The sequence below is a fragment of the Acetobacter senegalensis genome (assembly GCF_001580995.1).
Taxonomy (GTDB): Bacteria; Pseudomonadota; Alphaproteobacteria; order Acetobacterales; family Acetobacteraceae; genus Acetobacter; species Acetobacter senegalensis.
The window spans coordinates 1-52,772 of sequence record NZ_LHZU01000123.1 but is presented as its reverse complement, the minus strand read 5'-3'; the positions used below and the strand labels follow the sequence as shown (position 1 = coordinate 52,772).

The following is a 52,772-nucleotide window of genomic DNA, read 5'->3' as shown; positions in this document are numbered from 1 at the left end:
CGGCAGCGCTGGTTGCCTGACGTGGAAGGCAGGAGGAACACGAGGCTTCCCCTCAGCCTTCCCATTGTACCATGCGCGAGGGCGCACCGCGTCAAGGACGCATGGTCCCCCCAATTTTGCCCGACGCACCCTTCGGGCACGCCGAACAAAATCGGCTCCCCCACGCGCCGGCGAGCCGGTCGCCTGCGGCGATCCCTGACCCGGTCCGCCCCGGCATGAGCCGTCCGTCCTGTCTTCAAGAAATGAAAGGAGCAGGACGATGACCACGCACTACGACCATATCCAGATGCTGCGCGCCGAACTGACCAGCTTTCACCTGAGCCGCCGCGAGCGCCGGCAGATCGAGCGCGAACTCAAAGAAGCACTTTCCCGATGCGCGGCAGAGCGCCACGACGAGACGGCCCCCGCATAGCGCGGGGGTCTTTTCGTATGATCGCCCGTACCATCGGAAATTCAGACGCCGATCTGCTTTTGCCATCCTGCTGAAAGATATAGTGTTGAATATCCATAATGCGACTATTATAGTCGTATTTCTGGTGTGTTGGCCTCGCGTGTCGGATGTGATCGTGGATGATCACAGGCCGACAGGTAAGGGCGGCACGGGCACTTCTGAACTGGACACAGGAGATGCTTGCTGAAAAGGCCCTCGTAGCATTGACCGCGCTCAAGCGCCTTGAATCCGAACGCGGTCTCGGCGTTCACGAAGGCACAGCCGATCAGGTTCGCCGCGCGCTGGAAGCGGCGGGCATCCTGTTCATCGAGTCCGGACAAGGACGCGGCGTCATGTTTCTTCACGAGACTTCCGGCACCGAAACGCGGCAGGCTAGGGTGCGTCGCGTTCGTTCTCCGACCTGATCGGCTCCATCATGCAGAAGCCCCCGCTCGACCCGTCCGTCGCCGACAGCGCCCCGGAAGCGTCCTGTCTCACCGGCTATGACGAACAGCACCTCATCACCTATCTCCGCCTGCTGGACGCCGAGGCCGATGGCGCCGACTGGCGCGAGGTGGCTCGCATCGTGCTGCACCGCGACGCCACAGTTGACCCCGAGGGCGTCTACCGCTGCTGGCACAGTCATCTGGCGCGGGCGCACTGGATGACCGAGCATGGCTACCAGCATCTCCTGCGCGGCGGTGCGCCCCACTGACATCCTGAATCGTTGCGTGACCTGCAAGACCTGTTGCAGGACCGGGGCGTAGCGGGCAACGGGACGGTCTGGCATACTCTCGCGAGCAAGTGCTTGCCCTGTTCCCACCCGTTACGCATCGGAGACGACGCCATGAGCCGCGCCAACTGGCGGTCGGCGGGCGCGTACGAGGGCCTGCGGTCGCTCGACGCCCCTGCCTTTGCCTTGCAGTTTGTCAGTCGCAATCGGGACTTTATCCGCGATCGTGCCGCCCTTCAGCGCGCCGCGCGCCGGGCCGCGCTGTCCACGTCAGACGCCGACGCCTTCGCCCGGCGCTGGGGGTTGCGATTTCGAGAGTGTCCTCACGACCCTCGATCCACGCACCGCCCTCTGGACTGTTGCGGTATCGCCGGCCGTGATTGCGGTTGCCCCCCTGCCGACAGCACTGGCTGACGCGGCGTCTCGTCCGCTCTCCCTCGCCCGGGCAGGACTGCCGCCCGACATGGCGGAAGAAGTGCTGGTCGAGCGGGGGGAGACGATCCTGCGCCTGTACGTCCTGCCGCCTGACGGGGCTCCGGTCGGCGTGTTGCTGCCGTTCGACGCATTGTTCGAGGTACGCGTCCAGGCCGCCTTGCGGCTCTGGCGCGTGCTGATAGATCGGCGTCCCGGTCGTGATCCGGCCCGCCTGTCATCCGATCGCATCCGCAGGCTGATCCTGGCGCTCCGTACGCTTGACGGTCTGGACAGCGGGGTATCGCAGCGCGAGATCGCCGGCGTTCTGTTCGGTCGGGAGGTTTCCGCTGGGGACTGGCTTTCGCACGATCTGCATTTCCGCATGAAACGGCTGGTACGTTTTGCGCGGGCGCTGCGCGACGGAGAATACCGGCGTTTCCTGTTGCATCCATTCCGGGGGCGATAGGACGACTCGTCCTTTCGTGTGCCACTTCACAGACAATCAAGACTTTCGAGAAGCAGCCAGCATCCGGTTTTTCTTGACGTGGGGGACGGCAACGGCCAGCGGTGAAGGCATGGATACCATCAGCCTCCTCGCTCTGCTTCTGACCATCTCGGCAGGATTCAGCATTCTCAATCACCACACGTTTCGCCTTCCTGTGACGATCGGCGTGCTGGTCTTCTCACTGCTGGCTTCCCTGCTGGTCATGATCCTGAATCCATTGATACCGGCCTATGACCTTCAGGCTCTCCCACGGTCTGTGCTCGGAGCGATCAAGCTCCCCACGGCCCTTCTGAATGGCGCGCTGTCCCTGCTTCTGTTTGCCGGGGCCACACAGGTAAACGTTGGACATCTGCGCGCAAAGCTTGCCTCTGTGGCCGCCCTCTCTGTTTTGGGAACCGTTCTGGCCGTTGCCTTTCTGGCGATCGCGGCATGGTACGTCTTCCCCCTGTTGGGCCACGCCATTCCTTTTGCATGGTGCATCGTCCTTGGCGCCATTCTCGCACCAACCGACCCGGTTTCGGTCGTCGGAATGCTGAAACGTCTCGGACTGCCCGGACCGCTTCAGGCCGTTTTTGCAGGAGAGAGTCTGTTCAATGACGGCGTGGGCGTTGTCATTTTCGGTGTCACGATCGGACTGGCAACTGGGGACAGTCAGGGAGTGACCGCCTCAGAGGTTGCTCTCAGCTTTTGCCGTGAGGCGATTGGTGGCGGTCTGCTGGGCGCACTGACCGGATGGATCGCACTCCGTGTGCTTAAAGGACAGCGGGATCCGCATATCGATCTGCTGACATCGCTGGCTCTGGCGACCGGAACCTTCAGCATCGCCAACCAGCTTGGCATGTCAGGTGCGATTGCCGTCGTCGTGGCGGGACTGTGCTTTGGAACAAGCTACAGCCATTCCGTTTTCGATGAGGCATCCCGAAAGGAACTCGATATCGCATGGACACTCATTGACGAGGTGCTGAACGTCCTGCTGTTCATGCTGATCGGCTTTGAAATCCTGGAGATCACGCTGCATCTGTTTACGGTGCTGGCGACACTTGCCGTGATCCCGCTGTCCATTGCCGTGCGGGCATTGAGCGTGCTGTTTTCAACGCTTCCGGTTCATCTCAGGCAATGGGAACAGGGCCGGGTTCTTGGGATCCTGACCTGGGGTGGTCTGCGTGGCGGCATCTCGGTTTCGCTGGCACTGGGATTGCCACCCGGAGACTTGCGCGACCTGTTGTTGCCGGTCTGTTACGGCGTCGTCGTGTTCACCATCATCGTGCAGGGACTGACCATGGAGCGGGTTGCCCGTAGGCTTTATCCGGCATCCGTCTAAGTGGTAATTTCGCTTGTTTCACTTCGGTCAACATGATGCGACGTGGTTGTCGCGCTACCATGGAGCGTCGATTTTCCGTTTCCAGTATTTAGTTGTCTACTGAAAGAACATGAATGAGAAATACAATGTATAACATACAAATACTTTATTTAAAAATATAGTTTTGATTTTAACATTAGGAGAAAATTTAAACATGCCAAATCGGATTGATAGGAAATCACCTATACGCATCATGCTGGATACAAACATTTGGAGTGAGTTCGCTAAAGCTGACGTAGGTCCTGATTTGCACCGGGCTATTAAACGTACCAATAATATTATTGTCGTTCCACCACTAATTCTTTTTGAAGCTCTAGCAACCCCCGCTGATGAGTATCGTCGTCGATTAGTAAGGTTACTTACTATGCCCACTTGGACACGCCTAATGCCAGAGGCTTACACTTTATCTCAGGAAATTATTTCAGAAGTTAAGCGATTGCGACCCGAGTGGCTCCGTCATGACCCCAAAACTCAACGCTTCCATCAGCTACGTTATGATTGGACGCGAAAGACCAGAGGATTCTGGGAGCGAGCACGTTATCGTTCGGAATTACTTAGAAATGCATTACGGGAGGATGGTGGATGGCCCCGTAATTTACTCGAAATGGCAAGGAAAGATTATGCTGATCAACGAAGCCTAAGTAAGGAGCAAGGCATTCGTGATATTGGTTCACTCAAAAATTGTGAGGGAACATTTCCAGCCCCTTTGCCCGAAGGGATCACAGATGAACCTATTCAATGCTGGAGGATACGTTCGTGGGCTTCTGTAACAAGAGCGCTGGCATATCCTGAACACCCTCTTGGTGAATGGTTAACGCCTTTTCTTGATTTTGATCGGATGCAGTTTTCTTTGGCATCGTGGAATCGTTTTTGGTTGCGAGAAGTCAATGAAAAACAGATGAAATGCTTCTGGTTACACTATGCTTTCGAAATGCTGCAGTCCGTACAAAAAGTAACACCTGGGACGCCTGCTGATGCAGCGTTGTCCGTCTATCTCTGTGAAGCTGACTTGGTTATATCTGCAGATAAAAATTTTATACGAAACATTGATGGAGTCAGGAATGATGCACCATGTGGAGTTCCTATTGCAAGAATAGTACAAGGCGGATCGTCTGGTATCCAGGAGACCTTGGATATCGTAAATAATTGTTATTTATAAATATAATAATTTAATGAATTGTTATTTATTTTCATAAATTATATTTATTAAATACTTCCAATATGACTTATATTCGCGGTAGGCATACCGTGATTTTTCACCTGTCACGGACCGATCTCATGCTTCTGCGAGATCGGTCCTAGTTCCGAACCTACCCGCTCCGCCACGCTGATCCTTGCTGGCCGCATTTGTCCTGCGGCCCCAGACAGCGATCACGGAGCCACATCATGTCCGCCAATTACAGCGACCTGCCGCCGCGCTATCTGCGCACGCCCGACGCTTCGCGCTTCGTCGGGCTTTCCATTCGCACCCTGGAAAAACACCGGATCTACGGCACCGGCCCGCGCTATTCGAAGCTCGGCGGCCGCGTGGTCTACCGGGTCGATGAACTACAGGCCTGGGTCGAGAGCGGGGCACGCGCCCACACCTCGGACACCACCGCCGGCACCGTGTCGGCTGCTGCGCGGCAAAGCCCGCTGATCCCGCCGACATCGCCGACCTCACGCGGGAACCGACGCTGATGTCCCCGACGGGCAGAACGCGCTCCGAGCGCGAGCAACTGGAACTCTTCCACGCTATCGCGGGAGATTTTGCGCCTCGCGATGCGCAGGATCTGATGGCGTTTCCGTTCTTCAGCCTCGCCAAATCCCCTCGCATGGTCCCGATCGATTACCGGACCCCGGATGTCACGATCCGGGTCGAGGCTTCCGCCGAACATGGCATGGCCACGATCTGGGATGCCGACGTGCTGATCTGGGCCGCCAGTCATCTCGTTGCCGCGCGCGACGCCGGTCGGCGCACGTCGCGGCTGATGGTGGCCAGTCCGCGCGAGATCCTGACATTCATCGGCCGGGGCGACAGTGCGCGGGATTATGAGCGGCTGGAAGCGGCCTTCGACCGGCTGCAATCCACCACGATCAAGACCTCGCTCCGGCAGACCGGCAAGGGGCAACTGCACCGCTTTTCCTGGATCAACGAATGGAAACGACACACCGCGCGGGAAGGGCGCACCCGCGTGATCGAATTGATCCTGCCCGACTGGTTCTACCAGGCGGTTCTCGACGACGCGCTCGTGCTGACCATCGACCCGGCTTATTTTGACCTCACAGGCGGTCTGGAGCGCTGGCTCTATCGCATCGTGCGCAAGCATGGCGGTCGCCAGCGCGCGGGCTGGGCCTTCGGCCTGCGCCATCTCTACGAAAAATCCGCCAGCCTTTCCCCCTATCGGCGCTTTGCCTTCGAACTGCGCGAGATGGCGAAACGGCAGCCCTTTGCCGGCTATCGGCTGTCGGTGCGCCCCGACCGTAACGGCAATGACACGCTGGCTTTTGCGCCTGTCAAATTATCCACAGGCACCTGTGGACAGGCTGTGAATTCATCCGTGCTATCAGTTGTGGATTTATCCGTGCCATCACTGCCACGGCATCCGTGCTATCGTTTGCGGAAAACGCCGAATCACAACGTTGAATCAAACGGTTATGGCACCCTTAACTTAGAATCTAACTTAAAAGAGTCTAACTTTAAGGATGTTGGCCCCCCTTCCGATCCGTGGATAAGCCCCGGAGAGGGGTCATGATCGTGGCCTTCCTCAACCAGAAAGGGGGTGTCGGCAAGACGACGCTGGCACTGCATCTCGCGGGCCAATGGGCTCGGAAAGGCCGGCGCGTGACGGTCATCGATGCTGACCCGCAGGGCTCGGCGCTGGACTGGTCGGCGCAGCGCGCGCGGGAAGGACTGCCCCGGCTGTTCGGCGTGATCGGCCTCGCACGCGACACACTTCACCACGAGGCGCCCCAACTGGCTCAGGGGGTGGACCACGTCGTCATCGACGGTCCACCGCGGGTGGCGGCACTGCTGCGCTCCGCCCTGTTGGCTGCCGACCTGGTGCTGATCCCTGCCCAGCCCTCGCCGTTCGACGGCTGGGCCTCGGCCGAGATGCTGCGGTTGCTGGAAGAAGCGCGCCTATTCCGTCCTGGCCTGCTGGCCCGTTTCGTGCTCAACCGCTGCGCCGCACGCACGGTCATCGCTCGCGAAACGCGGCTGGCGCTGGTGGGGCATGAGCCAGCGGCGCTGGCGGCACGGATCGGCCAGCGCGTTGCCTTTGCCGATGCTGCGCGTTCCGGCCGTCTTGTGTGCGATCTTCGCCCCCAAGGGATAGCCGCCCGCGAAATCGCCGCCCTGACGGCCGAGATCAGGGGGTTGGTATCATGACCCTCCTGACCAGCGACAGTGCGCTCCTGATGCCCTGGCACGGCACCTATGACATTATCATGGCCGACCCGCCCTATGGCGATACGTCGCTCGCCTGGGACCGGCGCATGGCGGACTGGTCGGCAAAGGCGCGCGACCGCATCGCCTCCGTGTTGCCGCTCGGCGAAGGAAGCGCGCCATGACGGGACGTCGCACGCTGCCAGGTTTCGCCGCGCGTCCCGCCGATCCTGAACGCTGGGTCAGGACGCCGAAAAATCCTGCAACTACCAACCGTTTTACCGCCCGGCTGACCATCGACGTCACGCCGACGCTCCGTGCCCGCCTCAAGGTCGCGGCGTTCCAGCGCGGCATCACGGTCGCCGACATGCTGCGCGCTCTGCTGGCCCGCGAGTTCCCCGATACCTCTGGAGATGCGCCATGACCGACACGCTTGCCCATGTCGAACTGACCTGGATCGAGAAGCGCATCGAGCACTGGATCCGCTTCGGCTCTGTCGCCCATGAGCAGATTCTCGATCGTCGGCGGCGGATATTGAGCTTTCCGCCGAACACCGTGTTCGCCTTCCTGCGCTGGGCGGCGAACGATTATGGCACGGTGGTGTCCTGCATTGACATCGTGCGCGTCACCCGTCCCGGCGAGCCCTATCAGACGGTGCCGTTCGTGCGCCCCGGCGGCGAAAGTCTACTGCGCCAGAGCGGCTGGCCGAAGGTCCGCCTGGTGCTCGAAGCGATCGACCGCATCGAGACGACCGCCATTGACCCCGTCGATGTGGCCCCCGAGCATTGGCGGCATCTGCACAATCGGATGCTCGCCGGGCAGGCACCACGCCCCTACACGCGCGACCGCCATCAGGCCTGGCTCCGCCGGAGGGCGGTGTCATGACGCGCTTCGGCTGGTTCTTCACCACCTATTTCGCAATCCTCGGTGCTGGCACGTCAGTGGTGATCCATCCGGCACCCCGACTGATCTGGAACGCCACCGCCAGCACGCCGGTCGGGCTGTATCGCCTGCAATCGGTAAGCCCCCTGCATGTCGGTGATCTGATCGCGATCCGACCGCCCACCGACATCGCCGGAATGCTGGCGCGCGGTGGCTATCTGCCGCTCGGTGTGCCGTTGCTCAAGCCGGTCGCGGCACTGCCGGGACAGGTCGTGTGCCGGAATGGCGCCGTCGTTTCGGTCGACGGCAAGGCGCTCAGTAATGCGTTGACCCGCGATCATCGCGGTCGCCCGCTGCCGGTCTGGCAGGGCTGTCGACACGTCTTGCCCGGCCAGATTTTCGTCATGAACCCGGCAGTTCCGACCAGTCTCGACGGCCGCTATTTCGGCGTCCTTCCGGTCGATGCGGTGCTCGGCCGTGCCCAGCCACTGTGGCTCATGGCGTCACCGATTTCTCCCAACCCCAAACAGAAATGAGGCTGACATGGCTCAGATCGGAACTTTTACGCGCACGGCTGACGGCTTCGCCGGTCGCCTGCGCACGCTCGCCCTCGACGTCGAACTGACGATCGTGCCGGCGACATCGTCGGACGCCGAGCATGCGCCCGACTATCGCGTCCATCTCGGTGACGCCGATGCCGGACCGGAGATCGGAGCAGGCTGGAAACGCACCGGCGAGAAGGCGGGCACTTACCTCTCGCTCGTTCTCGACGACCCCATGCTGGCGCAGCCGATCCGCGCCAATCTGTTCCAGTCCGACCGTCAGGGCCGTGCCTTTCATCTGGTCTGGAGCCGCCCGGTGAAGCGCGATGACCGGCGGTAAATCGGCGATCCGGCTGTTCGGTGTCGTGCTTCCGGTCGTCGTGTCCATGACGATACCGGGGCATATCGCGGTCGCTGATCCATACGCCGACATGATCGCGGAGGCGGCCATACGTGCGCAGATTCCGGCCTCGTGGATTGCTGCCGTCCTGCATACCGAGAGCAGAGGCGATGCGCATGCCGTGTCGTCGGCAGGTGCGATGGGGCTCATGCAGGTGATGCCCGGAACATGGGCCAGCTTGCGTACGTCGCTCGGCCTCGGCGACGATCCGTTCGACCCGCACGACAACATCCTGGCGGGTGCGACCTATCTGCGCTGGATGCGGGACCGCTACGGCGAGGCCGGGTTTCTTGCCGCCTATAATGCCGGTCCCGCGCGCTATGATGAGCATCTGACGACCGGCCGACCGCTGCCTTCCGAGACGCGGAATTACGTTGCATCGGTCAGCGCACGGCTGGCTCTGCCGCTTGCCGATGACATCGTGATCAGCACTTTGGCGGCATCATCCTGGCAGGATTCCTCCCTCTTTCCGGCGTCATTCCTGCGCGCAGAAAATGCCCCTCGGCATGGCGAGAGCGCGCACGATCCGGTGCATGCCGACGACGCTCGCCCGACAGACTGGACGGCGCTCGCACCGCAGTCGGCCGGTCTGTTCATCGCCTCAGGGCATGGGGAAGCACGTCGATGACCCTCGTTCCGGTTCATCGGGCGTTGGCGGGCTGTGGGTGCCTCGGGGATGGGGTGCCGAGGGGAGACAGGCAACGGAGGGAAGGACGGCAAGGTAAAAGTAGCGCCCATTCGGGGCTGCATGTGGTTGTTTTGATTGGAGAATTTTCCCTGTCATCACGCACCGCCTGCGGCTCTTTGTCCATTTTCTACAATGTTTTCAACGATCCGGGCGCCGTCAGGCGCACATCGAAGCGGGGAGCAGGCCATGGCGACGCGCGATGACAGCCTGACTGTCCGGCCCGGACGCATCCAGCATGGCAATTGGAGGGCGCGACCGAAATCCTTCGTCGGCGAGGTCATGCGGGCCGCGAAGAAGGCCGGTCATACCGGCACCCGCTTCGGCGCGAAGGGCAGGGGAGGCGGCGGTGGTTCCCGCTTCGGACGCGGTCGACGTGCGGCGCTGTCCATGCGGCTGCGCAGCAACGCCCGTCGCGTCGTGGTCAAGGCGCGGGTCGTGCGCCAACAGGGTACGCGGTTTCGCTCGGCGCCGCTCGCCCGGCACATCGCCTATCTCAGGCGCGAGGGCGTCACCCGCGACGGTGCCAAGGCCCATCTGTTCGATGCTGGGTCCGACGAAGCGGACAGCAAGGACTTCGCGGAACGCTGCGAAGACGACCGTCATCATTTCCGCTTCATCGTCTCGCCCGAGGATGCGGCGCGGATGGAAGACCTGCGGGGTTTTGCGCGCGAGCTGATGCAGGACATGGAACGCGACCTCGGCACAAGGCTGGACTGGGTCGGGGTGGATCACTGGAACACTGACAATCCGCACGTCCATATCCTGGTGCGCGGCGCGGCCGATGACGGCAGGGATCTGGTGATCAGCCGCGCCTATATCAGCCAGGGCCTGCGCGACCGCGCCGCCGAACGGGTGACGATGGAGCTTGGCCCGCGCAGCGAGCACGAAATCCGCACCGCCCTGGAGATCGAGATCGGTGCCGACCGCTGGACCAGCCTCGACCGGGCGATGCAGGAGATCAGCGACGAGGGCGGCGGCATCGTCGATCTGCGGCCGGGCGCGGGTGCAGAAGATCCGGAACTGCGCCGCCTGCTGGTCGGCCGGGCGACCAAGCTGGAAGGGCTCGGTCTCGCCGAACCGGTCGGGGTGGCGCGCTGGACCCTCAAGCCGGGGCTGGAGGCGACGCTGCGCGATCTCTCCATCCGGGGCGACATCATCAGGACCATGCACCGTGCCATGTCCGGCGGCGGGATGGAACCCGATGTGGCGGGCTTCGCGATCCACGGCGAGGCGCCGGCCGATCCCGTCATCGGCCGGCTGGTCGAGCGCGGACTGGATGACGAGTTGAAGGGCTCCGGCTACGTGGTCATCGCCGGCACCGACGGGCGGACGCATCATCTCCGCTTCCCCGATCTGGACCTGACTGGCGATGCCAGTACCGGTGCGATCGTCGAGACCCGAGCTTGGGAGGATGCCAAAGGCACGCAGCGCCTGTCGCTGGCGACCCGGTCGGATTTCACGCTGGCTGAGCAGGTGACGGCACCCGGTGCAACCTGGCTCGATCGCCAGTTACTCGCCAAAGAGCCGGCACTGGCCAATGCGGGCTTCGGCGCGGAGGTCCGCGCGGCGATGGCGCAACGGATCGACCATCTGGCCTCCGAGGGGCTGGCCCGGCAGCAGGGCGAGCGCGTGGTGTTCGCACCCGACCTGATCGGTACCCTGCGCCAGCGCGATCTCGATCAGGCGGCGGCCGGGCTCGCGGCGCAGACCGGGCTGGAACACCGGCCCGCGAAGGAAGGCGAGATCGTCTCGGGGGTTTATCGCCAGCGGGTAGTCCTGTCTTCGGGTCGGTTTGCCATGGTCGATGACGGGCTGGGCTTCCAGCTTGTGCCGTGGCGCCCGGCGCTGGAGCAGAAGCTTGGACGGCAGGTTTCCGGCACGCTGTCGCCGGGCGGAGCGGTGGACTGGAATTTCGGGCGGAAGCGCGGGCTCGGGATTTGACGTCGGGTGGCCCGCCTGCGGATTTTCGGCTGACAAAGTAGATGCTTCATAAGTATGATGAAGTATGCTCGTCTGAAAGGAGCCGTCTCATGTCCACGATTGAACGTATGACCATCACCGTGCCGTCCGAAATGGCCGCGATCCTGCGCCAGTCCGTCGACGGTGGCGAATATGCCTCGACCAGCGAGGTGGTGCGCGAGGCGTTGCGCGAATGGATGCGCCGACGTGATACCGACCGTCGCGATCTCGATGCCCTGCGGGAGGCGATCCGGCTTGGTGATGAGAGCGGGTCGAGCATCCCGGCCGAGACCGTCTTCGCCGAATTGCGGGACGTGATCGCCCGTCGCCGGGCACAGGGATGAAACGGCTCGGCTTCGCTCCGGCCGCGCGTGCCGACCTTCTGGAGATCGCGCTCTATATCGCCGAGGACAATCCCGAGCGGGCCATGAGCTTCGTTGCCGAACTGGAAGCGAAGGCTGTCACCGCAGCGCAGCATCCGAGGAGCTTTCCGGCACGCGATGAGATCAGTCCCGGATTGAGGGTCATTGTTCACGGCCGCTATCTGCTGTTCTTCCGTGAACTGGTCGATGAGGTACGCATCGTCCGCGTGCTTCATGGCGCACGGGATCTGCCGCAGATATTTGACTCGTAAAGTCAGGGCCTCCCGTGAGATCGCGTGCAGCGGTCGTCAATGACGATGAACTTCGATGCCATCACGACGATCAGAGTGTGGGTGCGATTATCAGGTGGAGGCATCTTTACCGTACCGGGTTCTTCTCCACATGCGACGACAAGGCGATCGGAGTTTCCCAGCATGACAAGACGAAATAAGGCGGCATCGTTCTGCTATCCAGCCAATCATCAAGACGAGCGCACGCTTGTCGAGTTGCTGGAACAGGGCGAGCAAAGCGGCGTCAGCAAGCGCACGATTCTCGATATTCTTGCCGCCGTGAAGGTCGTCCGGAAACCGTCCGTTTATTATCCGCTCCCGTCCAGCGACCCGACGCATTTCAATTAGGCCTTGAGTATCGGGAAATCGAGCCGTCTGGTCGGTTCCTGTCATGAACCAGACCAAGATCCTCTGGGGATCGGTGTGCGCCGTCAGCACCGTGATCCTCGCCTTTACCTGGGCCGCGACCCAGTGGACTGCCTGGCGGCTCGGCTTCCAGCCGCAGCTTGGTACCCCGTGGGTCACGCTGCTTGGCTGGCCGGTCTATTACCCTCCGGAGTTCTTCTGGTGGTGGTTCGCCTATGACGCCTATGCTCCGGACATCTTCACCACCGGCGGTTACATCGCGGGGTCGGGTGGGATTGTCGCCGTGATCGTCGCGATCATGCTGTCCGTCTGGCGCGCTAGGGACAAGAAACGCGCCACCACCTACGGTTCGGCGCACTGGGCCGATCCGCGTGAGATCCGTCGGGCGGGGCTGCTCGCCCCCGATGGCGTGGTGCTGGGCCGCTCGGCCGATGCCTATCTCCGCCATGATGGACCGGAGCATGTGCTCTGCTTCGCGCCGACCCGCTCGGGCAAGGGCGTGGGTCTGGTGGTGCCGACCCTGCTGACCTGGCCGGGCTCGGCGATCGTCCATGACATCAAGGGCGAGAACTGGACATTGACCGCCGGCTGGCGCTCCCGCTTCGGCCGTGTGCTGCTGTTCGATCCGACCAATCTCGCCAGTGCCGCTTACAATCCGCTGCTGGAAGTCCGGCGCGGTGAGCGCGAAGTCCGCGACGTGCAGAACATCGCCGACGTGCTGGTCGATCCCGAAGGCGCACTGGAGAAGCGCAATCATTGGGAGAAGACCAGTCACGCGCTGCTGGTCGGCACCATCCTGCATGTCCTCTACGCCGAGGAGGACAAGACCCTGGCCGGGGTCGCCAATTTCCTGTCCGACCCGAAGCGCGCGATCGAGACCACCCTGCGCGCCATGATGACCACGCCGCATCTTGGCAAAAAAGGTGTCCATCAGGTGGTCGCCAGCTCGGCGCGGGAACTGCTGAACAAGAGCGACAATGAACGCTCGGGCGTGCTGTCCACCGCCATGTCGTTTCTCGGTCTGTATCGCGATCCGGTGGTGGCGCATGTGACCCGGCGCTGCGACTGGCGGATCCGGGACCTTGTCGCCGGCACCCATCCGGCGACGCTGTATCTGGTGGTACCCCCATCGGATATCAGCCGCACCAAGCCGCTGGTGCGGCTGGTGCTGAACCAGATCGGCCGCCGGCTGACCGAGGAACTGGAGGCGAAGCGGCGTCATCGACTACTATTGATGCTCGATGAATTCCCGGCGCTGGGGCGGCTGGATTTCTTCGAGAGTGCGCTGGCCTTCATGGCAGGCTATGGGATCAAGAGCTTCCTGATTGGACAGAGCCTGAACCAGATCGAGAAAGCCTACGGGCAGAACAATTCGATCCTCGACAACTGCCATGTCCGGGTCAGTTTCGCGACCAACGACGAGCGGACCGCCAAGCGGGTTTCCGATGCGCTCGGCACCGCGACCGAGATCCGGGATGCGAAAAACTACGCGGGGCACCGGCTGTCACCGTGGCTCGGGCATCTCATGGTGACGCGGCATGAGACGGCGCGGCCCTTGCTGACGCCCGGCGAGATCATGCAGCTTCCGCCTGACGACGAACTGGTGCTGGTTTCCGGCTGCCCGCCGATCCGGGCGCGCAAGGCGCGGTATTTTGAGGATGCTGAACTCGCCGCGCGCATCCTGCCGCCACCCCGGTTCGAGCCTCCTTCGGCCCCCGAAGGAACGCCGCCCATCGGACCGCAGCCGCAAGGGGACTGGGCTGATGTGGTCCAGCCGCCGCCTGCCGGCAATGCGGATGATGATCCCGCCAATGCCGGCATCCGCCGTGAGCCGGAGCTGCCGGAACAGGAAGAGGTGGTGCAGGCACCGAGGAAGCCGGTGCATGAATTTGATCCGCCGGAGGATGAACCCGAGGACGATGCGAAGCGGGCACAGACCTTGCGGCGCGGTGAACGGGGTCTCGCGCGTCAGGTTTCGCTCGATCCTGATGATCGGATGGGGCTATGACTGCCATGCGGATCAAGCACACGATTCGGCTGTCGGCCGATCTCAGCGCAAAATTAGCCGATTACGCTGCCCGCAAGAAGGTGCCTCAGGCACTGATCGTTGAGACGGCGTTGGCGTCGTTCCTGTCGCCGGACGGGCCAGAGCGACTTGAAGCCGCGCTGGCCCGGCGACTGGACCGGATGACGCGCCAGTTGGAGCGAATGGAGCGCCGGGTTACGATCTCAAATGAGTCACTGGCTGTGTTCGTGCGGTTCTGGCTGACCAGCACGCCGCCGCTGCCCGACGCGGCTTTGGCTGCGGCGCAAAGCAAGGGGCGGGAGCGGTATGACGGCTTCATCGAAGCCGTGGGACGCAGGCTCGCCAGAGGGAAAATGCTGGATGATGAGGTGAGGCTGGATATCGGATCTGTTGCGGAGTGGCGTGATACCTAACCCAACAGAGCAGCTTCTACATTGTTGGCATGGATTGGCCAGCTTGCCACCTGATTTGGAGAAATGAATTAAGAAAAGTTGCCACCGTAAGTCCTGTTCAATTTTCTGTAAGCTTTCGCTCGTGGGCCTCACTGTCGCTGAGATAGCGTTTTATAATATCGCCGGGGTGCACCAGGCGCAGGTTCGAAGGTGAAGCAATCACAATAATCGTCAATGGCTTGCATCACGCCAAGCAAGGATGGGCCGGAGAACGCTGCAGTTTGACCAGTACCCCAATGACTTAGGAAATTTGAGACAATCGTTATCATATTGGTGTTAAGACCAACTTCCTGCGCAGCATCTAGCGTGAGCATATTAGCTGCCTTGCGCAGCTTGACTGCAGCTTCGATCGCTTTCAGAAATTCATGTGACAGGTGTTTATCGTCGTTAAAGGCGATATCGACTGGCACCGGGATCCGGAGTTTGCTGATCAGATCACTTAACCGGTACTCTAGGTATTGCCGCACCCCTTCCTTGGCAAAATCAACTTGTCCCGCTTGAAGCATCGATATTGTACGGTCCCGGACCTTATTGACCGCTCCGGCTTGCGGAAGAACGGCTACTTGGGGCGCTCCTTCTATTCGTTGATGCCACCATGTTCCTGTCCCAGTGTGCTTGTTGAAAAGTTTCTCGAGCATGGTGTCATGGCTCAAAAGTATGACCTGTGGGCCTGCGGCGTTGCTGGGCCGTGCGAACGTCGTCCTGATGAGTTCAACAAGAAAATTCTGATGACCAGCGTCAAAGCTTGACGTCACGTCGTCGAGCAGGATGAATTTTGGCAGACCGCCATAGAGTGAGGCAGCAGCCAGATAGAGTGATATCGCGAAAGCGTTCCGAAAGCTCTCGGAGAGGAGCGCCTGCGGAGAGACGTTCGCCAGCCCATGGAACTGAGCGAGATTAATGCGGAGTTCCTCACTGTTCGTTTTCTTGGAGACGGCTGGCTCGACGCCATAGAACGACATTTTCTTGAAATAGCTTTTGAAGATGGGTTCAACTGCAGCAAGTCGGGCGCTGCTCATTTCAGCCTCAGCTGTTGCAAAAACACGGGAAGATGCCTTCAAGAAAGTCCTTATCCGGTCAATGTAATCTTCCCTCGCTTGTTCATCAATTATCGCCTTCTGTGACAGATTGAGCTTTTTCCAATTCTCTTGCAGGCGTCGAGCGGTCTCCACTTTCTTGGTAACTTCCACCGATGACGGCGGCAGTTCCTTTTCGAGTTGGGCTTGCTCCATGCCGAGCTGTTTATCAAGCTCTTTTGCTCTCGTACGCAACGTTGCCAAGTGAAGCACTAAAGTCTCTGCTTCAGTCCGTGTAATTGTGCCAGATCCGGCACGGGCGTGAAGCTGTGCGAACAGGCGTTTTTCTGGGGCCGTCTCAACAACTGCTTCTAACTGTAGTAGCTCTGTCCACCCGGCTTCGTTCCATTCGACCGCAAGAAAGGCGGTCGCTTTGTCGAGGGCTTCAAATTCGGAAAGCTTGAAGGCGACGTGTTCTTTCAGGCTATGGGGTGACTCTCCATCACAGAGCGGGCATAGGTGCATGTCCTCCCACTGTCCACTTTCGAGAACATTTGTACCGGCTTGATAAAGCTGGAGCATCAAGTCGCCAGCGGTTCTTTCCAATGCCTCTGCACGCTCAGCCGCGCGAGTAACCAACAACTCGGCACGTGCCACGTCGGGAGCGTCGTGATTGATCTTTGCGAGGCTTCCACGTTCGCGAATACAGGTGCCGAGCCGTTCGCGCTTCGGTCCTCCCTCAGCATCTTTGATGGCGTCAATACAGGCATCAATGTCGATGCTATCGAATGCCGTTTCCTGACACACGAGTTTGATCGGCGCGATCTGACTCAACGCTTCCTTGCACTTTTCTTTGGCAGTCATCGTATTCAATATTCCGATGGGGGTGCCAACCAGTGTCTCGTAGTCGTTAGCTATTGCCGTTGATAACTCGCTTACTGTCCGTTCGTCACGGATTTTTACTTGTTTATGAGCAGTGATGTCGAAATGGCTGTTGAAGGCGCGAGTGTTTGCCAAACTCGCCAGTTCTTGGCGAAGGTCGCTGTATGCAGATAGGCCGAGAAGCCCAGAGAAAGTACGCCCGCGAGCCAGCGGCGCAGCCTCAATGAATTTCTGAAATGTCGGACCATCAAGAAATACGAACTCACGATTGAGTCCAGCGAGTATAGCTGTCGCGACCCACGGTGCTGGGGCATTAACTGTGCGATGCCCCAACGAGCTCCGAGTTACAGTGATCTCGCACTTTTCGGAGCCCGGCTCAGCTACAAGTTGAAGCTTGATGGTTGATTGTCCGGCAGAATGAAAGCGGTTCTGGTAATAATCTTTGTCCCGTTCGGTAGCAGGAAGGTCATCGAGCCAAGGTAATTTTCCAGTAATCGCATAGCGCACCGCATCATAAACAGACGTTTTTCCAACACCGTTGACTGCGGAAATGCTGCTGACTTTGGTGGGATGAAATTTGAGTTCGAGCGGTTGCCCTTCGTTGTTCACACCTCTGAACCCCTCGATTGAGACGCCTTCAAGGAGCCAACCTGTTACGGTTGGGGACGGAGTGGGCAAAGATTGCACGATCGTTGCCGTATTGGGGTTTGCTGCTGCGGTTTGCTCATGAACCGCGCCAACGGCTTCCGCTGCAGGAGGTGTGACGCAGATGTCGAGTAATCGATCCCATATCTCCTCGATTTTGTAATTTCTATCGAGAAAGAGCGAAAAGCGGTCACATAGATATGCGGCAAGCGCCGCATCCAGTTGGCTGATATGGCTTTTGAATGCAGATAGATTTTCTTCAAGATTTGCATTCTCGTTGAATTCAAAAGTGTTTTCTCTTGCTGTCATAATATCTTTAATTTCCTGAAGATTTGGCAGTATGCTGGATCCATCCGTTTATGTTCCATGATACATATCAGAGAACGACTAGTAACTTTGGATAATATTACTAAATTAATTTAGTAATTTATAATGAAACTGCTTTATCCCATGCCTTGGTCAATATTTGAGAGAAATTCATGTTCCGAACAGCTTCACGTAAGTCATTACCTGTAAGTGGTACGATTAATATCTCTTCACGGCTGCCTCTTAGCATTTCTTTTGTAATTGTTTCAGTGAATCCATTCCACGAAATTAGAAAACCTAGTGTTGCTCTCCGACTGCGATTTTCAACTTTAGACCGAAATACGACAAATTCATTTTTTCCGCATTTTCCAGACCAGTTTTTACACTCAGCGAGAATGATTGCTCCTTCTCGTTTGAAACGGGAATCTTCGCTTCCATTTGCAATCGAAATATCAATTTCTTCCGTTTCAGTAAGTATTCGCTGAGTGACTGACATGCCATCAACCGTTTCAAATAGTCTGCTGCAAAGCTCCTCCAAAGATCGCCCCTTATCTTGATTTGTCGATGCGGTTTCTACAGAATCAACAAGGGTATCTAGATTTTCTGATCCCCAACCGGACAGGCGAGAAGCTATTTCTGATATACGCTCGCCAATTTCATCCGACGCAGCATTGGCAGCTTCTTCGACTTGATGGCTAACTTTGACTATAGCTGCGTAAGCCAGACCCAAATTGGTTTCGGTCGTCATTATTTCGAAACGTAGCACGATATATGCCCCATCATCATCTTGATAGGTTATCGCAACGTCGCCACAAGATTTTTGCCGTGCCTCTACGGCTCGACGGACAAGATCAAGATACTGTTCCAGACCAATCGGAGAATACCAATACTTGCGGGTCCATGTATGGTCGGCTTCTCCGACCAAATTTGGGCCACGTCGGTAAATGGTTCCATTCCAATCTATTTTATGCATTCTATCTTCGATAGTACCGATTTGAAATCCGCAACCATCTGGAATATCGTTCACATTAAGATTTTTTAGAACAGAAACTGGCAACACTGCTGGTTCATCTTCATCCAATCCCTGTAAAATCTGCCGTGCTTGCGCTGCGTTCATTTGTATTCCTTTTGAAAATAAATGCAGGTACCGCCTGCGAAGTATGATGAGATTATCAACCATCTTTTTAAGGCATTATGTAATTAGGATGGATAGATCCAGAGAGACGCAGGTTGACTTGTTTGTGTCCGCTTTGCGCGAACCGGATTTGAAGTTCATGTGTTCCAGATAAGGACGTAAGTCACCAACCTCCTGGTGCCCATTTCCAAGCATTATCGTCTGGCGGCGATTGGATAATGAAACCAATCAGACTGCTTTCTTCAGCACCGGGCTGGCCTTGAAGCGCACGGTCTTGCCGGCCTTGACCTTCACCGGTTCGCCGGTGCGGGGATTGAGCGCCTTGCGGGCCTTGGTCTTGTGGACGGTGAACGTCCCGAACGACGGCAGCGTGAACCCGCCCCCCTGCTTCAGTTCGGCGACAATGGCCCCCACCAGGTCATCGGCCGCCTTGGTGGCGGCAACGCCGGTGCAGTCCAGCGAGTCCTGAAGAACGGCGGCAATGAAGGCTTTGCTCATGCGGGGCGGATCCGTGTCGTGGTCGATTCCAGAAAACGGTAGCAGCGCCCTGTCGCCCCGTCACCGCCCAAACGGCAACATACCCCTATGCAAGTTCTTCTATCCCAGCGCCCTACGAGCCAAGAGACTTGTTGCGCTTCTGTGTTCATGCCTCTTTCTAATCGACCCCGTTGATCAATTGCCTCTCACGGGAGGCCAATCGCGGGGTTCTTGGTGTCTATCGCTCCCTTCCGCTCCGAAGCCGTCGCCCGAGGCACGCGCATGCTGCGCACCGCCCTTGGGCCAGCGATTGCAGGTCACCTCGATGATCCATCGATCGTCGAGGTGATGCTCAATCCCGACGGTCGGCTGTGGATCGACCGGTTGGCTGGCGGCATGGAGGACACCGGCACCCGGATCGCACCTACCGACGCCGAGCGGATTGTCCGCCTGGTTGCCCATCATGTCGGCGTCGAGGTGCATCCCGGCCGCCCGCGCGTTTCTGCCGAACTGCCGGGAAGCGGGGAGCGGTTCGAGGGGCTGGTGCCCCCGGTGGTGGCAGCACCCTGCTTTGCCATCCGGCGGCCGGCGGTCGCGGTGTTCTCGCTCGACGATTATGTGGCCGCCGGTATCATGACCGCCACACAGGCCGAATTTCTGCGCCGCGCCGTCGCGGAGCGGCAGAACATCCTGGTCGCTGGTGGCACCTCCACCGGCAAGACCACGCTGGTCAACGCCCTGCTGGCTGAGATCGCCCAGACCGGCGACCGGGTGGTGCTGATCGAGGATACCCGCGAACTGCAATGCGCGGCCCCCAATCTGGTCGCGCTGCGCACGAAAGACGGCGCGGCCTCGCTTTCCGATCTGGTGCGTTCCTCGCTGCGCCTGCGCCCCGACCGGATTCCCATCGGCGAGGTACGTGGCGCCGAGGCGCTCGACTTGCTCAAGGCCTGGGGCACCGGCCATCCCGGCGGCGTCGGCACCCTGCATGCCGGTTCGGCGATCGGTGCTCTGCGCCGGCTGGAGCAGCTGATCCAGGAAGCCGTCGTCACCGTGCCGCACGCCCTGATCGCCGAGACCATCGATGTCATCGCGGTTTTGTCCGGGCGCGGCAGCGTGCGCCGGCTGGCCGAACTCGCCACCGTCCAGGGCCTGAGCCCCGATGGAGACTACATCCTCACATCCGCCGGAGACCCGTCATGACCCGCATGATCGCCGTGCGTCGCCGCTTTGCCGTGGCCGGCGCAATCCTCTCGCTCGCCCTGCTGTCGGCCCCGGCCTATGCCGCCGGTTCGAGCATGCCGTGGGAGGAGCCGCTCAACCAGATCCTGGAAAGTGTGCAGGGGCCGGTGGCCAAGATCATCTCGGTGATCATCATCACCGTGACCGGTCTGACCCTGGCTTTCGGCGAAACCTCGGGCGGCTTTCGTCGCCTGATCCAGATCGTCTTCGGTCTGTCGATCGCTTTCGCCGCCTCCAGCTTTTTCCTGTCCTTCTTCTCCTTCTCGGGTGGGGCGCTGATCTGATGGAGCCGGACAGCATTTCCGGCTTCACCGCCCCGGTGCATCGCGCGCTGATCGAGCCGATCCTGCTCGGCGGGGCGCCGCGCACGGTGGCGATCGTCAACGGCACGCTGGCGGCGGCAATCGGGCTCGGCCTGCGGCTATGGATTGCGGGTGGGCTCTTCTGGCTGATCGGTCACCTCGCCGCCGTCTGGGCCGCGAAGCGCGATCCCGCCTTCGTCGACGTGGTGCGTCGGCATCTGCGCTATCCTACCCATCTGGTCGGGTGAGGGCGCCATGATGAACCTCGCCGAATACCGCCATCGCCGCGACCGCCTCGCCGATTTCCTGCCCTGGGCGGCGCTGGTCGCCAGGGGCGTGGTGCTGAACAAGGATGGCGCCTTCCAGCGCACGGCGCAGTTTCGCGGTCCCGACCTGGACTCCTCGACGGCGTCCGAACTGGTCGCCATCACCTCGCGGCTCAACAACGCGCTGCGCCGTCTCGGTTCCGGCTGGGCTATTTTCGTCGAGGCGCAACGCCGCCCTGCGCGGGGCTATCCGTCCGGCCCGTTCCCCGATCCGGCCTCCGAACTGGTCGACGCCGAGCGCCGGGCACAGTTCGAGGAAGAGGGCGCGCATTACGAGAGCTGCTATTTCCTGACACTGGTCTGGCTACCGCCGGCGGACGATGCCGCCCGCGCGGAGGCCTGGCTCTACGAGAACCGTGCCCGTGGCGGCTCCGGTTGGCGGGCGGTGGTCGCAGGCTTCATCGACCAGACCGACCGGGTGCTGGCCCTGCTTGATGGTTTCATGTCGGAAGCCGATTGGCTCGATGACAGCGAAACCCTGACTTATCTCCATTCCTGCATCTCCACGCGGATGCAGAGGGTCCGGGTGCCGGAAATCCCGATGCACCTCGATGCCGTCCTGGTCGACGAGGAACTGACTGGCGGGCTGGAGCCCCGATTGGGCGATGCGCATCTGCGCACGCTCACCATCACCGGTTTCCCCACCCAGACCTGGCCGGGGCTGCTGGACGAGCTGAATCGGCTGGCCTTTCCCTATCGCTGGTCGACGCGCGCGATCTGCCTTGATCGCACCGATGCAACAAAAGCGCTGGGCCGGATCCGTCGGCAATGGTTCGCCAAGCGCAAATCGATCATGGCCATCCTCAAGGAGGTGATGACCAACGAGGCCTCGGTGCTGCTGGATTCCGACGCCGCCAACAAGGCCGCCGACGCCGATGCCGCCTTGCAGGAACTCGGCACCGACCAGGTCGGGCAGGCCTACGTCACCGCCACCGTCACGGTGTGGGACGAGGATCCCGTGATGGCGGCCGATCGGCTGCGTCTGGTGGAGAAGACGATCCAGGGCCGCGACTTCACCTGCATGTGTGAGACGGTGAACGCCATAGAGGCCTGGTTCGGCAGTCTGCCGGGCCATGTCTACGCCAATGTCCGCCAGCCCTGCGTCTCGACCCTGAACCTCGCCCATATGATCCCGCTCTCCGCAGTGTGGGCGGGGCCGGAGCGGGACGGGCATTTCGATGCTCCGCCGCTGTTCTATGCCCGCACCGAAGGCTCGACCCCGTTCCGCTTCGCACTCCACGTCGGTGATGTTGGCCACACGTTGATCGCCGGGCCGACGGGTGCCGGCAAGTCGGTGCTGCTGGCCTTCATGGCGATGCAGTTCCGCCGCTATGCCGGTGCTCGGATTTTCGCCTTCGATTTCGGTGGCTCGATCCGCGCGGCCACGCTTGCGATGGGGGGCGACTGGCACGATCTCGGTGGCGCGCTGGCGCAGGACGTGAACGATCCCGTCGCGTTGCAGCCACTGGCGCGCATCGACGAGCCAGGCGAACGGGCCTGGGCGGCGGAATGGGTCGCGACCCTGCTGGAGCGCGAGGGGATCACTGTCGCGCCCGATCTCAAGGAGCATCTGTGGTCGGCACTGACCTCGCTGGCCTCGGCCCCGGTTGCGGAACGCACCATCACTGGCCTGTCGGCGCTGCTCCAGTCGCTGGCCTTGAAGCAGGCATTGCAACCTTATTGTGTCGGCGGGTCGTGGGGCAGCCTGCTCGACGCCGAGCATGAGCGACTGGGCGTCGCCGATATCCAGGCCTTCGAGATCGAGGGGCTGATCGGCTCGGGTGCCGCGTCCGCCGTGTTGTCCTATCTGTTTCATCGCATAGAGGACCGGTTCGATGGCAGCCCGACGCTGCTGATCATCGACGAGGGCTGGTTGGCGCTGGATGACCGCGCCTTCGCCGGACAGTTGCGGGAATGGCTGAAGACGCTGCGCAAGAAGAACGCCTCCGTCATCTTTGCCACCCAGTCGCTGGCCGATATCGACGCCAGCCCCATCGCGCCGGCGCTGATCGAAAGCTGCCCGACACGGGTGTTCCTGCCCAACGACCGGGCGCTGGAGCCGCAGATCACCGCGATCTATCGCCGTTTCGGTCTGAACGACCGCCAGATCGAGATCCTCAGCCGGGCGACGCCCAAGCGTGACTATTACTGCCAGTCCCGGCGGGGCAACCGGCTGTTCGACCTCGGCCTGTCCGAAGTGGCCCTGGCCCTCACCGCCGCATCTTCGCCCGACGACCAGGCCGCCATCGACCGGATCTTCGCCCGGCATGGGCGCGACGGGTTTGCGGCTGCCTGGCTGGCACACAAGGGTGTCGAATGGGCGGTGGAGATGCTCAGTTCGGGAGAAGGTTAATGAAAAACATACCGACAATGAAATCAGTTTTCGTGTTCGGCGCTGTCCTGGTGCTACCGCTTGCCCTAAGCGCACCGGCCCATGCGCAATGGGCGGTCTATGACGCAGCCAATCATGTGCAGAATGTTCTCACCGCCGCCCGGGAATTGCAGCAGGTCAACCAGCAGGCGCAGAGCCTGCTCAACGAAGCAACCATGCTGGAGAACCAGGCCCGCAACCTCGCCAACCTGCCGCTCTCGGTGCTGGCGCCGCTGGAGCAATCAATCCAGCAGACGGAGCAGATCGTCGGTCAGGCCCAGGGGCTTTCCTATAATCTGAGCAGCATCAATCAGGCCTTCACCCAGACCTATCCCCAAGCGCTGGGTAGTCCGACCTCAGCGGCGCAGATGACGGCCGATGCGCAGACACGATGGCAGAACGCCCGAGGCGGCTATCAGGACGGGCTGCGTGTGCAGACCGGCGCGGTGCAGAATCTTGATGCCACGCGCAGCCAGATCGACAGTCTGGTCACGTCCAGCCAGTCCGCGACCGGCGCCCTGCAGGCCGCGCAATCGGGCAACCAGCTTGCCGCGCTGCAGACGCGCCAGCTTGCTGACCTCACCGCTGTTGTCACGGCGATGGGCCGCGCCCAGGCACTGGACGGCGCGCGTCAGGTGGAAAGCGAGGAGCAAGGCAGGGCGCAACTGGCGAATTTCCTCAATTACGGGACCGGCTACACGCCTGGCTCCGCGCAGATGTTCCACTGATGCGCGGGTTACGTCTCTCCCCGCCGATCATCTTCCGGCTCGTGGCCGTCGGGTTTGTCGTGCTGATCCTGATCGCCGCCAGCCTCCACCTTCGGCACGTCTCCCATAACGTCGGCGTGCCCGATCTCGGGCCGCCGGGATCGCGTGACCGGTTGGCCGCCGGTCTGGTGCGCTGCCAGGCCCTCGGCATGAAGGCTGACCGCGATCCGACCTGCGAAGCGATCTGGGCCGAGAACCGTAAGCGCTTCTTCGCACCCGAAACCGCACGGTGATACCATGCAGCAGGGCACCGGCGTCATCGACAATTTCCTTGCCATTTTCACCCAGTATATCGATTCCGGGTTCGGTCTGGTGCAGGGCGACGTCCACTGGCTCGCTGCGACCCTGATCACAATCGACATCACCTTGGCCGGGCTGTTCTGGGCGCTGGCGCCGGATGAAGACGTGCTGGCGCGGCTGATCCGCAAGACCCTGTTCATCGGCCTGTTTGCTTTCATCATCGGCAATTTCAACGGGCTGGCACGGATCATCTATGAATCCTTCGCAGGCCTCGGGATCGAGGCTGGGGGCGGGCATCTCACCCAGGCACAGTTGCTCCAGCCGGGGCGGCTGGCGCAGGTCGGCATAGACGCCGGCAGGCCGATCCTGACCTCGATCTCCTCGCTGGTCGGCTTCGTCGCCATCTTTAACAACGCTATCCAGATCGCCGTGTTGCTGATCGCCTGGCTGATCGTGGTCATCAGCTTCTTCGTCATGGCGATCCAGCTCTTTGTGGCGCTGATCGAGTTCAAGCTGACCACCCTGGCAGGGTTCGTGCTGGTGCCCTTCGGGCTGTTCGGTCGTACCTCTTTCCTTGCGGAGAAGGTGCTGGGCAATGTGGTGTCGTCCGGGATCAAGGTGCTGATGCTCGCCGTCATCGTTGGTATCGGGTCGACGGTGTTCGACCAGTTCACCAGCGGTTTCAACAACCCGCCGACCATCAATGACGCGCTGACCCTGATCCTCGCCTCCCTGACGTTGCTGGGGCTGACCGTGTTCGGCCCGGCATTGGCCAACGGGCTGATCGCCGGTGGTCCCCAACTGGGTGCGGGATCCGCTGTCGCCACGGCCGCCGGTGTGGTTGGCACCGGCGTCGCTGCCGCGTCCGGGGCCAGACTGGCCGTGGGGGCTGCGGCGGCAGCCGTGCGTGGCGGCGCTTTTGTCGCGGGCGGGGCCACCGCCGCCTATCGGGCTGGCGGCGCGGCCGGTGTCGCCAAGACTGGATTGTCTGCCGCCGCCAGTCCGTTGCGCAGGGCGGCGGCCAGTGTCCGCACCAGCTATCAGGCCGGCGGGGCCGCAGCGACCGGCGGCGCGGGTGGTGCGACCGCTTCGGGTGCTGGCGGTGGAGCAGGGGCGCCCGGCAAGCCGCCAGCCTGGGCGAGCCGGATGCAGCGCAACAACCGGATCAGGGGCGGGGCTGACGCCGCCGCGCAGGCGATCAAGGGCGGCGATCGGCCCAGTGGCGGCCACGATGTCGATCTCTCGGAGGGAGAATAACCATGTTCCGCCGCCCCACCATAAGGTTCGGCAAAACACCAGAACCCGAGACGCCCTATCACAAGGCCGCACAAATCTGGGACGACCGTATCGGCTCGGCCCGTGTCCAGGCCCGCAACTGGCGATTGGCCTTCTTCGGTTGCCTCGCTTTGAGCGGCGGCCTGGCGGCCGGGCTGGTCTGGCAGTCGGCGCGAGGTACCATCACGCCGTGGGTGGTGCAGATCGACCATCTCGGGCAGGCGCAGGCCGTGGGGCCGGCGACGGCCGCCTATCGGCCGACCGATCCGCAGATCGCCTGGTATCTCGCACGCTTCATTTCCGAGGTGCGCGGCATCCCGGCCGATCCGGTGGTGCTGCGGCAGAACTGGCTCGATGCCTATAACTACGTCACCGATCGCGGCGCGCTGGCCCTGAATGATTATGCCCGCACCAACGATCCGTTCAGCCGGATCGGCAGGATGCAGGTTGCGATCGAGATCGCCAGCGTCATCCGCGCCTCCGACGACAGCTTCCGGGTGGAGTGGATCGAGCGCCGCTATGTCGACGGCGCGCTGGCCACCACCGAGCGCTGGAGCGCGATCCTCACCATCGTCGTCACCACCCCGACCGATGCCGAGCGGCTGCGCAAGAACCCGCTCGGCATCTACATCCACGCCCTCAACTGGTCCAGGGAACTCGGCTGATGCGCACCCTCAACACAATCGCGCCGTTCATGATCCTGCTGGCGCCGCTGGCGGCCTGCTCCTCATGGAAGCCGCCTGCCATCCGGTACGACGATACGCCCCGCCAGGCAGTTCTCACCCCGGAGCCGCCCAAGCCGGTGCAGGTGGTGGCACTCCCCGAGCCCTTGCCGCTGCCGGGGCAGCTCAAGTCAATTCCGTCCCGGCATGCGGCGGCGGAACCGATGGATCCCCATCAGCGGGTCGAGCGTGCCAACAGCGCGGCGCGGATCCAGCCGACGCGGGCCGGCTATCTCAACGCGATCCAGGTCTATCCGTTCTCCGAGGGTGCGCTCTATCAACTCTACGCCGCCCCCGGCGAGATCACCGATATCGCGCTGCAACCCGGCGAAAAACTGGTGGGTGCTGGCCCGGTCGCCGCCGGCGATACCGTGCGCTGGATCATCGGTGACACGGAAAGTGGGGCAGGGGCGTCGAAACGCATTCATATCCTGCTCAAGCCGACCCGACCGGACCTCACCAGCAACCTGGTCATCAATACCGACCGGCGCACCTACCATCTGGAACTGTGTTCCGACGAGCGGACCTATATGGCCTCGGTGTCCTGGGACTATCCGCAGGACCAGATCGTCGCCCTGCGCGGCCAGGATCGCGATGCCGACCTTGGCACTCCGGTCGCGACGGGCGTCGATCTCGATGCGCTGAATTTCCGCTACCGGATCGAGGGCGACGAGGCGCCATGGCGGCCATTGCGGGCCTTCGACGACGGGCGGCAGGTCTTCATCGAGTTTCCGACCGGCATCGCCCAAGGGGAGATGCCGCCGCTCTGGGTGATCGGCCCGCAGGGTGACGGTCAACTCGTGAACTATCGCGTGCGCGGCAACCGGATGATTGTCGATCGCCTGTTTGGCGCCGCCGAACTGCGCCTTGGCGCCAAGCACCAGCAGATCGTGCGTATCGTCCGCACCGACGGGACGCGGCGGTCATGAGCGAAAGCGCCGAGACACCAGCGCCTCCTGTTAGGCCGCCGGGCGAGATGCGGCTGCGGATAACGCGGCCGCCCGTCACGCGCCTGTCGCGCAAGGTGATCCTCGGCTTGTCAGTTGTCGCCGTAGCCGGCATCGGCGGTGCGCTCTATCTGGCGTTGAAGCCGACGCCTCCGAAGAGTAATGCCGAACTCTATAATACTGGCAGCCGCACCACGCCGGACGGGCTGGCCAATCTACCGGGCGATTATACCCATCCGCCGCGGCTCGGGGCTCCGCTGCCCGGTGATCTTGGTCGACCGCTGCTCAAAGCGGGCGTTGGCGCTCCCGGTATGGCGACACCGGCGGTGCCCGCCGATCCGGAGAAACAGCGTATCGCCCAGGAGCAGGAAGCCGCACGGGTCAGCCATCTCTTCACCCAGACGCAGGTCGGGCGAAACAGCGCCGCCCCGGTGACGGCTGGTGCCACCCCGGTTCCGGCAGCCGGTGTTTCCACCGATCGCAACCAGGCGTTTCTCGATGGCCCGGTCGACCAGCGTACCGTCAGCGCTGGGCGTCTGACTCCCGCTCCCAGCCCATATGTAATCCAGGCGGGATCGATCATTTCCGGCGCGCTGATTACCGGCATCCGCTCCGACCTGCCCGGCGAGGTCACGGCGCAGGTGACGGAGAATGTCTATGACAGCCCGACCGGCCATATTCTGCTGATCCCGCAGGGCGCGACGCTGATCGGCCGCTATGATTCCCAGATCTCCTATGGCCAGAAACGGGTACTGCTGGTCTGGATCCGGCTGATGCGCGGTGCGAATGATTCGATTGTGCTGGAGAACGAGCCGGCTGCCGATGCGGCAGGGTTTGCCGGATTGCAGGACCAGACCGACAACCACTGGGGCGAGGTGTTCAAGGCAGCGTTGGTCTCGACCGTGCTCAGCATCGGCTCCGAGGCCGATATCAGCGGCGGCAACGGCATCGCCCAGGCGTTGCGCACCGGCGGCTCACAGGGCTTCAACCAGATCGGCGAGCAGATCGTCGGACGTTCGCTGAATATCCAGCCGACCAACACAATCCGGCCGGGCTTTCCGGTGCGGGTGATGGTGCATCGCGATCTGGTTCTCTCTCCATACGGAAAGGAGGCATCGAAATGACGAAGCTTAGGCTTGGGCCGATTGAGAATGACAAACCGGTGCGGCTGACCATTGAGCTGCCAGCCGCCGTACATCGTGATCTGGTTGACTACGGGCGGTTGCTGGCGCGTGAAAGCGGTCAGGTCGAGATCACGCCACCGAAATTGATCGCGCCGATGTTGGCTCGTTTCATGGAGGGGGATCGGGCTTTCCAACGTCGACGCCGCGCGCAAAAGAAGGAGGCGAGCGGGTCCGGGTCAGCGTGCGCATGAAGCTTACAAATCGACCAAGGAAAGCATCCTCGGATTCGGCACGCCAGGCCAAATGTACATTGAAGCTATCGTCGAGGCCCGATATCGGGCGAAATGCGAGGCCAGAGGGCAGAAGATCACGACACGCGGTGTTGGTTAGCCCAATACCCGCGCCGGAGCGCACTTGCGACAAAAGAGTAATTATCCCGCCTGTATGGACCACGAGATGCCCATGTTGATCAAATGCGTCGAGTTTAAAATGGTTGCGTCGTTCTTCATGTGGATCGACTGGGACCAGAAGTCGCTCCTTCATGATCTTGGCTATTGGTAGAGTGGGCAGCTTCGCCAGGTGATGCTCCTCTGGCAGAACCGCGAGAAGCTTGTCATTATATAAAATGAACGACGCCATAGTGTCGTTGATTACACAATCCGGTAAAATTGCTGCGTCAACGTGTCGCTTGACCAGCGAAGCAGCTATGCTTTCGCCGTCGGGTACGTAGAGGCCAATGCGCGTTCTTGGATAGCGCTCGTTCCAAGCCCGAAACCACGCCTCAATTGCGGGATGAAGTGGCGGCCGCGCGACCCCAATACGGATTTCACCGTCCGGCAAATCAGCTTCATTGGCTATAATGGTCACGAGATGATTGGCTTCTGTCATGATTCGACGAGCATGCCGGAGAACCTGCCGCCCGGGCTTGGTGACCACGGTCCCCCCTGTGCCCCGTTCGAAAAGCGTGATTCCCAGCGAGTCCTCGATCCGCGTCAGGCGGCGGCTCAGTGCGGCGACGGATACATCGAGAGCAGTGGCAGCACGGCCCAGACTATGGGTGGCGTCGAGAACGAGCAGGCTATGAAGGTCGCGTAGACTCAATGAATGGAAGCGTTGCATCACCAATTCATCCCGTCGATCTTATGATTTGCTCCGTATCTTCGTGGGACAAGGTCAATTTTTGGGCTATAATTCCTCCTATGTCTGGATCATCCTCACTTTCCCAACTTCCCCGTCGCTCTCTCGTTGACTGTGCGATTGATGCCATGCGGGAAAAAATTGAAAGCGGGGCGTGGCCTGTTGGAGAGCGTATCCCAAAAGAAACCGAACTTGCCGAGATGCTGCAGGTTGGGCGGAATACGGTGCGGGAGGCTATTCGTGTCTTGTCCCATGCTGATGTGCTGGAAGTTCGGCAGGGGGACGGAACCTATGTCCGCTTTGAACTTGATCCTGCCGCAGTCATGCGGCGCGTCACGCGATCCAGCCTCCGGGATCATTTTGAACTGCGTGTCATTCTGGAAACGGAAGCGGCCAGGCTGGCTGCGCAACATCGGACCGCCAGGGACATTCGGAAGCTGGAGAAAACACTCAAGGCGCGCGGCGAGTGGGCTGAGGGCAGTGATCTTGATCGGTTTTTGAAAGCAGATACGGCATTTCATCTTGCGGTCGCCGAAGCGACCCACAATGAAGCTCTGATTGAACTTTACCGATACTTTCTTGTCGCGGCGCGTCAGGCAGGGCGTGCTGTCATGGAAGAGCATGGCCTGCCTGAACCCGGTTATGCCGCTCATGAACGGATATTCCGGGCAATAGAGCAGGGAGACGGCGCGCGCGCAGCTCGTGCTGCCAGCGCGGTTGTCCGGCCGCTCGTGCATGCTTTTTCTGATCATACTGGGAACAGTGACTGAGCCGCGCGTCACGGTTCATCTACCTGCTGGCCAGAGCATGGCGGGCGAGGACTTCTGCTTCAGTTTTTGTCGCCGTGGCCATCTGAGGAACACCGAACGCGCGTTCCGTACCCGGGAACATCTTTTCGAGAGCCGAACGTCGTATCGCATCGGGTTCAATCAGGATCATGACCCGGCATAATCTGGAAAGGGGCTCGCGGTTTGTTTTAAGCCAGAGTCCTCGTTCCTTTCTGTCCTCGTGATCCTCTTCCGGAGCAGGGGGGTAAATCAGGGCAAACGGGGTGCCGCGCTCCAGAAGGGCGGTCATCTCCCCCTTCCAGTTTGTCGCGTAACCCGGGACCATCTGGTTCGGGTTCAGGCAGACCAGCGGAAAATCGCTTGTGTTGAGTAATCCCGAAGCGTCAGAAAGAGTCATGCCTATTCTCCATAATATACAAAGGACGGGTCATCCGACCTTTTTAATGAATGAGGATGTCTGGCGTTGGGGCAGCTTCATGTGAGCGATTGCGCCATCCGTTCGTTACCGTGAGAACGGTGCGACGCAGCCATCGATGCACCACATCTGAATCGTGGCGGGGATGCCATGCCTGAAAGACATTAACGGGTGCGAGTTTAAGTGGGAGGGGAAAGGCGTACAATCCAAGACGGTCCAGTGTGTCGCGGTTCATCGCTACATCGGGCACCGGGAGGATCAGATCGGTCCGGTGCAGGCCCTGCATCGCGGTGTAATACGAGGGAACGAGAAGGGCCACGTTCCGGTTAAGGCCGAATTCTTCCTGCAGCGCGTCATCAATGGGACCATGTCGTCGGCTGCGACGTGACACACTGATGTGGTCGTATTGAACCAGTGACTGGGGCGTGATCTCACCAAGCAGAATCGGATGGCCTGCACGCACGACCCCATGAAAACGGCTTTCGAAGAGTGTCTGCCGCATAATTTCCGGCCGCAGGTTTTCGGTTGCACCGATATACAGGTCGATCGCCCCACGCCGCAGAGCGTCGCTATCGTCGCCGTCGGTTTCACTGGCAAAAACAATGGCAGCGTCTGGACAGTCTCCCCGCAAGGTCTGAAGCAGCTTCGTCGCGAATGGTCCCACGACTACATCTGCGGCCCGGATCGTGAAGACAGGTTTTATGTCCGTAAAATCCAGTTCCTCGTCTCTGCGCATCAGGTCATGCATGCCCGCGAGGATACGGCTAATGCGCGGCTGCATCTGGAGCGCGCGGGGTGTCGGTACCATGTTGCGGCCCATCTGTACAAGTATTGGGTCATCGAAGGTTGCCCTGATCTTGGACAGGGTACGGCTGATTGTCGCCGCACTGACCTGAAGACGCTGGGCGGCACCCGTAACGCTCGATTCCTCAATCAGAACATTCATGGCGTGTAACAGGTTCAAGTCGTAGCCACGCGTCATCAATAGAGTCCTCCCGCGCACTGAAGGCGGTTCATACCCGTCTGTCTGGCAATGTCATAATAGATGGGAACATAGGATGTTTAAGGCAAGCGACCCTGCCATAAGCATGAGGACACTGCAATAATTTTATGCGTTCTTACCGTTACGGTTCATGAGAGACATATTTTCATATTTGAGCGTTCCCGATCCCGGGCGTTGCGATCACAGTCGCCGCAGACATACCTATCGCAAATTAAAGAGGCGTCGTTTGACCCGGATCGACCTTTCTCCTGCGGAAGTGGTGGCTGCACCGGCACCTGCTGCGCCACCTCCACCGCCTCCGAAAGGTCCAGCTTTCGGCCTGCGTCTCGCCACTGGCCTGATCGGCGTACTGCTGGCCGTGCTGCTGGCCGGTTTCAACGAGCATACAACCGAAATGGCGCTGGCTGATATCAAGGGGCAACTCCATATAGGGCACGACGAGGGTACGTGGATTATAGCCCTGTTCGAGGCCTTCAATATTTCGGCGATGGCCTTTGCACCATGGTGTTCCGTGACGTTTTCGATCCGACGTCTGACCATCGTCATGACAGGAATGGTTGGGGTGCTTGGGCTCGCTGCTCCTTTTATGCCGAACCTTGGCGCTCTTCTCATTCTGCGTAGCCTGCAGGGTTTTGCCTGTGGCTGCCTGCCCCCCATGCTGATGACGGTGGCGCTGCGCTTCCTCCCGCCCAACATCAAGATTTATGGTCTTGGCGCCTATGCCCTGACTGCGACCTTTGGTCCCAATCTCGGCGTGCCGCTGGCGGGCTTCTGGTTTGAATATGTGGGCTGGCAGTTCCTGTTCTGGCAGATCGTTCCACTCTGTGTGATCTCGATGATCTGTGTGGCATGGGGGCTGCCGCAGGATCCGCTGCGGCTGGAGCGCTTCAGGCAGTTCGACTGGAGGGGACTGCTGACCGGTCTGCCCGCGATCTGCTCGCTGGTCATTGCTCTCGAACAGGGCGACCGGCTCGACTGGTTCCGCTCACCGCTTATTACACATCTGTTCTGTGGCGGTGGCTTTCTATTTATTCTTTTCATTATCAATGAATGGTTCCATCCACTGCCGTTCTTCCGGATTCAGTTGCTTAAGCAGAGAAATGTCTCGGACTCCCTGCTGACCCTGGCGGCCGTGCTCGTTCTTTGTGTTGTCACCATCGAGATCCCCTCGGTTTACCTTGAAGAGGTGAGGGGATACCGCCCCATCCAGACTGCGCCCATCGCGCTGATTCTGGCCGTTCCCCAACTGATCGCGCTGCCACTGGTGTCTGCGCTCTGTAATATCCGCAAAGTTGATTGCCGGATCGTACTCATGGCCGGGCTGGCCATACAGGGCGCATCCTACTGGCTGGGGACATGGATCGATTCAGACTGGGTGCGTGAGAATTTCTATATTGTCCAGCTGATGCAGGTCGCTAGCCAGCCGATGATGGTCATTTCGATCCTGATGCTGGCGACCATGGGCCTCGGACCGGCGGATGGCCCCTTCATCTCGGGCATGTTCAACATGACCAAGGGATTTGCCAATGCCATTGCTGCTGGTGTCATCGCAGCGCTTCTGCGCCGGCGGGAGCAATATCACTCCACTATGTTGCTGGATACTTACGGTTATAATCAGAATGCCCTGGAAGGGATGGGCGATCCCGCCAGTGAGTTGCTTGCTCCCCACATCGCCGACCCTGATCGTCTGGCGCGGAATACACAGGTTCTTCTCCACGGCAAGGTCGCCGAGCAGTCTCTCGTACTGGCGTGCGCGGACATCTATTACGTGATGGTCGGGCTCTGTGCCGCTTTCATTATCCTCAATATGTTCCTGCCCCAGCGGGTTTATCCTCCACGCGCGCCGTCAGCCAGCGCCCCGGCCAAATAAGCCACAGGATCGAAATCATGTCAGACAGGATGCATCCCGTGCCACGCTCTACTTCTGAGCTTAAAAACATCCCATCACCCGATGAAAGCATCGAAGCATTCAGGGCTGATCTTGAACGGATTTATGGAGACATGCCTCAGGCCGCGGATATTGCTCACGCCGGGACCAAGGCGCTCGCCAATGCCGATTATCACGCGCGGCACTGGCAGAGTAGTGAACCGGGCTCCCTGAGGCCTGGCAGTCTCGCCCATAAGCGCGCGGTGTCGCGCATGTTCCGCGATACGTTCAATCCATACCGGCCTTCCGTCATCGACTGGCCCCGGCTTGATCCTGCTACATTGCGACGCATCACATCCCTGCCGATCTGGGACATCGCCGTTGAAACCGAAGGCAAGGCGCGCCTCAGGATGGCGGCCTACGCCGCGACTATTGCTGACCCTGACATGAAGGACGCCATCGCCCGGAACGCGTGGGAGGAAAATCGTCATAAGGAAGTGCTCTCCCGCTTGGTCGAGGCCTATGGGATTCCGATGGCCAAGGAGCCGCCATACATCACCCCGCGTGATACCGAATGGGCCTATATGGTCACAGGTTTTTCCGAATGCGTGGACAGCTTCTTTGCGTTCGGTCTGTTCGAACTGGCAAAGCGTTCCGGCTTCTTTCCCGCCGAACTGGTCGAGACGTTCGAGCCGGTCATGCAGGAAGAGTGCCGCCATATCCTTCTGTTCGCCAACTGGCTTGCGTGGCATCGCGCCACCCTGCCGCTGTGGAAGCGTCCATGGTTTGAAACCCGGGTGCTCGGTGTCTGGCTGTTTCTCGCATGGGAGCGGATCGGCATGGTCAGATGCATGGATGCCGACGGTAATATGCGCGAGCAGGACGCGAATTTCACCGTATCTGGCGCAAAAGACGTGTCCAGCATCGACGTCAGCCTGCGGGAGCTTCTGGGCATTTGCCTGGACGAGAACGAGCGGCGGTTTGCGGGGTACGATGCGAGGCTGCGTAGACCCCGGATGACACCGGCCCTCTCCCGATGCCTCCGATACGTTCTCCCCCGTTCAAAGACCCCAACAGTTGCCGCGTCACGACCCAGCCTCGTCGAGAAGGTCGGTGGCCTCTGCTTTGCGGGCCTTCTGGTTCTTTACGCGCGGACGATGTGACCGCCTTTGCCAACATCCTGCCTGTCTCGCTGACGCACTGGCTCAGGTGCGCTGTCGGGGATTTCTGGAGCTGAAATGTCACGAACACGAAACCTCATGCTGATCGGCGCAGGCGTCGTCGGTCTTGGCGCCGCCGCCTGGTTCGCAGACCACCTCATTCTCGGTAATGGCGTCCATGTCGAAACCAATGATGCTTATGTCACGGCTTATTCCACGCTGGTTGCCCCAAAAGTCTCGGGCCGTATCGATCATGTGCAGGCGCAGGATAATGAACGGGTCCATACCGGTGAAGAACTCGCCCATATCGAGGACGATGATTATCGCGCCGCGTTGAAAGTAGCACAGGGAAACGTCGCGGTCGCGCGGGCGGACATCGCCAATCTGCAGGCTGAACTGGACAGGCAGAACGCAGTCATCGCGGCGGCCGCCGCAACAGTACAGGCCGACGAGGCAGCCCTCGAATTCGCCCGTCAGGATGAAGCGCGTTATCGAAACCTGTCCGCGGGAGGTGCTGGCACGGTCGAGCAGCGCCAGCGAACGGCATCCGGGACGCGCCAGACTGTCGCGACGTTGATCAGGGATCAGGCTGGAGTTCAGGCCGCAAAAGACCAGGTGACAGTTCTGACCGCACAACTTGACCGGGCAAAAGGAAGCCTCGTCCGGGCAGAGGGAGAACTGCGTCAGGCGGAACTGGATCTGTCCTACTGCACGATCCCTGCGCCCATCAATGGTGTCGTGGGTGTGCGAGGCGTACGCGTCGGCAATTACGTTCATGCCGGGACCGCGCTCATGGCCGTGGTGCCCGTGCAGGATGCCTTTGTCGTGGCGCATTTCCAGGAGACGCAGCTCACTCGTGTATTGCCGGGGCAGAAAGCCACGGTTTGGGTGGATACGTTCCCCGGACATCTGCTCCGCGCCCATGTGGACAGCATACCGCCTGCAACCGGTGTCGCGTTCGCTCCCATCCAGCCAGACAATGCTACCGGGAACTTTACCAAGGTCGTCCAGCGCCTGCCGGTCCGTGTAACCTTTGATCCCGGTCAGCCACTGGCGGCCCGTGTGCGGGTGGGCATGTCCGTTGAGGTCCGGATCGACACGTCCTCAACGCCGGAAGGCAGCAAGGCCAGGGATGAGCGCTATGTCTGGCAATAAAGCGATGATCGCCGCCGCGCGTTCAATGCGCTCTCGCCTCGCCGCGTGGCTGGCTCTCGGTCTGCCCATGGCAGGATGTACGGTCGGACCTGATTACCATAGATCCCCACCGGCCTCACCAGCATCCTGGCACCAGAGTGTCGCGCCCGCTGAAAGTCATCCGGTGCAGGCACAGCTCGACCCGGAATGGTGGACCATCTACAATGATCCCGTCCTGACCGCGCTTGAACATCAGGTGGCCGAGGCCAACCTAGACCTGCGGGCGGCTGCCTATCGCTTCGCCCAGAGCATGGCGGAGCGCAGGATTGCGAGCGCCGCCCAGTTCCCGCACGCCGAAGCCAATGCCTCCTATGCGCGGGAACGGGCCAGTCCCAACGGTGTCCTGGGTCTGCTCGGCACCATGGAAGAACAGGGGGCAGGGTCAATCGCGAGTGGAACGCAGGGGTTTGGTCCCACACGCCTTCCGGGATCTGCAGGCGCTTCATCCTTCAACCTGCCACAATACGGTATGAACGCCTCGTGGGAGGTGGATTTCTGGGGACACGTCCGCCGGCAGGTCGAGGCTGCGACGGCCGCAATGCGTGCAACCGAAGATATGCGACGCGATGTACTGGTGTCGCTCATGGCAGAAACCGCGCAGGACTACCTCGAACTGCGCGGGGTGCAGGCCCAGATCGGAATTGTCGAAAACAATATCGGGATCGCGCGCCATAGCGTGCAACTGACAACGTTGCGTTTCACCCAAGGAGCTGCCACCCGCCTGGACGTTGCGGATTCTACCGGACAGCTGCACAGTTTTGAATCGCGTCTTCCCGCTCTGAAAAGCCAGGAAGTGCATCTGATCAACGCGCTGAGTTTTCTGGTGGCGCGTGAACCCGGTGCCCTCACGGCGCAGCTCGGCAAACCCGCACCGGTTCCTCCCGTGCCAGTGTCGGTGCCGGTGGGTCTCCCGTCCGAGCTGGCCGAACGGCGGCCGGATATTCGTATGGCGGAAGAGCGTCTGCACGCTGCGACAGCCAATATCGGTGTGGCCATTGCCGATTTCTTCCCGCGCGTCACGCTATCGGGAAGTCTGGATGTGCAGGCGCTCCAGTTCAGCGGGCTGGGATCTTGGGCGTCGCGACAGTATGGGTTCGGACCGACAGCGACACTACCGATTTTTGAAGGCGGACGCCTGACAGGTCAGCTACGCCTGCGCAAAGCGCAGCAAAGGGAAGCCGCTGTCATGCTCCAGCGCACGGTGCTGAAGGCCTGGCAGGAAATCGACGACGCCATGGCTGATCTCTCGGCGGCGCAGAACCAGAGGGATCGTCTCGCGGAAGCCGTGAAGGAAAACGAGATCGCCGTGCAAACCGCTCAGGCCCAGTATGTGCAGGGATCATCTGACTTCCTGAATGTCCTGACCTTGCAGAACGCACTTCTGGCGACCCAGAACCAGCTCGTGCAGGCCACAACCAGCGTCTCCACTTCGGTCGCTCGTCTCTACCGTGCGCTCGGTGGCGGATGGGAACGGCAGTTCCCGGTTCAGGCGCGACGTTATGCTGCAGGCTCGACATCAGCACCAAAGGGAAAATCATGATCACCCTTCGCCCCGCCCGGGATCTCGGGACGGTGACGCAGCCTGGCGTGACCATTCGCTGTCATTTCTCTTTCGCGGAATACCGTGACCTTGCTCACGTTCATTGGGGACAGATACGTGCGATCAATACCGCCGTTTTCGAGCCTTTTGCCGAGTTCCGGCTGGGAGAAGAGGATGCCCGGGATATTGTCACAATTGTTCTCAAGGGCACTTTTTTTGCCGAAGTTGACGGTCAGGCACCGCATCAGCTTCAAGAGGGCGATATCCATCTGCTCAGTGCAGGGCAGGGAATTCAGGACGCGACGTGGTGGGCCGCCAGTCCGGACTCTTCATTCATTCAGGTATGGCTGCTGCCGGACGAGGAGGGCGGGGTGCCGGAGAGTGTGGTTCATCACCGTCCGGTCCGGCATGGTCAGAATGCGCTCGCCATTCTGGCGAGCGGCTTTGCCGCAGATTCACCCGAGGATACCGATAGCGGGGAAGCAGACGAACCACTCCCGCTTCGTGCTTCTACGCGGGTCATGGGGATGGCGCTGCAGTCGGGAGTTATGACGTATTACACCACAGGAGCGGGACGGCGGCTTTACCTCGTTGCGCTTTCGGGCATGGTAAGGGTCAATGACCAGTCTGTCAGTAGCGGATCGGGAGCGGAAATTTATAACGAAACAGAGGTGAGGCTCCTGGGAGCGACCGATACCATCGTCCTACTGATTGATACCGACTGAAAGCAGGGTTACTTTTGGGGTTCCGTATAGCTGTCAACTGACAGCGCCAGTGATTTTTGTGATAACGATAGCTTCGAGTTTACCATCGGAACGAAACGGCGGTTTTGAACATCCGCCGGTTTCCGTAGAAACATCCTCCCGCCGAAAAGCATGATGACACATATTTCCGGTCGAAAAGGTTGGTGCCATTGAACATCAGGGACCATCCATGAAGGCTGGGTGACAGGCGGGAGAGATCGTAGCGCAATGTTGTGTCAAACAGTACTACGCCGGGAACCGTAAAGCTGTTGGTCTCATCGCCTGCGCTTGAACCAACATATCGGACGCCCCCGCTGACGTTGATGCCCTGCAGATGTCCCCAGGTGACGGCATAATTCGCCCAAAGCGAAGCCATATGTCTGGGCACGGCATAGAGGCGTTTTCCGATCAGACTGGCATCCGGATCATGTGTAACAGTCGGATCCGTATAGCTGTAGGACGCAATCAATCCCAGATTATCTGTGAGTGCTGCATGGGCTTCGAACTCGACGCCCCAGGAACGTACGCCACCGCGCTGGACGGAGTAGTAGGGATGAGCCGGATCTGTAGTACTGACGTGCCGTTCATTGATGTCGTAGGCAGCGACTGTCAGGAAGCTGTTATAACCGACAGGCTGGTATTTGATGCCACCTTCAACCTGACTGGCCCGGGTCGGCTGGAAAGCTTTCTCCTCATAATCGACGCCCGCAACTGGCTGGAAGGATGTCGAATAACTCACGTATGGCGATAATCCGTTTTCAAAAAGATAGACAAGCCCGGCACGTCCGGTAAATGCTGAATTATTTTGGGTGCTTGTCGTATCGGAAAGCCGATCTCGCGTCCTTATGGTAAGCCAGTCATGGCGGCCGCCCAAAAGCAGGGACCAGTGACCGAACCTGATCTGGTCCTGTATGTAACCCCCGATACGTTGAGAGTCCTGCCTTGTGCTCTGGGCCAGCGCAGGAGGCACAATGGTGGCATCATAGACGGGCGCGCTATAATCAAGTGCCGAGACCAGCCCGTAAGCCGACTGACGCATTGACGATTCCGACCGGTCATAGGTTACGCCGGCAAGAATGCGGTGCTGGAGTGGTCCTGATGTCACATGCCCTTCCACACGTGTGTCAGTCACCACACCGTTGAGATCAGCACGTGACCAGGATGAGTAACGATTGAGATTTCCATCAGTGTCGTAGGGATTGGAAAAATTGACTGCAAGTCCCTTGAAGCTCGTATTCAGATATTCGTAGCGAGCGGTTTGCTGTAGGGTCCATCCTCGAAGAAAGTGATATTTTACCCGGTATTCCGGCATGATCTGTGTTCGGTTGTAGCCATCGTAGTTTGACTGGCTCGGATTGAATTTCGTGGAAATGCGCCCGTGCGGGCCAGGCAGAACACTCCCCTGTGCGGGGATCCAGCCTGCAAAGTTATTATCCGGATCACGTTGGACATTGAGTGCAAAATCAACGCTTACTCGTGGCGTAGCTTTCCAGGTCAGTGTGGGCGTAAGAGCCAGTCGTTGCTCTTTTGCGTCCCGCATCTGGCTATCGACCCGACGCCCCAGGCCGCTGACCCGATAAAGGAGCGTCTGATCGCTCGTCAGGGCACCGCCGACATCGAATGTGCCCTGTATCCTGTTGCGACTGCCGCTTTCGATCGCAACCTGCCGGGGGGCGGAAAGAGACGGAAGTTTGCTGTCGAGGTTGATGATGCCACCAGGACTGGCATCTCCATAGAGCACGGAAGCTGGGCCGCGTAGCACGTCCACCCGGTCAAGGGTGGAAGGATCTACCGTTGGAATGGCCCATCCTTGTCCCTGTTGTAACTGTATGCCGTCCAGGAAGCCCACGTAATTGGCGGATGTCGCGAAGCCACCGAACCCACGCATGAATGTTGTATCGAATATCGTGTCGCTGCGTGGTTCGGAATAGACGCCTGCCGTGTATCGTAACGCCTGTGCGACGTTCTGAGTGACCTGATCATCCATTTGTTGTCGCGTGATGACGGAAATGGACTGTGGAATTTCACGGAGTGGAGTATCCGTCTTGGTGGCAGTACTGCTGTCGAATGCAACGTATCCTTTCGCTTTGTGCTGATACTGCGCGCGTACCACGATCGTTTCTGTTTTCAGTTTTCTGTCGTGAGTCTTGTCTTCAGCAGCCTGCCCAATGCAGGGCAGAGCCACACCACATCCCAGCAGAATGCAGAAAAATGGATTGCGTCCGTCATGAAAAGCGTTGCCCCCGCGGCGCTTACGGGTCGTGTGATCACATCCGCATATCAATTGGGTCATTGAGGGTCTGTCCAACGAATTAGGTTCTCCAAAACGTAAGTGCGAAGCGTTCGCAGAGTCAATACATAGGATGTTCCCATGTTTCGTGCTCGGATTTCTGTTTCAGACCGTTGTCAGTCGGAGCGTTCCCCGAGATGAAATGAATCATTCCATTCCACGGCATTTCTGATCAGTATGGACCTTGGTAGGCAATGGTTCCTGAAATCACAGGAACTACGGTGCGATGTACACTACAAATCGAGTACAGACGCGAGCGTGGCTGCTGTTCTGTTCCACTCTTCTGGCCCTTTCAGGATGTGCTCCCGGCAGGGATGAGCGTCCTGAAGGTAAAATCACGGATGTCAGCATCCTGAAAAGCGGTCATGATATTGAACAGGCGCAACAGCAGTCTGCTCACACATCTCCCGCCAAGGCATGGTGGCTGGTCTATCATGATCCTCAGCTTGAGCGGCTCGTAGGAGACGCGCAGGAAAGTGCTCCCTCGATCCAGATTGCACAGGCACGGTTGCGTGAGGCTGCTGCCGTAGAAGGCGCAGCGCGAGCCAACCAGTTGCCCCATGTCGATGGGTTCGGCTGGATAGCGGGGGAGCAATTCCCTGATCACTCTTATTATCCCGCGCCATACAAAGGAAATTTCGGGAGTGAGGGCAAGCTCCAGCTTGATGTTCAGTATCATGTCGATTTCTGGGGACGTTGGCGAAAACTGACACGTTCGGCACGCTACTGGCAGAATGTTTCATCTCTTGAGGTCGCTGATGCGCGCCTTCTGATTCAGACGGCAATGGTCAGTGCTTATGTAAGACTGGATGCAGCGTATCGGATGCGCGATGTGGCTCAGCAAGGGCTTTCACGGCGTGAAGGCATCGTGGAAATGCTGGCGTTACGGGAAAAGGCCGGGCTTTCGACCGACATCAATGCTGTGGCGGCCCGGGAGGCCCTGACCGACACCCGCAGCCAGATTGATCTGCTGGACGGAGAGATCAGTGCCCGCAGACATGAAATCGCGGCCCTTCTCGGTAAATCGCCTGACTTCGGAGACGCGATCGCACGGCCGCATCTGCCAGTTATTGCTGATCCGGCGCCGTTGTCGAATGTTCCGGCTGTTCTTCTGGGCTATCGACCTGATGTAGAGGCCAAACGTGCGGCAGTGGAAGCCACATCCAACGCCGTTGGTGCGGCCCGCGCGGCATTCTATCCCGATGTCGATCTTGTTGCCTTTGCCGGTTTCCGGTCTCTCGATATCGGTCACATGATGCGACCGGGCAGTGTCGCAACACAGTTTGGGCCAGCCGTCACCCTTCCTATTTTCGAAGGAGGTCAGCTCCGTGCCGCCCTGAAAAACCGGCTCGGTGAGTACGATGCTGCTGTCAATGACTACAACGCGACAGTGTCAAAGGCGCTGCAGCAGGCCGCTGACGGAATCTCCGACCTGAAGGCAAGGCAGGCCGCCAGGCAGGAAGCCGAGGCCGCTGTCAGGCACTGGCAGCATGTCGTCGATCTTGAACGCATCCGTCAGAAAAATGGTCTTTCGGACACCAATGATCGTCTGGCGGCCGAAACGGCATTGCTGCGCTCTGAGCGCCGTTCAGTCGAGGCGGCCGCACGCGTCGCTGAAGCCCAGATCACCCTCATTCGCGCACTCGGTGGCGCCTGGTCGCCTTCTTTCACTTTCTCTGCAGGGCAGAAATACCATGGCTGATACTCCTGTTCCGGCGGCTGCGGATCCTGCCGCTATCCGTCGCAAGCGTCTGCTCTGGCTCGGTGGTGGTCTCGCAATCATCGCGGTTGGCTGGGGCGCCTATACTTTTCTCTCCAATGGTGCACTCGTTTCTACAGACGACGCATACGTCAATGGGCATGTCGTGGCGATTACACCACAGGTCGCGGGTACTGTCCGGGCCATCGGGGCGGACGACACTGATCGTGTGTTGACAGGTGCGTCTCTCGTGGAACTGGACACGAGTGACATGCGTATCAGGCTGGAGGCTGCTGAAGCCGGCCTGGGTCAGGCTATCCGTCATGTCCGGAGACTTTTCGCGGCTTTGGACGAAGCCCGTGCGCTCGTTGCTGTCCGTCAGACAGAACTGGATCGGGCATCGGCCGATCTCCGGGCACGCCGTATGGTGGTTGGCCAGGGGGCTGTGACGGCGGAAGAGGCCCGCCATGCCTCGGATGCCACCAATACGGCGAAGGCCGCCCTTCAGGTTGCGCAGGCGGCGTATACCGTTGCGCTGTCCCAGACACAGGGCACGACGCTTCCTACCCATCCAGATGTTATTGCGGCAAAGGCCAGGCTCCGGGCGGCAACGCTGGACATGGAGCGTGCCACGGTGCGGACGCCGGTCGGAGGCATGGTCGCAAAACGTGATGTCCAGCTTGGACGCCGCGTCGCTGTTGGTGATCGTATGATGGCCGTCGTGCCTTTCGACCAGTTCTGGATCGACGCCAATTTCAAGGAAAGGCAACTTCGGCACGTCTGCGCCGGTCAACCCGCCACCATGACTGCGGATGTTTATGGCAGCAGCGTGATCTATCACGGCCATGTCATGGATGTGAACGCTGGCAGTGGCGCGGCTTTCGCTTTACTGCCGGCCCAGAATGCAACAGGGAACTGGATCAAGGTTGTGCAGCGTGTGCCTGTACGTATCGCATTCGATCCAGTGGAACTGGCCCGTAAGCCTCTCCGGATCGGAATGTCGACCGAGGTGGAGATTGATACCGGACGGTGCGATCCACAGGCGGCCAGTCGTCCAGCAGTCGCTGTTGGTACAGACCTCTATACAGAGCAGCAGCAGGCTGCGGACCGTCATGTTGCGGAGATCATGAAGAAAACCATGGGAGAGGCGGAATGAGCAGGCCGGCTCCCCAGCCAATCCAGCCGCTGTCCGGGCCGCTCCTGGCGTTCGCGGCGATGACAATCGGTCTTGCCTCCTTCATGGCCGTGACGGATATCACGATCGCGAACGTCTCGGTCCCGACCATTTCCGGCAACCTTGGTGTCAGCACCGAAATCGGCGAATGGACCATTACCTCTTTCGGAATTGCGAACGCCATTTTCATACCCCTGACGGGTTGGCTGTCGCGTCGGTTCGGGCAGGTCAGGCTGTTTGTCTGCGCGGTGGCAGCCTTCACGGTTGCCTCGGTGCTTTGTGGCATGGCGCGCTCCTTTCCGCTGTTACTTGGTTTTCGTGTCCTTCAGGGCATGGTGTCAGGTCCGATCGTGCCACTGAGCCAGGCATTGCTCGTTGCCATATTTCCGCCGGAAAAACGGACACTGGCGGTTGCCATGTGGGCCATGACGAACATGGCGGGGCCGGTGGCAGGGCCTGTGCTCGGCGGTTGGATTACGGACGAATACACCTGGCCATGGATCTTTCTTGTCAACGCACCGGTTGGCATTTTCGTGGTGGTTTCCACATCGGCGCTGCTGCGGGGACGCGATACACCGACTGTCAGACTTCCGGTTGACGTAATCGGCCTGATCCTGCTTGCCATTGCCATGGGGTGTCTGCAGGTGGCGCTTGACCGTGGACGGATACTCGACTGGTTTGCTTCGCCTTTCATCTGCACAACAGCGATCCTGTCTGTGCTGGGACTTGTATTCCTCGTTGTATGGGAATTGGGCACCAAATATCCCATCGTTGATCTGCATTTCTTCGCATACAGGAATTTTGCAGTTGGAACGGTCGCGGTGGCCATCGGGTTCGGGTTGTATTTCGCAGCCCTTGTGCTGGTGCCACTCTGGCTACAGACCGATATGGAATACAATGCGACATGGGCAGGGCTCGTGACTGCCCCCATGGGTGTATTTGGTATCCTGCTTGCGCCCTTTCTTGGGGCATGGGTCAGAAAGGGGGATGCGCGCCTCTTCGCGTCACTGGCCTTCTTCTGCTGGGCCGCTGTGGCGTTCTGGCGGGCAAATTTCACGACGGATATCGATGCCGGTACGATTGCTCTCACCTGTCTGGCCCAGGGGATAGGGATCGGCTTTTTCCTGACACCTCTGACGGCTCTTTCCCTGTTTGGTATTCCGCCGGAACGCCTCGCGGCCGCGTCCGGGCTCCAGACAGCCATTCGCATGATGTCTGGAAATCTTATCGCCTCTCTCGCCCAGACGTTCTGGGATCGGCGCTCCCGTTATCATCAGGCGCATCTGGTTGAGACACTTACGCCCTATCACGATCGTGCGGCGGATGCGGTGACGACCCTGAAAGGTGCGGGGCTGACGGAGGATCAGGCCTGGGGCTCCATCTACCATCAGGTGCTGGTTCAGGCAGACATGGTTTCCATGAATGAATTCTACATGATCTCCACATTTGCCTTTACGGCATCCGTGGGAATCATCTGGATTGCCCGACTGCCTCGAAAGAAAAGCTGAGTCCGATCAGGACGTCTTATCGTCCTGACGCCTCACCGGTGTACAGACTTCACGCACGCATTGTCTGAGAAAGCGGTGCGCTGCATCGCGATCAAAACGGGGATGCCATGCCTGGGCAATGACAAGTGTATCGAGAGGTACAGGAATATCGAACGTTCTCAATTGTATCCCCAAAGCTTCGACAGCACGCAGGACAAAGCGCGGTACGAGGGCGATCAGTTCCGTACCGGGAAGAGCAGCGATCGCCAGCATGAAGGAAGGAACGATGAGAGAAACCTGTCGCTGAAGCCCGTAATGCGCCATCAGTGCCTGATCAACAGGCCCTTCCGCGCGTCCCCGGCGTGAGACACTGATTTGCGGAAACGATACAAAGCGTTCCGGAGAAATTTCAGTTTTGAAGATGGGGTGGTCCGGGAGTGCCAGTCCGATATGATGATCGCGAAAAATGGTCTGGACCCGTACTTCCGGCCCCATGGCCCGGAGTGCCCCGATATCGAGATCAATGCGTCCTTCGCGCAGCGCATCGTCGTCGGACTCATGTTCCTGTGCAAACCGGAGTTCCGCTTTCGGAGCATCATGAGCGATCCGGGCTGCGAGGCTCGAGGCGAACGCCGCTGTAAATCCTTCATTTGCCCGGATTGTAAACCGTCTTTCCAGTCGGTCGAGATGCAGTTCCGTGTTCGGCAGGAGAACGTCCTGAGCTTCGGCAATGATGTTGCGGATCCGGGCGTGCTGGGTGCGGGCATACTCCGTGGCGACAAGTTCCCGTCCTGCCCGTACCAGAATAGGATCGCCCATGATTTCACGGGCGCGGGCGAGCAGACGGCTCACGGAAGGTGGGCTTAGCCCAAGGCGTTCCGCTGTACGGCCCACGCTCTGTTCCTCAATAAGGATGTCCAGTGCATGGAGAAGATTGAGGTCCGTCGGTTTCACGTTTTCAAATCACTCCACGTCTTACGTCACGACCTTGTTCAGGATGCCAGTAATCTTCAGATGCGACCATTTCATATAATGGAATGATACTTTCCATTTCACGGTATTTTTTGAAGGTTGGATCAGCCCGTAAGGTGTTCTCAGACAAGAGGGCCAATTTTCCACGGCTCTGCCTTCCCCAGAGGGCCAGAGCCTTTTCATTTGCGGTCCCCGGATTTCTGAAAGTCATCGTGATGAAAATGATGTCACAAAACAGGACGTTACGTCCGGCAGTCGTCAAGGCGGTGCATAATGTGACGCCGCACATGCGGCGCGTCACGCTCGTCGGAGACGATATCAAGAGACTACCGGTCGAGCATCCCGCGCAATGGATGAAGGTGTTCCTTCCTGCACCGCCCGGCCGCAAGCCGGAAGGACGTGCCTATACGATCCGCCGCTATGAGGCGACTGCCGGGTTGATGGAAATGGATTTTGTCCTGCATGGCGATAACGGTCCGGCGTCTGCCTGGGCCGAAAAGGCAAAAGTTGGGGATGTGCTTCAACTGGCAGGGCCGCGCGCAGGATACCGCGTTGATCCCGCTGCAAGTCGCCATCTTATGGTGGGGGATGCGACGTCGCTTCCAGCGATAGCGGCTATTCTTGAGGCGTTACCATCTGGCGTTACTGCCGATGCCTTTATTGAAGTGAATGGCACAGATGAAGAACAGAAACTGGAAACTGCTGCATCCTTGAATGTTACCTGGCTGCATTCGGGTAGCGAGCCTCCCGGCACGACGGGGCAGCTCGAACTCGCCGTACAGGGGGCAGTTCTTGACCTGTCCGATTGTCAGGCGTGGGTCGCGGGTGAGTCTTTCATGGTCAGAGCCGTGCGGACTTATCTGACCGTCGATCGTCTGCTTCCTTCCGGTCGCCTGCATGCGGCCGGTTACTGGAAAATGGGCGATGCGGACCATCGCGACCGTGACTGACTGATCCCGCTTCACGACAATCATGCAGAACAGGAAAGGCTTACGCCCTATGAACGTCGTACACGGTCACTCTATCCGCTCCATAATTCCCACTGTTGCCCGTGCGATCGAGGCTATGCGTGCAGGGCGAATGGTTATCATGGTAGACGATGACAACAGGGAGAACGAAGGCGACCTGGTCATGGCGGCTGAATTCGTGACTCCTGACGCAATCAATTTCATGATTACCCATGGACGAGGGCTGGTATGCCTGCCGCTTACCGAACGAAAAAACTAAACGTTCTATCCGAACACCCCTTTGGCCTCCTTGAGGCGGATCTCACACTAATACAAGCAGTTCTCAATACTCTTCCTTAAGGAACTGAATGCAGGCTAAAAATATGGGAAAAGATTACACCAATGAAAACTTTCCAGTTGCATCACTTCTTTTTAACAAAAAAAATCGAGACGTAGTAGTCTCGTACTACAAAGTGGCTAGATTTTCTGACGACATCGCTGATTGCAGTAAACTAAATACCAAAGAGAAAATTAACAAATTATACGAAATTAAACAGCGAATTATGTCAGATAGACAAGGTGAGAGCATATATGGGGATGCTCGAAGTCGACTGACAGAAAGAGGCGTATCTATCGACAGATTAACAGATTTAATTTCGGCATTTCATATGGATGTTGTAGGAAGAGATTATGATTGTTGGGATGATCTTGTAGAATACTGTAAATATTCCGCTAATCCTGTCGGACGCTTTATATTGGATCTTCACGGGGAATCTGACTCTCTGTATTGCCAGTCAGATGCATTATGTTCCGCTTTGCAGATCATTAACCACATTCAGGATTGTCGCCAGGATTTCCACCAGCTCAGAAGAATATATATTCCGGGAGAGTTCTTTTATGGAGATTCAGAAAAAAAAGGCGATATGTTCTTAATTGGTAATGCCAATTACCTTGATATGTCTGTTAAAAAACTTGCTGATAAGAACAGATCCCTTTTAGCTGCTTCTAGTCGCCTTCCTCTGTTGGTGAAAGATATTAGACTATCTATGTGGATAAATTCTGTTCACACTATCGCTACAGAGTTAAATAGCAGAATATCGCGTTTAGGTATTTGCGAGAGGAGGCATAAGTTAAGTGGGTCTGGTTTTGTGGTTCTTGGTTTGCGAGGCGCAATGAGCGCAGCCCTTTCTTCCGGCCGAAGATACCGTGGTTAGAAGGTGTTATGCACTTTGCATGAGCTGGTTGACTACATTTTTCAGCATAAGCCGTGCAAAGGCGATGATGTGCACAGTTTAGAGCGTTGAAGCGTAACGCTCGTAATCCTTTACAAACCTTCTGAACCGTGTTGCCCATGCGAAGAATTTCTCTACTATCAAAAGACGGGGTAGAAGCACAAAACCTTGTTTAGTATGAGGCAGTTTGATGATTTTGAGAGTGATATCGCGCTCTTCAGCGGCATACGTCGCTTTTGGCATGGTGTAGCCCTGATCAGCGCATTCCATCTCAATGCGTCCTTTCGTTGCCTGCTGAAGCTTCAGCCAGCAGGTCAACTTTGCGCTGCCGTAACTGGCCTGCGAGCCACTCTCACGGCGCGGTCATACGGAGGGATCGGTGGATTTGCTTCAGCTTTCTGCCTCAAACCTGCTGAAGTGCTCTGTGAAATCCTGAACGAGGACGGCACCATGGCCCGTCGGACGCAACTGGATGTGTTTTCTCAACGGTTTGATCTGCCAATAATCAGCATTGCAGACATTCTGCGGGAGGTTGTGGGGTCACAATCTAATGCAGGAAATTAAAGTAATAAAAATATAACACATAATTTTTATGAATAATGTAATCGTGATGACCGAAGTAATATTCTCTTAGTAGAAAGAAATAGTTGATTGGCTACGCGCGAACAGCAACATCATGAGCAAAACGTTGACCAAGAGCCTCGGTCGTGATCGCCGCCATACGATATCCGTTTGCTGGATTGCTCAGATAGTCGAGGTAGGCACTTGCACGACCGCCATCGCCCCCGTCAAGGTCAGCGCGGTCGCTCACGACGAGGCCACCTTGTCTCAGAGCCGGTTCGAGCAGGCGCAGGATATCTAGATAGAGCCCTTTCGAGGCATCAAGTAGGATCAGGTCGATTGGGTGTGGCACATCGCGGACAAGCGTAGCCATGGCATCTCCGATGCGGATGTCGACCAGATCAGCCAGCCCAGCTTCGTGCAGATTGGCTGCTGCGCTTGCCGCTTTCTGTGCGACAAACTCTGTTGTCACTAGCCGCCCGCCGCCGTTATCCCTTAGAGCCCGTCCCGAAAGGGTTGAGTGGCTGGAGCATGCATGATTCCAAGGGGTTGTTCAGGCCAACCTGGAAGTATGCGATGTGGACCCCAGCCACCCGTCGGCAGCATAACCGCACGGGGCTTCGATATGAAACTGACCTTACCGATGCCGAGTGGCGGCTGGTTGAACCGCTGCTGCCAGAGCCGCCCGGAAGCGGACGCCCATTGTCATGGTCGTTGCGCGAGATCCTGAATGCGATCTTCTACGTTCTGCGCGGCGGCATCCCATGGCGCCTGCTGCCAAGCGATCTGCCGCCGAAAAGCACGGCGTTCCGTTGGTTCGCGGCATGGCGCGACCAGGGTGTGTTCGAGGCGATGAACCACACATTGCTGATGATAGACCGCGAGCGTGTCGGTCGTGCTGCATCTCCCAGTGCCGCCGTCATCGACACTCAGTCAGTGAAAACTAACGAAAGTGGCGGCCCGCGCGGCTATGACGCCGGCAAGAAGATCATGGGCCGCAAGCGTCATGCTCTGGTCGATACCGACGGTCGCGCGCTGGAGTTGTTTCCGCATCCCGCCAGTGTCCAGGACCGGGACGGTGGGCCGCCGGTGATCAACGCATCACGCGGCTCGTTTCCCTTTATCGAGAAGGTCTTTGCCGACGCTGGATATCAGGGGCCGCGCATGGCCAGCGCAACCCGGATCGCCGTAGAGATCGTCCGACGCAAGCCCGACCAGGTCGGTTTCGTCGTCCAGCCCAAACGCTGGGTGGTCGAGCGCTTCTTCGCCTGGATCAACCGTAACCGCCGCCTCTGGAAAGACACCGAGGCCACCATCGCCTCCGCAACAGCCTTCCTTTACGCTGCCGCCTCCCTCATCCTGATCAGACGCATCGCTCGTTTCGAATGAGTTCCGGGACGGACTCTTAGTGCGGCCGCCAGAAAGAGCGTTGAAACCCCGAATGACGTGCCAAACTCAACAATATGTCGGGCACCGCTGCTGCGTGCCAGCACATAAAGCAGGGTGCCAAACTCAGGTGTGACTGGCATTCTGGCCCCAGCCATGGCCTGATAAAATCCGTGTTCTCCATCATGGTTCAGTCCTGCGGACTGCGCTTCCGCCCGTCGAACGGGATCCTGTTCAATGGTCTCGGAATAGAGACGTTCAAGAACCCGCTGGATAGCTGCTGTGAATTGTGGACGAAAGAGGTGATTGGTCATGATAACTCCGCAGACAAGACTGGATGCAGATAATAATCCCTCGCTCTATGCTGGCGTTACTCGCATTTTCACCGAGGATACCGACCTCACTCTGGCTCCACGGAAATGGCCGCGTCAGGCACGCTCGCGAGCGACTGTGAACGCCATTCTGGAAGCAACTGCTCTGCTTTTGGAAGAAGGAAAGTCCTGCAGCACTAACGCAATTGCGGAGCGTGCCGGCGTTGGAATCGCCACCCTTTACCAGTATTTCCAAGGCAGGAACGAGGTCATCGCGGCCCTGAGTCGTCAGGTGCGGGAAAGGCTGGTGCATACCGTGGCTTCGGCACTGGTGACTGCGTGCCGCCGGTCATTGCGTGACGGATTACGCTCTCTGATTCTCGCCGCAGTTCAGGCAGATCGGAAGCATCCGCTTTTCGCAGTGCGCCTGGATGAAATCGAGGCGAAGCTGCCTCTCGAGACAGACCATCATCGTATCATGACTGAACTTTGTGCAGTGGTAACAACGTTTCTTGAGCATCATAATGTTGCTCTTGGGAGGAAGGCGCAAGCTCTTGCCAATGATCTCTGCGTCATAGCAGGAGCGCTCATTGACGTGACACGGCAACGCACCACTGTGATAGAAGCAGACCAGCTTGATCGCATCATAGGTCAGTTGATGGCAGTTATTCAGGCCGAGAAGAAACTGATGAGAGAGTGATCTCTTTGATTGCTTTATAATGATGGATTTTGAAAAGCCGCCCCCTTTAAGGAACGGTAGGCTGACCATTTATGACCTGAAATCCCAACTCTTCATAGAAGATCGCGTTCTCTGGTTTCTAAGTGATAAGGGACGTGAGGAACGGAGCGTTATCGATGAAATGGGACAGTTCACCTCGCAGGATGCAGAAACCAGGTTCTTGCACCGGCCATTTGGTGATTTCGCTCGACAGTCAGTTTATCGCCATGATGCCGCGGTTCCCGGCAAGCGCTTCTCGTCGTCAATGACAGTCACGCAGGAGAGGGGATTATCTGACCAACTCCAAAAGACAAGGTTTTTGTCATTTTCTGTCGCTCCGGGAGCAAAGCTCGGGACGATTATGCCGGCTGCGCCACTGGCCATGAGTGCTTTTGCCAGTTCCCATGAGGGTGGCGTCTTGCCTTGGTCAGCAAGATCTTCCCAAGGACAGGCCAAGGTGGCAGGGGAGAAGCCCAGATTGTTAAAACTAGATAGATCGGTCAGATCGAGGACTGGTTCGCTCTCGACGTCATAGGCACAGATGGTCAAAGGTTGCGGCTTGAATGGGAAACCCTGCTGGGCTTCGAGCCATGCAGTTTCCATCCGAAGTGATGTGTAAAGGGCAGGTATACCGGCCGGGTTGAAACGTCCTCCGTGGAGCGCCGCACCATCGCCCGATAATGGCGCGAAAGACCACCGGGGATTGTGAGCCCTGAATACCCGTCCGTTGAACCTCACGCGTAGCCGCCGGTAGCAATCCGATCCAGATAGCGTCGGACGGCATCGGCGCGTCCCTCCCGGACAAGCGCCTCGGCAGTCTGATCACCGAAGGAGGGCAAAGGTTGTGATCGGTACCATGCGAAAGCCTGTTGGGCCGAGCCAGCCCATGGCCGGACGCGATTGAGTATCTCGACCATGTCGCGCAGCCTGGCTTGAGTGGCAGGGCGGCCAAGGCGTGCGCTTTTGGAGACGGCGTCACGAGACAGGCCCAGAGTGGTGGCCAGTTCACCCCTTGTGATGTGCAGCATATTGCTCAGCCGTTCTGCAGCGATCAGCCCCGATGGATCAAAGGCGTCGATGAGGAATGTAGTCTCAGACATGATGGAATGCCTCATATATTGACCGTTATTTGGGATTATATATGAGGCAGATTGTCTGTTGCAAGGATTCCAGTTGGATATGTCCGTGCGCGCTGGCATTGTCATCCTGTTACGCGGCGCGACGGGGTACCTCGCGGTCCACCAATCGCAAGTATCGTTGGTTGCATTCCCCCGCAACCAATGATACCCTCAAAACCCCGCTAAGTCACTGACTTGGCGGGGTTTTTTGTTGCGCGTAACATCACACGCCTATCAAATTCCCCCTCATTTCAATGACTTGGCACCCGTAGGTTCAAATCGGGGTGCCTGATACCCGCAACCAACTGCTCCGTACGCAGGCGTAAATCGGCGTGCTCCGGCGTACCGGGGCGCAGGAGAAAGAGCGGGGAGGGGACACTGCCCTCAGGCATGCAGAAACTCCTGAGACAATGCTATGTCGGGATGACGGTAAGAAGGGGAGGAACGAACCCGCTACGCGGGATTGGTGCGGTGTGC

60 protein-coding genes and 3 pseudogenes are annotated in these 52,772 nt (G+C 59.2%); 48 read left to right on the top strand and 15 right to left on the bottom strand.

Annotated features, from left to right (window positions below; translation table 11 throughout):
* The first annotated feature begins 259 nt into the window (after positions 1-259).
* The 22 genes from AD948_RS18385 to AD948_RS07280 all read left to right on the top strand — a co-directional run bounded on the left by AD948_RS18385 (position 260) and on the right by AD948_RS07280 (position 14,737).
* Complete coding sequence (locus tag AD948_RS18385) at positions 260-412, top strand: hypothetical protein (RefSeq protein ID WP_169797395.1); 153 nt, start codon at positions 260-262, stop codon at positions 410-412.
* Positions 413-627: 215 nt separating this feature from the next.
* Complete coding sequence (locus AD948_RS07375) at positions 628-855, top strand: XRE family transcriptional regulator (protein WP_456303760.1); 228 nt, start codon at positions 628-630, stop codon at positions 853-855.
* Between the two features lie 11 nt (positions 856-866).
* Positions 867-1,145: a DNA -binding domain-containing protein gene (locus AD948_RS07370; protein ID WP_061471350.1), complete on the top strand. Its 279-nt coding sequence runs from the start codon at positions 867-869 to the stop codon at positions 1,143-1,145.
* Positions 1,146-1,277: 132 nt separating this feature from the next.
* The gene (locus AD948_RS18680; protein WP_244985112.1) at positions 1,278-1,577 is read left to right on the top strand and encodes a transcriptional regulator domain-containing protein; all 300 of its coding nucleotides are present in this window, start codon (positions 1,278-1,280) and stop codon (positions 1,575-1,577) included.
* Between the two features lie 49 nt (positions 1,578-1,626).
* Positions 1,627-2,043 carry a DUF2285 domain-containing protein gene (locus tag AD948_RS07365; protein ID WP_061471349.1) on the top strand — a complete coding sequence of 139 codons (417 nt, stop codon included), beginning with the start codon at positions 1,627-1,629 and terminating at the stop codon, positions 2,041-2,043.
* A gap of 109 nt (positions 2,044-2,152) precedes the next feature.
* The gene (locus tag AD948_RS07360; protein WP_061471353.1) at positions 2,153-3,403 is read left to right on the top strand and encodes a cation:proton antiporter; all 1,251 of its coding nucleotides are present in this window, start codon (positions 2,153-2,155) and stop codon (positions 3,401-3,403) included.
* Between the two features lie 193 nt (positions 3,404-3,596).
* Complete coding sequence (locus AD948_RS18145) at positions 3,597-4,601, top strand: type II toxin-antitoxin system VapC family toxin (RefSeq protein ID WP_156478978.1); 1,005 nt, start codon at positions 3,597-3,599, stop codon at positions 4,599-4,601.
* 227 nt (positions 4,602-4,828) lie between these two features.
* Positions 4,829-5,122 (top strand): helix-turn-helix transcriptional regulator, encoded by a 294-nt coding sequence (locus tag AD948_RS07350; protein WP_018307952.1) that lies wholly within the window; start codon positions 4,829-4,831, stop codon positions 5,120-5,122.
* Positions 5,122-6,177, top strand: a complete 1,056-nt coding sequence (locus AD948_RS07345; RefSeq protein ID WP_061471347.1) for a replication initiator protein A — start codon at positions 5,122-5,124, stop codon at positions 6,175-6,177. The genes AD948_RS07350 and AD948_RS07345 overlap by 1 nt, the downstream gene beginning before the upstream one ends.
* Positions 6,174-6,812 carry a ParA family partition ATPase gene (gene parA, locus AD948_RS07340; RefSeq protein WP_061471346.1) on the top strand — a complete coding sequence of 213 codons (639 nt, stop codon included), beginning with the start codon at positions 6,174-6,176 and terminating at the stop codon, positions 6,810-6,812. Before AD948_RS07345 ends, parA begins: the two co-directional genes overlap by 4 nt.
* Positions 6,809-6,994: a hypothetical protein gene (locus AD948_RS07335; RefSeq protein ID WP_061471345.1), complete on the top strand. Its 186-nt coding sequence runs from the start codon at positions 6,809-6,811 to the stop codon at positions 6,992-6,994. The genes parA and AD948_RS07335 overlap by 4 nt, the downstream gene beginning before the upstream one ends.
* The gene (locus tag AD948_RS07330; RefSeq protein WP_061471344.1) at positions 6,991-7,233 is read left to right on the top strand and encodes a ribbon-helix-helix protein; all 243 of its coding nucleotides are present in this window, start codon (positions 6,991-6,993) and stop codon (positions 7,231-7,233) included. The genes AD948_RS07335 and AD948_RS07330 overlap by 4 nt, the downstream gene beginning before the upstream one ends.
* Positions 7,230-7,694, top strand: coding sequence for a DUF2840 domain-containing protein (locus tag AD948_RS07325; protein ID WP_061471343.1), 465 nt, complete (start codon positions 7,230-7,232; stop codon positions 7,692-7,694). Before AD948_RS07330 ends, AD948_RS07325 begins: the two co-directional genes overlap by 4 nt.
* A complete protein-coding gene (locus AD948_RS07320) occupies positions 7,691-8,227 on the top strand; it encodes a S26 family signal peptidase (protein WP_061471342.1) in 537 nt (178 codons plus the stop codon). The genes AD948_RS07325 and AD948_RS07320 overlap by 4 nt, the downstream gene beginning before the upstream one ends.
* Before the next feature lie 7 nt (positions 8,228-8,234).
* Complete coding sequence (locus AD948_RS07315; protein WP_061471341.1) at positions 8,235-8,573, top strand: DUF736 domain-containing protein; 339 nt, start codon at positions 8,235-8,237, stop codon at positions 8,571-8,573.
* On the top strand, positions 8,560-9,261 hold the full coding sequence (locus AD948_RS07310; RefSeq protein WP_061471340.1) for a lytic transglycosylase domain-containing protein: 702 nt from the start codon (positions 8,560-8,562) through the stop codon (positions 9,259-9,261). Before AD948_RS07315 ends, AD948_RS07310 begins: the two co-directional genes overlap by 14 nt.
* A 246-nt stretch (positions 9,262-9,507) precedes the next feature.
* Entirely contained in the window at positions 9,508-11,262 is a 1,755-nt protein-coding gene (locus AD948_RS07305) for a relaxase/mobilization nuclease domain-containing protein (RefSeq protein WP_061471339.1), read from the top strand.
* An 89-nt stretch (positions 11,263-11,351) separates the two neighbouring features.
* Positions 11,352-11,624: a type II toxin-antitoxin system ParD family antitoxin gene (locus tag AD948_RS07300; protein WP_019086914.1), complete on the top strand. Its 273-nt coding sequence runs from the start codon at positions 11,352-11,354 to the stop codon at positions 11,622-11,624.
* Complete coding sequence (locus tag AD948_RS07295) at positions 11,621-11,914, top strand: type II toxin-antitoxin system RelE/ParE family toxin (RefSeq protein WP_061471338.1); 294 nt, start codon at positions 11,621-11,623, stop codon at positions 11,912-11,914. The genes AD948_RS07300 and AD948_RS07295 overlap by 4 nt, the downstream gene beginning before the upstream one ends.
* A 39-nt stretch (positions 11,915-11,953) precedes the next feature.
* A complete protein-coding gene (locus AD948_RS18675; RefSeq protein ID WP_248845956.1) occupies positions 11,954-12,280 on the top strand; it encodes a hypothetical protein in 327 nt (108 codons plus the stop codon).
* Between the two features lie 43 nt (positions 12,281-12,323).
* Complete coding sequence (locus tag AD948_RS07285) at positions 12,324-14,306, top strand: conjugal transfer protein TraG (protein WP_061471336.1); 1,983 nt, start codon at positions 12,324-12,326, stop codon at positions 14,304-14,306.
* A 5-nt stretch (positions 14,307-14,311) separates the two neighbouring features.
* Positions 14,312-14,737, top strand: coding sequence for a CopG family transcriptional regulator (locus AD948_RS07280; protein ID WP_211264451.1), 426 nt, complete (start codon positions 14,312-14,314; stop codon positions 14,735-14,737).
* 128 nt (positions 14,738-14,865) lie between these two features.
* Here the strand turns inward: AD948_RS07280 and AD948_RS07275 are convergent, their stop codons facing one another.
* The 3 genes from AD948_RS07275 to AD948_RS07265 form a co-directional block, all read right to left on the bottom strand.
* Positions 14,866-17,628, bottom strand: coding sequence for an AAA family ATPase (locus tag AD948_RS07275; protein ID WP_061471334.1), 2,763 nt, complete (start codon positions 17,626-17,628; stop codon positions 14,866-14,868).
* Positions 17,629-17,746: 118 nt separating this feature from the next.
* Positions 17,747-18,742 carry a restriction endonuclease gene (locus AD948_RS07270; RefSeq protein ID WP_061471333.1) on the bottom strand — a complete coding sequence of 332 codons (996 nt, stop codon included), beginning with the start codon at positions 18,740-18,742 and terminating at the stop codon, positions 17,747-17,749.
* 246 nt (positions 18,743-18,988) lie between these two features.
* Entirely contained in the window at positions 18,989-19,258 is a 270-nt protein-coding gene (locus AD948_RS07265; protein ID WP_061471332.1) for an HU family DNA-binding protein, read from the bottom strand.
* Positions 19,259-19,471: 213 nt separating this feature from the next.
* On the opposite strand from AD948_RS07265, the gene trbB reads away from it, so the two are divergent.
* Genes trbB through AD948_RS07210 form a run of 11 tightly spaced genes read left to right on the top strand, consistent with a single transcriptional unit; the run spans position 19,472 to position 28,804 of the window.
* Complete coding sequence (trbB, locus tag AD948_RS07260) at positions 19,472-20,440, top strand: P-type conjugative transfer ATPase TrbB (protein WP_082782359.1); 969 nt, start codon at positions 19,472-19,474, stop codon at positions 20,438-20,440.
* Entirely contained in the window at positions 20,437-20,763 is a 327-nt protein-coding gene (locus AD948_RS07255) for a TrbC/VirB2 family protein (RefSeq protein ID WP_061471330.1), read from the top strand. Before trbB ends, AD948_RS07255 begins: the two co-directional genes overlap by 4 nt.
* Positions 20,763-21,029, top strand: coding sequence for a VirB3 family type IV secretion system protein (locus AD948_RS07250; protein ID WP_061471329.1), 267 nt, complete (start codon positions 20,763-20,765; stop codon positions 21,027-21,029). Before AD948_RS07255 ends, AD948_RS07250 begins: the two co-directional genes overlap by 1 nt.
* Positions 21,030-21,036: 7 nt before the next feature.
* Positions 21,037-23,460, top strand: coding sequence for a conjugal transfer protein TrbE (gene trbE, locus AD948_RS07245; RefSeq protein WP_061471328.1), 2,424 nt, complete (start codon positions 21,037-21,039; stop codon positions 23,458-23,460).
* A complete protein-coding gene (gene trbJ, locus AD948_RS07240; protein ID WP_061471327.1) occupies positions 23,460-24,206 on the top strand; it encodes a P-type conjugative transfer protein TrbJ in 747 nt (248 codons plus the stop codon). Before trbE ends, trbJ begins: the two co-directional genes overlap by 1 nt.
* Positions 24,206-24,478 carry a putative entry exclusion protein TrbK-alt gene (gene trbK-alt / locus AD948_RS17680; protein ID WP_082782356.1) on the top strand — a complete coding sequence of 91 codons (273 nt, stop codon included), beginning with the start codon at positions 24,206-24,208 and terminating at the stop codon, positions 24,476-24,478. Before trbJ ends, trbK-alt begins: the two co-directional genes overlap by 1 nt.
* A 4-nt stretch (positions 24,479-24,482) precedes the next feature.
* Positions 24,483-25,742 (top strand): P-type conjugative transfer protein TrbL, encoded by a 1,260-nt coding sequence (trbL, locus tag AD948_RS07230; protein WP_061471325.1) that lies wholly within the window; start codon positions 24,483-24,485, stop codon positions 25,740-25,742.
* A 2-nt stretch (positions 25,743-25,744) separates the two neighbouring features.
* Positions 25,745-26,425, top strand: coding sequence for a conjugal transfer protein TrbF (gene trbF, locus AD948_RS07225; protein ID WP_061471324.1), 681 nt, complete (start codon positions 25,745-25,747; stop codon positions 26,423-26,425).
* Positions 26,425-27,411, top strand: coding sequence for a P-type conjugative transfer protein TrbG (trbG, locus tag AD948_RS07220; RefSeq protein WP_061471323.1), 987 nt, complete (start codon positions 26,425-26,427; stop codon positions 27,409-27,411). The genes trbF and trbG overlap by 1 nt, the downstream gene beginning before the upstream one ends.
* A complete protein-coding gene (locus AD948_RS07215) occupies positions 27,408-28,553 on the top strand; it encodes a TrbI/VirB10 family protein (protein ID WP_061471322.1) in 1,146 nt (381 codons plus the stop codon). Before trbG ends, AD948_RS07215 begins: the two co-directional genes overlap by 4 nt.
* Positions 28,550-28,804: a DUF2274 domain-containing protein gene (locus AD948_RS07210; protein ID WP_061471321.1), complete on the top strand. Its 255-nt coding sequence runs from the start codon at positions 28,550-28,552 to the stop codon at positions 28,802-28,804. Before AD948_RS07215 ends, AD948_RS07210 begins: the two co-directional genes overlap by 4 nt.
* Here AD948_RS07210 and AD948_RS17675 read toward each other — a convergent pair.
* Positions 28,722-29,672, bottom strand: a complete 951-nt coding sequence (locus AD948_RS17675; RefSeq protein WP_082782355.1) for a LysR family transcriptional regulator — start codon at positions 29,670-29,672, stop codon at positions 28,722-28,724. The two genes, AD948_RS07210 and AD948_RS17675, sit on opposite strands and share 83 nt — an antisense overlap.
* Before the next feature lie 80 nt (positions 29,673-29,752).
* On the opposite strand from AD948_RS17675, the gene AD948_RS07200 reads away from it, so the two are divergent.
* Positions 29,753-30,460 carry a FadR/GntR family transcriptional regulator gene (locus tag AD948_RS07200; protein ID WP_061471319.1) on the top strand — a complete coding sequence of 236 codons (708 nt, stop codon included), beginning with the start codon at positions 29,753-29,755 and terminating at the stop codon, positions 30,458-30,460.
* A 19-nt stretch (positions 30,461-30,479) separates the two neighbouring features.
* Here the strand turns inward: AD948_RS07200 and AD948_RS07195 are convergent, their stop codons facing one another.
* Both AD948_RS07195 and AD948_RS07190 read right to left on the bottom strand, forming a co-directional pair.
* Positions 30,480-30,875, bottom strand: coding sequence for a hypothetical protein (locus AD948_RS07195; RefSeq protein WP_061471318.1), 396 nt, complete (start codon positions 30,873-30,875; stop codon positions 30,480-30,482).
* Between the two features lie 43 nt (positions 30,876-30,918).
* The gene (locus AD948_RS07190) at positions 30,919-31,875 is read right to left on the bottom strand and encodes a LysR family transcriptional regulator (RefSeq protein ID WP_061471317.1); all 957 of its coding nucleotides are present in this window, start codon (positions 31,873-31,875) and stop codon (positions 30,919-30,921) included.
* A gap of 247 nt (positions 31,876-32,122) precedes the next feature.
* Between AD948_RS07190 and AD948_RS07185 the strand changes: the two genes are divergently transcribed.
* The 5 genes from AD948_RS07185 to AD948_RS07165 all read left to right on the top strand — a co-directional run bounded on the left by AD948_RS07185 (position 32,123) and on the right by AD948_RS07165 (position 38,382).
* A complete protein-coding gene (locus AD948_RS07185) occupies positions 32,123-33,766 on the top strand; it encodes an MFS transporter (protein ID WP_061471316.1) in 1,644 nt (547 codons plus the stop codon).
* A gap of 131 nt (positions 33,767-33,897) precedes the next feature.
* Complete coding sequence (locus tag AD948_RS07180; RefSeq protein WP_248845958.1) at positions 33,898-34,926, top strand: ferritin-like domain-containing protein; 1,029 nt, start codon at positions 33,898-33,900, stop codon at positions 34,924-34,926.
* A 75-nt stretch (positions 34,927-35,001) separates the two neighbouring features.
* Complete coding sequence (locus AD948_RS07175; RefSeq protein ID WP_061471314.1) at positions 35,002-36,078, top strand: HlyD family secretion protein; 1,077 nt, start codon at positions 35,002-35,004, stop codon at positions 36,076-36,078.
* Positions 36,065-37,657, top strand: a complete 1,593-nt coding sequence (locus AD948_RS07170; RefSeq protein WP_408736056.1) for an efflux transporter outer membrane subunit — start codon at positions 36,065-36,067, stop codon at positions 37,655-37,657. Before AD948_RS07175 ends, AD948_RS07170 begins: the two co-directional genes overlap by 14 nt.
* On the top strand, positions 37,654-38,382 hold the full coding sequence (locus AD948_RS07165; protein WP_061471313.1) for a pirin family protein: 729 nt from the start codon (positions 37,654-37,656) through the stop codon (positions 38,380-38,382). Before AD948_RS07170 ends, AD948_RS07165 begins: the two co-directional genes overlap by 4 nt.
* Before the next feature lie 79 nt (positions 38,383-38,461).
* On the opposite strand, the gene AD948_RS07160 is transcribed toward AD948_RS07165, so the two are convergent.
* On the bottom strand, positions 38,462-40,693 hold the full coding sequence (locus tag AD948_RS07160) for a TonB-dependent siderophore receptor (RefSeq protein ID WP_061471312.1): 2,232 nt from the start codon (positions 40,691-40,693) through the stop codon (positions 38,462-38,464).
* Positions 40,694-40,916: 223 nt separating this feature from the next.
* On the opposite strand from AD948_RS07160, the gene AD948_RS07155 reads away from it, so the two are divergent.
* The 3 genes from AD948_RS07155 to AD948_RS07145 are packed head-to-tail and all read left to right on the top strand — an operon-like array spanning position 40,917 to position 45,071.
* Entirely contained in the window at positions 40,917-42,392 is a 1,476-nt protein-coding gene (locus AD948_RS07155) for an efflux transporter outer membrane subunit (protein WP_061471311.1), read from the top strand.
* A complete protein-coding gene (locus AD948_RS07150; RefSeq protein WP_061471310.1) occupies positions 42,385-43,545 on the top strand; it encodes an HlyD family secretion protein in 1,161 nt (386 codons plus the stop codon). The genes AD948_RS07155 and AD948_RS07150 overlap by 8 nt, the downstream gene beginning before the upstream one ends.
* A complete protein-coding gene (locus AD948_RS07145) occupies positions 43,542-45,071 on the top strand; it encodes a DHA2 family efflux MFS transporter permease subunit (RefSeq protein WP_061471309.1) in 1,530 nt (509 codons plus the stop codon). The genes AD948_RS07150 and AD948_RS07145 overlap by 4 nt, the downstream gene beginning before the upstream one ends.
* 6 nt (positions 45,072-45,077) lie before the next feature.
* Here AD948_RS07145 and AD948_RS07140 read toward each other — a convergent pair whose 3' ends face one another.
* Positions 45,078-46,004: a LysR family transcriptional regulator gene (locus AD948_RS07140; RefSeq protein ID WP_061471308.1), complete on the bottom strand. Its 927-nt coding sequence runs from the start codon at positions 46,002-46,004 to the stop codon at positions 45,078-45,080.
* 4 nt (positions 46,005-46,008) lie between these two features.
* Positions 46,009-46,311: a hypothetical protein gene (locus AD948_RS18380; RefSeq protein ID WP_169797394.1), complete on the bottom strand. Its 303-nt coding sequence runs from the start codon at positions 46,309-46,311 to the stop codon at positions 46,009-46,011.
* On the opposite strand from AD948_RS18380, the gene AD948_RS07130 reads away from it, so the two are divergent.
* The 3 genes and pseudogenes from AD948_RS07130 to AD948_RS07120 all read left to right on the top strand — a co-directional run bounded on the left by AD948_RS07130 (position 46,298) and on the right by AD948_RS07120 (position 48,183).
* The gene (locus AD948_RS07130) at positions 46,298-46,972 is read left to right on the top strand and encodes a siderophore-interacting protein (RefSeq protein ID WP_248845955.1); all 675 of its coding nucleotides are present in this window, start codon (positions 46,298-46,300) and stop codon (positions 46,970-46,972) included. The genes AD948_RS18380 and AD948_RS07130 overlap by 14 nt on opposite strands.
* A 49-nt stretch (positions 46,973-47,021) precedes the next feature.
* Positions 47,022-47,243, top strand: a pseudogene (locus tag AD948_RS07125) (3,4-dihydroxy-2-butanone-4-phosphate synthase); the annotation flags it as partial.
* Positions 47,244-47,337: 94 nt separating this feature from the next.
* Positions 47,338-48,183 carry a squalene/phytoene synthase family protein gene (locus AD948_RS07120; RefSeq protein WP_061471304.1) on the top strand — a complete coding sequence of 282 codons (846 nt, stop codon included), beginning with the start codon at positions 47,338-47,340 and terminating at the stop codon, positions 48,181-48,183.
* A 78-nt stretch (positions 48,184-48,261) separates the two neighbouring features.
* Here the strand turns inward: AD948_RS07120 and AD948_RS18905 are convergent, their stop codons facing one another.
* The gene (locus tag AD948_RS18905) at positions 48,262-48,519 is read right to left on the bottom strand and encodes a hypothetical protein (protein ID WP_338076678.1); all 258 of its coding nucleotides are present in this window, start codon (positions 48,517-48,519) and stop codon (positions 48,262-48,264) included.
* 31 nt (positions 48,520-48,550) lie between these two features.
* On the opposite strand from AD948_RS18905, the pseudogene AD948_RS18900 reads away from it, so the two are divergent.
* Positions 48,551-48,726, top strand: a pseudogene (locus AD948_RS18900) (3,4-dihydroxy-2-butanone-4-phosphate synthase); the annotation flags it as partial.
* A 130-nt stretch (positions 48,727-48,856) separates the two neighbouring features.
* Here AD948_RS18900 and AD948_RS07110 read toward each other — a convergent pair.
* A pseudogene (locus AD948_RS07110) lies at positions 48,857-49,261 on the bottom strand (O-methyltransferase); the annotation flags it as partial.
* 77 nt (positions 49,262-49,338) lie between these two features.
* Between AD948_RS07110 and AD948_RS07105 the strand changes: the two are divergent.
* Positions 49,339-50,151, top strand: a complete 813-nt coding sequence (locus AD948_RS07105) for an IS5 family transposase (protein WP_061471301.1) — start codon at positions 49,339-49,341, stop codon at positions 50,149-50,151.
* Here the strand turns inward: AD948_RS07105 and AD948_RS18510 are convergent.
* Positions 50,100-50,462 carry an O-methyltransferase gene (locus AD948_RS18510; RefSeq protein ID WP_061471300.1) on the bottom strand — a complete coding sequence of 121 codons (363 nt, stop codon included), beginning with the start codon at positions 50,460-50,462 and terminating at the stop codon, positions 50,100-50,102. The genes AD948_RS07105 and AD948_RS18510 overlap by 52 nt on opposite strands.
* On the opposite strand from AD948_RS18510, the gene AD948_RS07095 reads away from it, so the two are divergent.
* Positions 50,461-51,159, top strand: coding sequence for a TetR/AcrR family transcriptional regulator (locus tag AD948_RS07095; protein ID WP_061471299.1), 699 nt, complete (start codon positions 50,461-50,463; stop codon positions 51,157-51,159). The two genes, AD948_RS18510 and AD948_RS07095, sit on opposite strands and share 2 nt — an antisense overlap.
* 237 nt (positions 51,160-51,396) lie before the next feature.
* On the opposite strand, the gene AD948_RS17655 is transcribed toward AD948_RS07095, so the two are convergent.
* The 3 genes from AD948_RS17655 to AD948_RS18140 form a co-directional block, all read right to left on the bottom strand.
* Complete coding sequence (locus AD948_RS17655; protein ID WP_082782353.1) at positions 51,397-51,915, bottom strand: RES family NAD+ phosphorylase; 519 nt, start codon at positions 51,913-51,915, stop codon at positions 51,397-51,399.
* A complete protein-coding gene (locus tag AD948_RS07085) occupies positions 51,912-52,277 on the bottom strand; it encodes an antitoxin Xre/MbcA/ParS toxin-binding domain-containing protein (protein ID WP_061471297.1) in 366 nt (121 codons plus the stop codon). Before AD948_RS07085 ends, AD948_RS17655 begins: the two co-directional genes overlap by 4 nt.
* 269 nt (positions 52,278-52,546) lie before the next feature.
* A complete protein-coding gene (locus tag AD948_RS18140; protein ID WP_156478977.1) occupies positions 52,547-52,687 on the bottom strand; it encodes a hypothetical protein in 141 nt (46 codons plus the stop codon).
* Between the last annotated feature and the right edge of the window lie 85 nt (positions 52,688-52,772).

What these genes read in the sequence shown, in the direction of transcription:
- AD948_RS18385 (WP_169797395.1), top strand. Translation starts at nt 260, where the DNA reads ATGACCACGCACTACGACCATATCCAGATGCTGCGCGCCGAACTGACC.
- AD948_RS07375 (WP_456303760.1), top strand. Translation starts at nt 628, where the DNA reads ATGCTTGCTGAAAAGGCCCTCGTAGCATTGACCGCGCTCAAGCGCCTT.
- AD948_RS07370 (WP_061471350.1), top strand. Translation starts at nt 867, where the DNA reads ATGCAGAAGCCCCCGCTCGACCCGTCCGTCGCCGACAGCGCCCCGGAA.
- AD948_RS18680 (WP_244985112.1), top strand. Translation starts at nt 1,278, where the DNA reads ATGAGCCGCGCCAACTGGCGGTCGGCGGGCGCGTACGAGGGCCTGCGG.
- AD948_RS07365 (WP_061471349.1), top strand. Translation starts at nt 1,627, where the DNA reads ATGGCGGAAGAAGTGCTGGTCGAGCGGGGGGAGACGATCCTGCGCCTG.
- AD948_RS07360 (WP_061471353.1), top strand. Translation starts at nt 2,153, where the DNA reads ATGGATACCATCAGCCTCCTCGCTCTGCTTCTGACCATCTCGGCAGGA.
- AD948_RS18145 (WP_156478978.1), top strand. Translation starts at nt 3,597, where the DNA reads ATGCCAAATCGGATTGATAGGAAATCACCTATACGCATCATGCTGGAT.
- AD948_RS07350 (WP_018307952.1), top strand. Translation starts at nt 4,829, where the DNA reads ATGTCCGCCAATTACAGCGACCTGCCGCCGCGCTATCTGCGCACGCCC.
- AD948_RS07345 (WP_061471347.1), top strand. Translation starts at nt 5,122, where the DNA reads ATGTCCCCGACGGGCAGAACGCGCTCCGAGCGCGAGCAACTGGAACTC.
- parA (WP_061471346.1), top strand. Translation starts at nt 6,174, where the DNA reads ATGATCGTGGCCTTCCTCAACCAGAAAGGGGGTGTCGGCAAGACGACG.
- AD948_RS07335 (WP_061471345.1), top strand. Translation starts at nt 6,809, where the DNA reads ATGACCCTCCTGACCAGCGACAGTGCGCTCCTGATGCCCTGGCACGGC.
- AD948_RS07330 (WP_061471344.1), top strand. Translation starts at nt 6,991, where the DNA reads ATGACGGGACGTCGCACGCTGCCAGGTTTCGCCGCGCGTCCCGCCGAT.
- AD948_RS07325 (WP_061471343.1), top strand. Translation starts at nt 7,230, where the DNA reads ATGACCGACACGCTTGCCCATGTCGAACTGACCTGGATCGAGAAGCGC.
- AD948_RS07320 (WP_061471342.1), top strand. Translation starts at nt 7,691, where the DNA reads ATGACGCGCTTCGGCTGGTTCTTCACCACCTATTTCGCAATCCTCGGT.
- AD948_RS07315 (WP_061471341.1), top strand. Translation starts at nt 8,235, where the DNA reads ATGGCTCAGATCGGAACTTTTACGCGCACGGCTGACGGCTTCGCCGGT.
- AD948_RS07310 (WP_061471340.1), top strand. Translation starts at nt 8,560, where the DNA reads ATGACCGGCGGTAAATCGGCGATCCGGCTGTTCGGTGTCGTGCTTCCG.
- AD948_RS07305 (WP_061471339.1), top strand. Translation starts at nt 9,508, where the DNA reads ATGGCGACGCGCGATGACAGCCTGACTGTCCGGCCCGGACGCATCCAG.
- AD948_RS07300 (WP_019086914.1), top strand. Translation starts at nt 11,352, where the DNA reads ATGTCCACGATTGAACGTATGACCATCACCGTGCCGTCCGAAATGGCC.
- AD948_RS07295 (WP_061471338.1), top strand. Translation starts at nt 11,621, where the DNA reads ATGAAACGGCTCGGCTTCGCTCCGGCCGCGCGTGCCGACCTTCTGGAG.
- AD948_RS18675 (WP_248845956.1), top strand. Translation starts at nt 11,954, where the DNA reads ATGACGATGAACTTCGATGCCATCACGACGATCAGAGTGTGGGTGCGA.
- AD948_RS07285 (WP_061471336.1), top strand. Translation starts at nt 12,324, where the DNA reads ATGAACCAGACCAAGATCCTCTGGGGATCGGTGTGCGCCGTCAGCACC.
- AD948_RS07280 (WP_211264451.1), top strand. Translation starts at nt 14,312, where the DNA reads ATGCGGATCAAGCACACGATTCGGCTGTCGGCCGATCTCAGCGCAAAA.
- AD948_RS07275 (WP_061471334.1), bottom strand. Translation starts at nt 17,628, where the DNA reads ATGACAGCAAGAGAAAACACTTTTGAATTCAACGAGAATGCAAATCTT.
- AD948_RS07270 (WP_061471333.1), bottom strand. Translation starts at nt 18,742, where the DNA reads ATGAACGCAGCGCAAGCACGGCAGATTTTACAGGGATTGGATGAAGAT.
- AD948_RS07265 (WP_061471332.1), bottom strand. Translation starts at nt 19,258, where the DNA reads ATGAGCAAAGCCTTCATTGCCGCCGTTCTTCAGGACTCGCTGGACTGC.
- AD948_RS07255 (WP_061471330.1), top strand. Translation starts at nt 20,437, where the DNA reads ATGACCCGCATGATCGCCGTGCGTCGCCGCTTTGCCGTGGCCGGCGCA.
- AD948_RS07250 (WP_061471329.1), top strand. Translation starts at nt 20,763, where the DNA reads ATGGAGCCGGACAGCATTTCCGGCTTCACCGCCCCGGTGCATCGCGCG.
- trbE (WP_061471328.1), top strand. Translation starts at nt 21,037, where the DNA reads ATGATGAACCTCGCCGAATACCGCCATCGCCGCGACCGCCTCGCCGAT.
- trbJ (WP_061471327.1), top strand. Translation starts at nt 23,460, where the DNA reads ATGAAAAACATACCGACAATGAAATCAGTTTTCGTGTTCGGCGCTGTC.
- trbK-alt (WP_082782356.1), top strand. Translation starts at nt 24,206, where the DNA reads ATGCGCGGGTTACGTCTCTCCCCGCCGATCATCTTCCGGCTCGTGGCC.
- trbL (WP_061471325.1), top strand. Translation starts at nt 24,483, where the DNA reads ATGCAGCAGGGCACCGGCGTCATCGACAATTTCCTTGCCATTTTCACC.
- trbF (WP_061471324.1), top strand. Translation starts at nt 25,745, where the DNA reads ATGTTCCGCCGCCCCACCATAAGGTTCGGCAAAACACCAGAACCCGAG.
- trbG (WP_061471323.1), top strand. Translation starts at nt 26,425, where the DNA reads ATGCGCACCCTCAACACAATCGCGCCGTTCATGATCCTGCTGGCGCCG.
- AD948_RS07215 (WP_061471322.1), top strand. Translation starts at nt 27,408, where the DNA reads ATGAGCGAAAGCGCCGAGACACCAGCGCCTCCTGTTAGGCCGCCGGGC.
- AD948_RS07210 (WP_061471321.1), top strand. Translation starts at nt 28,550, where the DNA reads ATGACGAAGCTTAGGCTTGGGCCGATTGAGAATGACAAACCGGTGCGG.
- AD948_RS17675 (WP_082782355.1), bottom strand. Translation starts at nt 29,672, where the DNA reads ATGCAACGCTTCCATTCATTGAGTCTACGCGACCTTCATAGCCTGCTC.
- AD948_RS07200 (WP_061471319.1), top strand. Translation starts at nt 29,753, where the DNA reads ATGTCTGGATCATCCTCACTTTCCCAACTTCCCCGTCGCTCTCTCGTT.
- AD948_RS07195 (WP_061471318.1), bottom strand. Translation starts at nt 30,875, where the DNA reads ATGACTCTTTCTGACGCTTCGGGATTACTCAACACAAGCGATTTTCCG.
- AD948_RS07190 (WP_061471317.1), bottom strand. Translation starts at nt 31,875, where the DNA reads ATGACGCGTGGCTACGACTTGAACCTGTTACACGCCATGAATGTTCTG.
- AD948_RS07180 (WP_248845958.1), top strand. Translation starts at nt 33,898, where the DNA reads ATGCCTCAGGCCGCGGATATTGCTCACGCCGGGACCAAGGCGCTCGCC.
- AD948_RS07175 (WP_061471314.1), top strand. Translation starts at nt 35,002, where the DNA reads ATGTCACGAACACGAAACCTCATGCTGATCGGCGCAGGCGTCGTCGGT.
- AD948_RS07170 (WP_408736056.1), top strand. Translation starts at nt 36,065, where the DNA reads ATGTCTGGCAATAAAGCGATGATCGCCGCCGCGCGTTCAATGCGCTCT.
- AD948_RS07165 (WP_061471313.1), top strand. Translation starts at nt 37,654, where the DNA reads ATGATCACCCTTCGCCCCGCCCGGGATCTCGGGACGGTGACGCAGCCT.
- AD948_RS07160 (WP_061471312.1), bottom strand. Translation starts at nt 40,693, where the DNA reads ATGACCCAATTGATATGCGGATGTGATCACACGACCCGTAAGCGCCGC.
- AD948_RS07155 (WP_061471311.1), top strand. Translation starts at nt 40,917, where the DNA reads ATGTACACTACAAATCGAGTACAGACGCGAGCGTGGCTGCTGTTCTGT.
- AD948_RS07150 (WP_061471310.1), top strand. Translation starts at nt 42,385, where the DNA reads ATGGCTGATACTCCTGTTCCGGCGGCTGCGGATCCTGCCGCTATCCGT.
- AD948_RS07145 (WP_061471309.1), top strand. Translation starts at nt 43,542, where the DNA reads ATGAGCAGGCCGGCTCCCCAGCCAATCCAGCCGCTGTCCGGGCCGCTC.
- AD948_RS18380 (WP_169797394.1), bottom strand. Translation starts at nt 46,311, where the DNA reads ATGTGCGGCGTCACATTATGCACCGCCTTGACGACTGCCGGACGTAAC.
- AD948_RS07120 (WP_061471304.1), top strand. Translation starts at nt 47,338, where the DNA reads ATGCAGGCTAAAAATATGGGAAAAGATTACACCAATGAAAACTTTCCA.
- AD948_RS07105 (WP_061471301.1), top strand. Translation starts at nt 49,339, where the DNA reads ATGTGGACCCCAGCCACCCGTCGGCAGCATAACCGCACGGGGCTTCGA.
- AD948_RS07095 (WP_061471299.1), top strand. Translation starts at nt 50,461, where the DNA reads ATGATAACTCCGCAGACAAGACTGGATGCAGATAATAATCCCTCGCTC.
- AD948_RS18510 (WP_061471300.1), bottom strand. Translation starts at nt 50,462, where the DNA reads ATGACCAATCACCTCTTTCGTCCACAATTCACAGCAGCTATCCAGCGG.
- AD948_RS07085 (WP_061471297.1), bottom strand. Translation starts at nt 52,277, where the DNA reads ATGTCTGAGACTACATTCCTCATCGACGCCTTTGATCCATCGGGGCTG.
- AD948_RS18140 (WP_156478977.1), bottom strand. Translation starts at nt 52,687, where the DNA reads ATGCCTGAGGGCAGTGTCCCCTCCCCGCTCTTTCTCCTGCGCCCCGGT.